Here is a 57,671-nt window from a genome sequence, read left to right on the forward strand (position 1 = left end):
GAACGAGCCCACCAGCCCGTCGTGCAGGCGGTCCTCGGGCACGTACCCCACGCCGATGTCGAGAACGTCGTTGGTGCTCAGCGTGGTCACCTGCTGCCCCGCGATCGCGATGGTGCCCGACGTCGGGGTGCGCAGGCCGATCAACGCCTCGGTGACCTCGGTCTGCCCGTTGCCCTGCACGCCGGCTATCGCGTAGATCTCGCCGGCGCGCACGTCGAAGGACACGTTGTCGACCAGCAGGACGCCGTTGGGGTCGATCACGGTCAGCTCGCGCACGTCGAGGACGACCTCGCCCGGCCGGGCCGGTGCCTTGTCGACGGTCAGCTTGACGGGGCGGCCCACCATGAGGGACGCCAGTTCGCTCGCCGACGCCGACGGCTCGGCGGTGCCCACGACGGCGCCGCGGCGGATCACCGTGATCTTGTCGGCGATCTCGCGGACCTCGTGCAGCTTGTGGCTGATGAACACGATCGACGTCCCGCCGTCACGCAGCGATCGCATGACCGTCATCAGCTCTTCGGTCTCCTGCGGGGTGAGCACGGCGGTCGGCTCGTCGAGCACCAGCAGCCTGGCGTCGCGGCTGAGTGCCTTGAGGATCTCGACCCGCTGCTGCACGCCGACGGGCAGGTCGGCGACCAGGGCATCCGGCGGCACGTCGAGGCCGTAGCGCTTGGAGATCTCGCGCACGCTGCGCCGCGCCCGGCGCCGGGACAGGAAGCCGCCGAGCTGGGTCTGCTCGTGGCCCAGCATGACGTTCTCGGTGACGGTGAAGACCGGGATCAGCATGAAGTGCTGGTGCACCATGCCGATCCCGGCCGCCATGGCGTCGCCAGGTCCGCGGAAGCTCACCGGCTCGCCGTCGATGAGGATCTCGCCCTCGTCCGGCCGGTACAGCCCGTACAGGACGTTCATCAACGTCGACTTGCCGGCCCCGTTCTCGCCGAGCAACCCGTGGATCTCACCTGACTCGACGACGAGGTCGACGGCGTCGTTCGCCGTCAGCGAGCCGAAGCGTTTGGTGATCGCCCGAAGCTCGAGTTTCACGGACTATCGATGTCCTCTCGCCACAGATCGGTGGGCGGTCGGCCGCCGCCGTCCACCCACCGATCCGTTCGGCACTGAGCTCAGCTGGCGGGCTGGCTCGGCGATGTGATCTTGATCTTGCCGCTGGTGATGTCGGCCTTGACCTGCTCGAGCTGGCTCTGCAGGCTGGCCGGCACCTTGCTCGCGAACTGGTGGTACGGCGCCAGGCCGGTGCCGTTGTTCGCGAGCGTGCCGACGTACGAGCCGGTCGGGAACGTGCCGCTGGCCGCCTGGTTCACGTACTGGGTCACCGAGTCGGTCAGGTTCTTGGTGACGCTGGTGATGAAGTACTTGCAGTACTGGGCGGCCGAGACGCAGCCGTCGGTGTCGACCCAGATCACGTTCGCGCGGCCGTTGCTGGCCTGCGCCGCGGCACCCGCGCCTAGGCCGGCGCCACCGGCGACCGGGAAGATGATGTCAGCACCCTGCTGGATGAACGTCTGGCTGATCTGCTTGCCCTTGTTCTGGTCGGTGAAGGACTGCGAGAACGTGCCGCCCTTCTGGTTCTTCTCGTTCCAGCCGAGCACCTTGACGTTCTTCTTGTTCTGCGTGTTGTAGTAGTTCACGCCCTCCCAGAAGCCGTCCATGTAGATCGTGACCGGCGGGATGTTGAGGCCACCCCAGGTCGCCACCTTGCCGGACTTGCTCATCCCGGCCGCGAGGTAGCCGCCGAGGAAGCCACCCTGCGCGGTGTTGAACTGGATGCCGTAGACGTTCGGGGCGGTGGAGCCGGAGTCGACCTCGGCGAAGTGGACGGTCGGGTTCGCCGTGGCCACCGCCTTGACGTTGTCGGTCATCAGGCCACCGACGGCGATGATCGTGTCGCAACCCTTGGTGACCTCGGCCTTGAGGTTCGGCGTGTAGTCGTTGCCCGAGTTGGACGGGACGTAACTGATCTTGATGTTCGGGTTGGCCTTGTTCGCGGCCGTCATACCCGCCCACGAGGACTGGTTGAAGGACTTGTCGTCGACGCCACCGGTGTCGAGCACCATGCAGGCGGTCAGGGCGCCGGCCGCGGGAGCCGAGGAGGTCGACGGAGCCCCGGCGCTGGTCTGCGCCGCGGGCGGCGCGGAGGAGTTGCTGTTGGTGTTGTTGTTGGACCCCGATTTGCTGCCACAGCCGGACAGCGCCAGCGCGAAGGCTGCGATTCCGGCCACGAGTGCGGAGGTACGTGCTGGACGCAAGATGATCATCCCTTCGGGCGTCGGCGGCGGCGCCGACTGTGCGAGAAAACTCCCGCCAACCTAAACCCCGACCGCCCGCGCGCAATAGCCGCGGGCGCGCAGGCGCCCCGTCGTCACCTGATTGTTGTCAGCGGGGGTGGGTTGTCCGAAGAGTCACACCGGCCCGGTCTGCCTCGCACCATGCGTCCCGACTAGCATTTGCTTGCGCGCGGGAGCCAATTTCACACCGTCTCCCCCGCAGCCCGCAGCGCCGGCGATCCGTCCCGGCTCCGCGCTTTCGCAGCCTCTTGAGGAGACCGACAGGTGTCTAGCGTCGCGCCCAGCGCACCGCCCACCACGCGAGCCAGGGCCGCCGGCTCGCTGTACCGCGGACGCGAGGGCATGTGGTCGTGGGTCGCGCACCGGATCACGGGCGTGTTGACCTTTTTCTTCCTGTTTGCGCACGTCCTGGACACCGCGCTCGTGCGGGTCTCGCCGGAGTCCTACGACGTCGTGATCGACACCTACAAGAACCCGCTCGTGAACCTGATGGAGATTGGCCTCGTCGGCGCGGTGCTGTTCCACGCCCTGAACGGGCTGCGGATCATCGCGGTCGACTTCTGGGCCAAGGGCACGCGTTACCAGCGGCAGTTGCTGTGGTCGATCGTCGCGGTCTGGGTCGTGGTGATGGTTCCCGGGGCGTTCTTCATGTTCAAGCACAGCTTCGAAGTCCTGTTCGGGAGCAAGTAGTGCACTCGTCGATACCTCCTGTGATCGAGGCACCGCGCTCCGCACCGACCGGACGCCCGCGCCGCAGCCGCACCAACGTCGAGCTCTACGCGTGGCTGTTCATGCGGATCTCCGGGATCGTGCTCGTGGTGCTGGTGCTGGGCCACCTGTTCATCATGAACATCCTCGACGGGGGCGTGCAGCGCATCAACTGGGCGTTCGTGGCCGGGCGGTGGGCCTCGCCGTTCTGGCAGGTGTGGGACCTGCTGATGCTCTGGCTCGCGATGATCCACGGCGCGAGCGGGCTGCGCACCATCATCAACGACTACACCCGCCGCGACGGCACCCGGCTGGCGCTCAAGGGCCTGCTCTACACGGCGACCACGATCACGATCGCGCTCGGCACGCTGGTGATCTTCACCTTCGACCCGACCGTTCACTAGGGGACTGCAGCACATGCCACAGGTTCACCAGCACAACTACGACGTCGTGATCGTCGGTGCCGGCGGCGCCGGGATGCGCGCGGCTTTGGAGTCCTCCTCCCGCGTCCGTACCGCCGTGCTGACCAAGCTCTACCCGACCCGCTCGCACACCGGCGCGGCGCAGGGCGGCATGTGTGCCGCGCTGGCCAACGTCGAGGAGGACAACTGGGAGTGGCACACCTTCGACACGGTCAAGGGCGGTGACTACCTGGTCGACCAGGACGCCGCCGAGGTGATGTGCCGTGAGGCGATCGACGCCGTCATCGACCTGGAGAAGATGGGCCTGCCCTTCAACCGGACGCCCGAGGGGCGGATCGACCAGCGCCGCTTCGGCGGGCACACCCGCAACCACGGCGAGGCTGCCGTCCGCCGGTCCTGCTTCGCCGCGGACCGCACCGGCCACATGATCCTGCAGACGCTGTACCAGAACTGCGTCAAGCAGGACGTGCAGTTCTTCAACGAGTTCTACGTCCTGGATCTCATCGTGCAGGACGGCCACGCAGCCGGCGCGGTCGCGTACGAGCTGGCCACCGGCGACATCCACGTGTTCGCCGCGAAGGCCGTCATCCTCGCCACCGGCGGCTTCGGCAAGGTGTTCAAGACGACGTCCAACGCGCACACCCTCACCGGTGACGGCATGGGCATCATCTGGCGCAAGGGGCTGCCGCTGGAGGACATGGAGTTCTTCCAGTTCCACCCGACCGGCCTGGCAGGCCTGGGCATCCTGCTCTCGGAGGCCGCGCGCGGTGAGGGCGGGATCTTGCGCAACGCCGACGGCGAGCGGTTCATGGAGCGCTACGCCCCGACCATCAAGGACCTCGCGCCGCGCGACATCGTCGCGCGCTCGATGGCCAACGAGGTGCGCGAGGGACGCGGGGCGGGGCCGGAGAAGGACTACGTGCTGCTCGACCTCACCCACCTGCCGCGCGAGCAGATCGACGCGAAGCTGCCGGACATCACCGAGTTCGCGCGCACCTACCTGGGCGTCGAGCCGTACACCGAACCGGTGCCCGTGTACCCCACCGCGCATTACGCGATGGGCGGCGTGCCCACGAACATCCGCGCCGAGGTGCTGGGCAACAACACCGAGGTCGTGCCCGGCCTGTACGCGGCGGGCGAGGTCGCCTGCGTGTCCGTCCACGGCTCGAACCGGCTGGGCACCAACTCGCTGCTGGACATCAACGTGTTCGGCAGGCGCGCGGGCATCGCCGCGGCCGAGTACGCGGCGACCCACTCGCACGTCGGCCTGCCGGTCGGCGCGCAGGGAACCGTCACCGCAATGGTGTCGACGCTGCTCGAGTCGACCGGAACGGAACGCGTGGCGACGCTTCGCGCCAAGATGCAGAGCACCATGGACCGCAACGCGCAGGTGTACCGCACGGACGCCTCGCTCAAGCAGGCCGAGGAAGACATCGCGGCGCTCAAGCAGCGGTACGCGAACGTCTCGATCAGCGACAAGGGCAAGCGGTTCAACTCCGACCTGCTCGAGGCGATCGAACTGGGCTTCCTGCTCGATCTGGCCGAGGTGCTCGTCGTCGGCGCGCGGGCGCGCAACGAGTCGCGCGGCGGCCACTTCCGCGAGGACTACCCGAACCGTGACGACGTCAACTTCATGCGCCACACGATGGCCTATCGCGAAGGGGACGGCGCGATCCGGCTCGATTACAAGCCGGTCGTCCAGACCCGTTACCAACCGATGGAGCGCAAGTACTGATGACTGCCATTGTCGAGAAGCCGGCCGCCGCACCTGCGATCGTCAAGCGGACGGTGTCGGTCAAGATCCGCCGGTTCAACCCGGAGGTCGACGCCGAGCCGCACTGGCAGACGTTCCAGGTCGAGGCGCTGCCCACCGACCGGGTGCTGAACCTGCTGCTGAACATCAAGGGCTACCAGGACGGCTCGCTGACGTTCCGTCGCTCCTGTGCGCATGGGGTGTGCGGCTCGGACGCGATGCGCATCAACGGCGTCAACCGGCTGGCCTGCAAGGTGTTGGTCAAGGACATGCCGGACGAGATCATGATCGAGGCGATCAAGGGCCTGCCGCTGGAGAAGGACCTCGTCGTCGACATGGAGCCGTTCTTCGAGGCGTACCGGGCGGTCAAGCCCTTCCTCATCACGTACGGCAACCAGCCTTCGCGCGAGCACATCCAGAGCCAGGCCGAGCGCGACCGTTTCGACGACACCACCAAGTGCATCCTGTGCGCCGCGTGCACGTCGTCCTGCCCGGTGTACTGGACGGACAACAAGTACGTCGGGCCTGCCGCGATCGTCAACGCGCACCGGTTCATCTTCGACAGCCGCGACGAGGGCACCGAGGAGCGGCTGGAGATCCTCAACGACCGCGAGGGCGTGTGGCGCTGCCGCACCACGTTCAACTGCACCGAGGCGTGCCCGCGCGGCATCGAGATCACCAAGGCGATCGCCGAGGTCAAGCGCGCGCTGCTGTACCGGCGGGTGTAACGAGCCGGACGTCGGGTGCAGCCGCCGCGTCCGAGAGGCGTGCTGTCGCGAGGTAACGTCGCGGTACGTTCTCGCTGACCCGGAGAGGACGGCCGCATGCGCATTGCCGTGTTCGCGACCTGCTTGGTCGACGGGCTGTTCGCCGACGTCGGCAAGGCGACGATCGCCTTGCTGCGCCGTCTGGGTCACGATGTCGACCTGCCGTTGGAGCAGACGTGTTGCGGACAGATGCATGTGAACACGGGGTACCCGCGTGAGGCGCTTCCGCTCGTGCGGCGCTATGTCGACACCTTCGCCCGCTACGACGCTGTGGTGGCACCGAGCGGTTCGTGTACGGGCGCGATAAGGCACCAGCACGCCGAGCTTGCCGGGGCCGCAGGCGATGCCACACTCGCCGAGGCTGCTCGCGAGGTCGCCTCGCGCACCTTCGAGCTGTCCGAGTTCCTCGTCGACCGGCTCGGGGTCACCGACGTGGGCGCGTACTTCCCGCACCGGGTCACCTATCACCCGACCTGCCACTCGCTGCGGCTCCTTCGGGTCGGCGACCGGCCGTACCGTCTGCTGCGCGCAGTCCGCGGCATCGAGCTCGTCGAGCTGCCGTCGGCGGATGCGTGTTGCGGGTTCGGTGGCACGTTCGCGTTGAAGAACGGCGAGGTGTCCACGGCGATGCTGGCCGACAAGATGCGGTGCATCCTCGACACCGGTGCCGGGGTGTGCGCCGCCGGCGACGCGTCCTGCCTCATGCACATCGGTGGCGGGTTGTCCCGGCTGCAAGCCGGCGTCCGGACGGTCCACCTGGCCGAGATCCTCGCCTCGACCGAATCGAGCGCAGCATGACGTTCCTGGGAATCCCGACCGCCTCGTCCACCGGCCACCTGCGCGCGCCACGCACCTTCCCGGAGGCGGCCCACGACGCGCTCGGCAACGCCCAGCTGCGCCGCAACCTGGGCGATGCGACCGCGACGATCCGCGCCAAGCGGGCGGGCGTCGTCGCCGAGTTGCCCGACTGGGAACAGCTGCGCGCGGCCGGTGCCGCGATCAAGGACGAGACGCTCGCGCACCTGGACGAGTACCTGATCCAGCTGGAGGAACAGGTCACCGAGCGCGGCGGCGTCGTGCACTGGGCCAGGGACGCGGACGAGGCGAACCGGACCGTCGTCGAGTTGGTGCGTGCCGCCGGCGCCGACGAGGTGGTCAAGGTCAAGTCGATGGCCACCCAGGAGATCGCGCTCAACGAGGCGCTGGCCGACGCCGGCATCACCGCGCTCGAGACCGACCTGGCCGAGCTGATCGTGCAGCTCGGCCACGACGCGCCGAGCCACATCCTGGTGCCGGCGATCCACCGCAACCGCAGCGAGATCCGCGAGATCTTCCTGCGCGAGATGGCGGGAGTGGATCCGGCGCTGACCGACGATCCGCGCGCGCTTGCCGAGGCCGCGCGCACCTACCTGCGGCGCAAGTTCCTGTCGGCCCAGGTCGCGATCAGCGGCGCGAACTTCGCCGTGGCCGAGGCCGGCACGCTGTGCGTGTTCGAGTCCGAGGGCAACGGCCGGATGTGCCTCACCCTGCCACGCACCCTGATCACCGTGATGGGGATCGAGAAGCTCGTCCCCACCTGGCGCGATCTCGAGGTGTTCCTGCAGACGCTGCCCCGTTCGTCCACCGGGGAGCGGATGAACCCGTACACCTCGATGTGGACCGGTGCGACCGAAGGGCAGCAGTTCCACCTGGTGCTGCTGGACAACGGCCGCACCGCGACGCTGGCCGACCCGCACGGGCGAAGCGCGCTGCGCTGCATCCGCTGCTCGGCCTGCCTGAACGTGTGCCCGGTGTACGAACGTACCGGCGGACACGCGTACGGCTCGGTGTACCCGGGCCCGATCGGCGCCGTGCTGTCGCCACAGTTGACCGGCGTGGAGCACAACCCGACGCTGCCGTTCGCGTCGTCGCTGTGCGGCGCCTGCTTCGACGCCTGCCCGGTCGCGATCGACATCCCCAGCATGCTGATCCACCTGCGCGCGCAGGTGGTCGACGCCAAACGTGAGGCGCACCACACCCCGACGCCGGAAGCCGCGATCATGGCGGCCGCGGCATGGACCATGAACCGGCCGCGGTGGTGGGCGCGCGGGCTACGAGCCGCCCGGCTGAGCCGGTTCGTGCGGCGCCGCCGGGCGCTGCCGCCGCCGCTGTCGGCCTGGACCGCGTCCCGCGATCTGCCCGACCCGCCCCGCGAAACGCTCCGCGACTGGTGGCAGCGAGAGGGTGGCGTGCAATGAACGAAGGTGCAGCAACCAGCGCCCGCGAGGAGATCCTGAGCCGGATCCGCACCGCGCTCGGGGACCGTCCGTCACCGGCACCGGTAGCGCGCGACTATCGCGTCGCCGGCAGCGTCCCGGCGGACGTCGAGCAGTTCGTCGACCGGCTGGTCGACTACCGCGCCACGGTGCACCGTTGCGGTAGCGACGAGCCCGCCTTACGCCTGAAGGAGATTCTCGACGCGCGCGGGGTACCGCGACTGGTGGTCCCGGACGGCTTCCCGCCCGCGTGGCTGCCGGCAGCGTCACTCGTCACCGAACCGGTCAGTACCGAGACACTCGACGAGGTCGGCGCCGTGCTCACGACCTGCGCGCTGGCCGTCGCCGAGACCGGCACGATCGTCCTGGATGCCGGTCCGGGGCAGGGGCCCCGGGCGCTCACCCTGGTGCCGGACTACCACCTGTGCGTGGTGCGCGCCGACCAGGTGCGCGCCATCGTGCCGGACGCGGTCGCCGAACTCGACCCGCGCGCGCCGCTCACCTGGATCAGCGGGCCGAGCGCGACCAGCGACATCGAACTGCGCCGGGTCGAGGGCGTGCACGGTCCGCGCACCCTGGACGTCCTGATCGTCGGCTGAGCACGCGCGGTAGCGTCGGGAAACGTGTTCACCACCCGCCCGGAACTGCAGGGCAGCTTCGGCATGGTGTCCTCGACGCACTGGCTCGCCTCGGCCGCCGGCATGGCGGTGCTCGAGTCGGGCGGCAACGCATTCGACGCCGTCGTCGCGTCCGGGTTCACGTTGCAAGTGGTCGAGCCGCACCTGAACGGGCCGGGCGGTGACCTGCCGCTGATCTTCGCCGGCCCGGATCGCGCGCCGACCGTGCTGTGCGCGCAGGGCCCCGCGCCGGCCGGCGCCACCATCGCGCACTACCGCGGGCTCGGGTTGGAGCTGATACCGGGCTCCGGCCTGCTGGCGGCGGTCGTTCCCGGCGCGACGGCCGGCTGGCTCACCCTGCTGCGCGATCACGGCACCAAGCGGCTGCGCGACGTGCTGCAGTTCGCGATCGGGTATGCGGCGGACGGCATCCCGCTGCTGCCGTCGATGCTGCGCACGATCGGTGCGGTCGCCGAGCTGTTCACGACGGACTGGACGACGTCCGCCGCGCTGTACCTGCCCGATGGCATCGTCCCGCAACCGGGCGCGTGGCACCGCAACCCGACCTGGGCGGCGACCCTGCAGCGCCTGGTGACCGAGGCCGAGGCCGCGACGCCCGACCGCGACGGGCAGCTCGAGCACGCGCTGCGGTCCTGGACGAGCGGGTTCGTCGCCGAGGCGATCGAGGAGTTCGCGCGGACGCCGTGGCGCGACTCGAGCGGTGAGCGGCACGCCGGCGTGCTGACCGGCGCCGACCTGGCGAGCTGGCGACCGACGTACGAGCGGCCGGCCACGCTGGACTTCGGCGGCCTCACGGTGTGCAAGACCGGGCCGTGGGGGCAGGGTCCGGTGCTGTTGCAGCAGCTCGCGCTGCTCGACGGGCTCGACCTCCGTCCCGGCACGGCCGAGTACGTGCACACCGTGATCGAGGCCGCCAAACTCGCCTTCGCCGACCGCGAGGCCTGGTACGGCGACGCCGCCGACGTCCCGCTGGCCGAGCTGCTCGATCCGGCGTACACGGCGTCCCGCCGGGCGCTGATCGGCGCGACCGCCGACGGCGAGCTGCGACCGGGATCGCCCGCCGGCCGCGAACCACGGTTGCCGGACGCGCTGCGCGGTTCCGGTGCGCGTCCGCTCGGCGATGCCACGACGGCCGAGCCGACGGTGTCACGAACCGGCGAGACGCGCGGCGACACCTGCCATGTCAGTGCTGCCGACCGCTGGGGGAACGTGGTCGCGGCGACGCCGAGCGGGGGCTGGCTGCAGTCGTCGCCGGTGATCGGCGCGGTCGGGTTCCCGCTCGGCAGCCGGCTGCAGATGGCCTGGCTGCAGGAGGGGCTGCCGAACTCGCTGACGCCCGGGCGCCGGCCGCGCACCACGCTGTCGCCGACGCTCGCGCTGCGCGGCGGCGAGCCGGTGCTCGGCTTCGGCACGCCGGGCGGCGACCAGCAGGACCAGTGGCAGTTGACCTTCCTGCTCAACCACCTGCTCGGCGGGATGAACCTGCAGGAGGCGATCGACGCGCCGACGTTCCACAGCACGCACTTCCCGAGCTCGTTCTACCCGCGCGACGCGTTCCCGCGGCAGCTGGTGATCGAGTCGCGCTTCGACGACGCCGTGCTCGATGACCTGCGCAGGCGCGGGCACGAACTCGTCGTCAGCGACGCGTGGTCGCTCGGCCGGATGTGCGCGGTGGGACGCGATCCCGTGACCGGGCGGCTGCGCGCGGCCGCCAACCCGCGCGCGATGCAGGGCTACTCCGCGGGCCGGTGAGTCCGCGCGAGCGCCCAGGTCGCGGCGGCCGCGCCGGCCACCGCGCCGACGCCGACCAGCGCGACGCCGACCGCGGCCGGGCTCACCGCCGTCGGTGAGCCGTCCGAGTCGACTGCGTCCGAGTCGACAGCGACCACGGCTGATGTCACGGGCACCAACTGAGCGCGCTCGCCCGTCAGCACCGCCATCCAGGCCGCGCAGAACAGCATGAACCGCGCCACCAGTTGGATCCAGATGAGCACCGCGACCACGCCGGCGAACGGGCCCGCGGTCGGGCTGCTCGCGGTGTGCGCGATGGTGTACGTCCCGACGATCTTGAGCACCTCGAAGCCGACGGCGGCCAGCAGCGCCCCCTTGACCGCCACGCGCGTCGGCACGCTCACGCCGGGCAGGCGCACCAGCAGCCAGCTGAAGATGATCAGGTCGCCGCAGATCGCGAGCAGCACGCCGAGGACCTTGACCAGGCCGTGCACTCCGGGCAGCTCGTCCCACGACAGCGCGGTGAGGATCTGATCGGTGAGCGAGGTACCGACCGCGGTCAATGCCATCGACAGGATCAGGCCGAGCCCGAGGCCGGCGAGCACGAGCAGGTTCTTGAGTTTCGCGATCACGAAGTTCTGCGCCGGCGGTCGCACCTGCCACACCGCCTCGACGGCCGCGCGCAGGTTGCCGATCCAGCCGAGCCCGGTGAGGGCGACGCCGATGAGGCCGACTATCCCCACCCCGGTGCGCGCGTCGATGGCCGTCTTGATCGACGTGTTGAGCGTGTCGCCGAACGCGCCGGGGACGTTGCGGGTGATGGACTCGAAAAGGTGCTGCAGCGTGTCCGGGTGGGAGTGCAGCACGAAGCCGGCGATCGCCACGCCCAGCAGGATCAGGGGAAACAGCGCGAGGAAGCTGAAGTAGGTGATCGCACCGGCGAACTGGTTGCCGTTGCTGTCCTGAAGTCGCTTCCAGGCGCGAGCCGTGTGGTCGACCGACGGCCGCCTGCGCCGCAACCGCGCCCAGGCGCCGGCCACCGAGTCCTTGATCCGCCAGAACCACTTCACCACGCAGGCATACCCCACCCGCGCCCGCCGGTCACGCCCTGCCAGCCGCTCCCAGTGCGAACTCGGTACGCCAGCTCCAGCGGTCCTGCTCGCGCGAGAACAGCACGAACTTCTCCACCCGGAAGCGCGCGACGAAACCGGACAGCCCGTCGTACGCGCGGTCCAGCGACGCCTCGTCGATCTCCTGGGCAACCGTGACGTGCGGGTGGTACGGGAACTGCAACTCGCGCTCCAGCGGGCCGCGTCGCACGGCGCGCTCGAGCGCCTCGCAGTCGGACACCCCGCGCGCGACCTGGACGAACACGACGGGCGAGGCCGGACGGAACGTCCCGGTGCCGGACAGGTGCATGGTGAACGGCGCCGACGCCGCTGCCGCCGCCCGCAAGTGATCCTCGATGCCGTCCAGCTGCGAGCAGGCCACCGGAGTGGGCGGCAACAGCGTGACGTGCGGGAAGATCCGGTCGGCTGCCGGGTCGCCGACATCGCGCCGCCAGTTCGTCAGGACGGTCGCGTGCGGCTGCGGGATCGCGATCGCGACCCCGAGCACCACGTCGTCGGACACGGGGCTCAGTGTGCCGCAGCCAGGAAGCCGACCCGGTCATATGCCTGCGCGAGCGTGTTCGCCGCCACCTCGCGTGCGCGAGCCGCCCCCGCCGCCAGCACCCGGTCGATCTCGGCGGGGTCGGCCAGCAACTCGCGGGTGCGGGCCGCGAACGGCTCGACGAACGCGACCACCGCATCGGCCACCGCGCCCTTGAGCGTCCCGTACCCCTGCCCGGCGAACTCGCCCGCAACCTGCTCGACGCCACGATCGGTCGTCGCGGCAAGGATGTTCAGCAGGTTCGAGATACCAGGCTTGCCGGCCGGGTCGTAACGAACCTCGGTCCCGGTGTCGGTCACCGCGCGCTTGATCTTCTTCGCCAGCACCGCCGGATCGTCCAGCAGGTTGATCGTGCCGGCCTCGCCGAGCGACTTGCTCATCTTGACGGTCGGGTCCTGCAGGTCGTAGATCTTCGCCGTCTCCTTGCCGATGAACGCCTCGGGGACGGTGAAGGTCGGCCCGTACCGGGAGTTGAAGCGCTGCGCGAGGTTGCGGGTGAGCTCCAGGTGCTGGCGCTGGTCCTCGCCGACCGGCACCGCGTCCGCCTGGTAGAGCAGGATGTCCGCGGCCATCAGGACCGGATAGGTGAACAGCCCCACGGTTATCGAGTCGGTACCCGATCGCGCGGACTTGTCCTTGAACTGGGTCATCCGGCCGGCCTCGCCGAAGCCGGTGATGCACTCCAGCACCCAGGACAGCTGGGCGTGCTCGGGCACGTGGCTCTGCGCGAACAGCGCGCAGCGGGCCGGGTCCAGGCCGGCCGCGAGCAGCTGCGCGACCGACACCCGGGTCCGCTCGCGCAGCACCTCCGGGGCCGGCGGGTCGAGGGTGATCGCGTGCAGGTCGACGACGCAGAAGTACGAGTCGTGGGTGTCCTGCATGATCGCCCACTGCTTGACCGCGCCCAGGTAGTTGCCCAGGTGGAACGACTCGGACGTGGGCTGGATCCCGGACAGGACACGTGGCGGCCGAGCGCCCTGCGGGGTTTGCGGATTCACTGCCATGGTCCGCCGATTCTCGCACTGCCGCGACGCGCGACGCGGCGGTGGGTCAGACCGGCGCCGGGTCGGCCGTCTCGGTTCCGGCGGCCCGCGGCGGCGTGAGCCGCACCCGGGCCACGCGCCGCCCGTCGACCTCCACGACCTGCACGTGGAAGCCGGCGCAGTCCAGTTCGTCGCCCGCACGGGGCAACCTGCCGAGCTGGGCCATCACGTACCCGCCGAGGGTCGCGTACGGCCCGTCCGGCAGCTCCAGCCCGGACACCTCGGCCACATCGTCCAGGTTCAGCTTGCCGTCGACCTCCACCACCCCGCCGGACAGCCGGGTCGGCTGCGCGCCCGCACCGTCGTACTCGTCGTGGATCTCGCCGATCACCTCTTCGATCAGGTCCTCGAGCGTGACGATGCCGTCGGTGCCGCCGTACTCGTCCACGACGACGGCCATGTGATGGCCCTCGCGGCGCATCTCCGACAGGGCGGCAAGCACCCGCTTCGACCCGGGCAGCGCCTTGACCTCGCGGGTGACGTCGCCGACGGTGCGGTGCCGCGAGGTGGTGCCGGACAGCAGCAGCAGGTCGCGCAGGTGCACGAAGCCGAGTACGTCGTCGTTGCCGCGACCGATGACGGGGTAGCGCGAGTGCGTCGACTCGGCGGCAAGCTTGGCGGCGCGGCTGATCGTCATGCCCGCCTCGAGGAACGTGACGTCGGTGCGCGGCACCATCACCTCGTCCACCGAGCGCTCGCCGGCGGCGAACACCTCGTCGATCAGCCTGCGCTCGTCCACGGTCAGCGACTCGTGGGCGGCGACCAGGCCGCGCAGCTCGTCCTCGCTGATCGGCACGCGTCCGGCGGTCGGGTCACCGCCGAGCAGCCGGACGACGACGTTGGTGGACCGCGACAGCAGCCAGATGACCGGGCGGAACAGGCCGGCGAGCCGGTCCAGCGGGGGCCCGAACAGCGCGGCCGTCGCTTCGGGACGCTGCAGGCCGAGGCGTTTGGGGGCGAGCTCGCCGATCACCAGGGTGACGAACGAGATGATCAGCGTGACGCCGATGACGCCGACCGCCCCGGCCAGACCGGCGCCCCAGCCGTGGTCGACCAGGAACACCTTGACCTCGTCGGAGATGGTGACCGCGCCGTACGCGCTGGACAGCAGCGCGGTCGACGTCACGCCGATCTGGACGGCGGCCAGGAACCGGTTCGGGTCGCGCGTCAGCCGGGCGACGGCGGCGCCGCGCCGGCCGGACTCGGCCAGCCCACGCACCTGGCCCTCACGCAGCGACACGAGCGCGATCTCGGCCGCGACGAACAGCCCTTCGATGCAGATCAGTAGCAGCACGATGCCGATGTCGAGCCACACACGGCAGAGTCTAGGACCCTGTCGCGCAACCTCCTGCGCTCTCAGGCCGCAGCGGGGTGCCCGATCGGGTCGCGCAGCAGCAGGCGGACGACCTCGTCCGGGGCGTCCCACATCGGCACGTGCCCGACCCCGCGCAGCCGGACGTGCTCGGCCCCGGTCAGCACGGTGCGGGCGACCTCGGCCTGCCACGGCGGCAGGATCAGGTCCCGCCCGCCCCACGCGACCGTCACCGGCACGTCCGCGGGGATGCAGCCGGTGAACGGGGTGGCGGCGTCCAGGATCAGCCGCAGCGCCGGGCGGGCGTACTCGAAAGCGCGCAAGTCGCCGAGCGCATGATCGGCGCTCACCCGGCCGGGCCGGGTCATCAGCAGCCCGTACATCAGCCTGCGGCCGGCCGCGGTGCGGGCCAGCCGCTCCACCCGCGGGCCGACACGCTCGGTGAGTTGCGCCGCGCCGTTGAAGACGCGGCGGGTGTAGCCGAACTCGGCTGCGGTGCGCCAGAACCCGGCCGGAGCGAACGCGGTGACGCTGCGCGCATCGCCCCGGGCACCGGCCTCGAGGGCGATCCGGCCGCCGAGCGAGTAGCCGGCCACGTGCGGACGGTCCAGGCCCTGCTCGGCGAGGAACCCGCGGAACAGCTCGCTGAGCGCCTCGGTCACCGTTCTCCCGTCCAGGCAGAACGGGTCGGACTGCCCGTGTCCCGGCAGGTCGACCAGGATCACCTCGCGGTGTTCGCAGAGCCGGTCGAGAACCGGATACCAGGCCTGCCGGCGGTGCGTGAGGCCGTGCACCAGCACCAGCGGCTCGCCGCTGCCGTGCCGCTCGGACGCGAGCATGCCGGGCCTCCTGTCAGGCGACCCGTCGGGGCCGTCGGGTTTCCGCGCCGTTCAGTATGCGGATAACCGGACGGTACCTATCCGTAACGCGCCGCCACCGTCGCAACACGCCACGCGCGGTGACTCAGGATCCGGCGAGGACCCCCAGGGCGGCGTTCAGGGTGGCGCTCGGGCGCATCGCATCGGCCGCCTTGGCCGGGTCCGGCTGGTAGTAGCCGCCGATGTCGACCGGGCTGCCCTGCACGCCGTTCAGCTCGGCGAGGATCTGCTGCTCCCCCGCGGCCAGCGCCTCGGCCACCGGCGCGATCGCCGCGGCCAGTTCGGCGTCCTCGCGCTGGCCGGCCAGCTCCCGCGCCCAGTACAGCGCGAGGTAGAAGTGGCTGCCGCGGTTGTCCAGCTCGCCGGACTTGCGCGAGGGCGACTTGTTCTCCTCCAGGAAGGTGCCGGTGGCGCGGTCGAGCGTGTCGGCGAGCACCTTCGCGCGCGCGTTGCCGGTCGCGTCGGACAGGAACTCCAGCGACACCGCGAGCGCCAGGAATTCGCCGAGGGAGTCCCAGCGCAGGTGGTTCTCCTTCAGGAACTGCTGCACGTGCTTGGGCGCCGAGCCACCCGCGCCGGTCTCGAACAGGCCGCCGCCGTTCATCAGCGGGACGATCGAGAGCATCTTGGCGCTCGTGCCCAGCTCGAGGATCGGGAACAGGTCGGTCAGGTAGTCGCGCAGCACGTTGCCGGTGACCGAGATGGTGTCCTGCCCGGCCCGAGCCCGCTCCAGGGTGTAGCGGGTCGCGGCGGCGACATCCATGATCTCGATCTGCAGCCCGTCGGTGTCCAGCTCGGCCAGCGCGGGACGGACCTTCTTCAGCACCTCGGCGTCGTGCGCGCGGGTCTCGTCCAGCCAGAAGACGGCCGGCGCGCCGGTGGCCCGGGCACGGCTGACGGCCAGCTCGACCCAGTTGCGGATCGGGGCGTCCTTGGCCTGGCACAGCCGCCAGATGTCGCCGGCCTCGACCTCGTGCTCGAGCAGGACGTCGCCGTTCTGGTCGACCACGCGGACGGTGCCCGCGGCGGCGATCTCGAACGTCTTGTCGTGCGAGCCGTACTCCTCGGCCTGCTGGGCCATCAGCCCGACGTTCGGGGTGGTGCCCATGGTGGCCGGGTCGAACGCGCCGTGGACCCGGCAGTGCTCGACCGTCTCGGCGTAGAGCGGCGCGTAGCAGGAGTCCGGGATCACGAACTTGGTGTCCTGCTGCTTGCCCTCGGCGTTCCACATCTGCCCGGACGACCGGATCGCCGCCGGCATGGACGCGTCGACGATCACGTCGCTCGGCACGTGCAGGTTGGTGATGCCGCGGTCGGAGTCGACCATCGCGATCGACGGACCGGCGGCGATGGCGGCGTCGACCGCGGCCTTCGCCTCGGGGTGCGCGGCCAGCAGGCTGCCCAGGCCGTCGTTGGGGCTGACGTCCGGGTAGTTCGCGTACACGTCGCCGACGACCGCGCGCACGGCGTGCCCGAAGATGATCGGGTCGGACACCTTCATCATGGTGGCCTTGAGGTGCACCGAGAACAGCACGCCCTGCGCCTTGGCCTCGGCCACCTGGGCGGCGAGGAACTCATCCAGCGCCGCCTTGCGCATGACGGCCGCGTCGAGCACCTCGCCCGCGAGCGTCGGGGCGTCCGGCCGAAGCACGCTGACTCCCCCGGCGGCTACGCCCTCATTGCCGGGGGTGCCCCCAGTGACCGCAGCGACGTGCTCGATGCGGAACGTGCCGGCCTGCGCGACGGTCACCGACTTCTCCGAGTGCCGGAAGTCGCCGTCGCTCATCGTCGACACGTGCGACTTCGAGTCGGGTGACCACGCGCCCATCGAGTGCGGATGCTTGCGTGCGTACGCCTTCACCGAGGCGGGCGCGCGCCGGTCGGAGTTGCCCTCGCGCAGCACCGGGTTCACCGCGGAGCCCTTCACCTTGTCGTAGCGGGCCCGCATGTCCCGCTCGGCGTCGGTGCTCGGGTTCTCCGGGTAGTCGGGCAGCTCGTAACCCTGGGCGCGCAGCTCGGCGATCGCGGCCTTGAGCTGCGGCACGGATGCGCTGATGTTGGGCAGCTTGATGATGTTCGCCTCGGGGGTGGTCGCCAGCTCGCCCAGCTCGGCGAGCGCGTCCGGCACCCGCTGCTCGGGCGTCAGCAGGTCGGGGAACTGGGCCAGGATGCGGCCGGCCAGCGAGATGTCCCTGGTCTCGACCTGCACGCCGGCCTGCGCCGCGAAGGCCTGGACGATCGGCAGCAGCGACCACGTGGCGAGCGCAGGGGCCTCGTCCGTGTGCGTGTAGATGATCTTCATGCGCGCGCATCCTCCAGCTCGACTTCTCTTGATGTCAAGATACCTGCTGGCGGGAACCCGGTCGTCCCGGGGTCATAGTGTGCAGGGCATGACCGCACCGCGCACACCCTCTGCCGTCGATGCCGTGGCGGAGAAGTTCCTGAACCGCCATGCCGCCCTCGATCCGATGGTGGCTACCTACATCGGCGTCCCGGGCCACGACGGCGAGTTGCCCGACCTGACTCCCGACTGGCTCGAGTCGCTCTCGCAGCTGCGCCGGGACACGCTCGCCGAACTCGCGGCCGCCGAGCCCGCCGACGCGATCGACAAGGTCACCGTCGCGGCGTTGCGCGAGGAGTTGACGCTGCGCGAGGAGCTGCGGGCCGCGGGCACCGAGGAGTCCGACCTGTCCAACATCGCCTCGCCGCTGCAGGCCGTGCGCGACATCTTCGATCTCACCCCGACCTCGACCGCCGACGAGTGGGCGGACGTCGCCCGCCGGCTGGCCGCGGTGCCGCGCGCGATCGGCGGCTACGTCGAGTCGCTGCGGCTGGCTGCCTCACGCGGCGACGTTCGCGCGCGCCGACAGGTCGAGGCCGGCATCAAGCAGGCGGGCGACAACACCGGCCCGGACGGTTTCTTCGCCACCTTCGCGCGCGGCGCGGCGGTCGACGGCGCCGAGCTGCCGGCCACCCTGCGCGCGGAGCTGGAGCGCTCCGGCGCCGCCGCCGGCGAGGCGTACGCCGGGCTGGCGGCGTTCCTGCGCGACGAGCTGCTCCCGCAGGCCCCCGAGCGCGACGCCGTCGGGCGCGAGGCGTACGCGCTGCATTCGCGCTCGTTCCTCGGCGCGCGGATCGATCTGGAGGAGACCTACGCGTGGGGACAGCAGGAGCTGGCCCGGATCGGCGCCGAGATGCGCGCCACCGCCGAGCGGATCAAGCCGGGTGCGTCGGTCGCGGAGGCGATGGACCACCTGGACGCCGACCCCGGCCGCAAGCTCGCCGGCACCGACGCGCTGCAGGCCTGGATGCAGGGCAAGTCCGACGCCGCGGTAGCCGCGCTGGCCGGCGCCCACTTCGACATCCCGGAGCCGATCCGCACGCTGGAGTGCAAGATCGCGCCGACGCCGTCCGGCGGCATCTACTACACGCCGCCGAGCGACGACCTGACGACCCGCCCCGGACGGATGTGGTGGGCGGTGCCCGAGGGCGTCACCGAGTTCTCCACGTGGCGCGAGCTGACCACCGTCTACCACGAGGGCGTGCCCGGCCACCACCTGCAGTGTGCGCAGACGATCTACCGGCGCGAGCTGCTCAACAGCTGGCGGCGCCTCGGCTCGTGGGTCAGCGGGCACGGCGAGGGCTGGGCGCTCTACGCGGAGCGGCTGATGGCCGACCTCGGCTTCCTGGACGACCCGGCCGACTACCTCGGCATGCTGGACAGCCAGTCGCTGCGCGCCGCGCGGGTGGTGCTGGACATCGGCTTCCACTGCGGCTTCGAGGCGCCGGCCGAGCTGGGCGGCGGCGAGTGGACCTACGACAAGGCCTGGACGTTCCTCAACAACCACGTCTCGGTCGCCGAGGGGTTCCTGCGCTACGAGCTGGACCGCTACCTGGGCTGGCCCGGCCAGGCGCCGTCCTACAAGATCGGTGAGCGGCTGTGGCTGCAGCTGCGCGACGACGCCCGCGCCAAGGCCGGCGACGCCTACGACCTGAAGGCGTTCCACCGCGAGGCGCTGGACATCGGCTCGGTCGGCCTGGACGTGCTGCGGGCGGCCGTCCTGAACGAGCTGTGAGCGTTGGCCCCGTAGCAGGGTCGCCGGCGGCGTGTTGCCCTGCTACGGGGCCAACGGTCAGATCAGGCCGAGCTGGCGCACCGCATCGCGCTCATCGGTGAGCTCCTGCACCGAGGCGTCGATCTTGCCGCGGGAGAACTCGTTGATCTCCACGCCCTGGATGATCTGCCACGCGCCGTCGACCGAGCGGCACGGGAACGAGCAGATCAGCCCCTCCGGCACGCCGTACGAGCCGTCCGAGACGACCGACGACGACGTCCAGTCCGTGCCGTTCACCCAGTCGTGGACGTGATCGACGGCTGCGTTCGCCGCCGACGCGGCCGACGACGCGCCGCGCGCCTCGATGATCGCGGCGCCGCGCTTGGCCACAGTCGGGATGAAGGTGTCCTTGAGCCACGACTCCTCGACCTGCTCGGCGGCACTGCGACCGTTGACCTGCGCGGTGTAGAGGTCGGGGTACTGGGTGGCCGAGTGGTTACCCCAGATCGTCATCTTCTCGATGGTGCCCACCGGCACGCCCAGCTTGGCCGACAGCTGCGACAGCGCCCGGTTGTGGTCCAGCCGGGTCATCGCGGTGAACCGGTCGGCCGGCACGTCGGGGGCGTGCTGCTGCGCGATCAGCGCGTTGGTGTTCGCCGGGTTGCCCACGACCAGAACGCGCACGTCGCCCGCCGCGTGGTCGTTGATCGCCTTGCCCTGCGGGCCGAAGATGCCGCCGTTCGCCTCGAGCAGGTCACCGCGCTCCATGCCGGCGCTGCGCGGCCGCGCACCCACGAGCAGCGCGACGTTGGTGCCGTCGAACGCCGTCTTCAGGTCGTCGGTGATGTCGATTCCGCTGAGCAGGTCGAAGGCGCAGTCCTCGAGCTCCATCGCGGTGCCCTCGGCCGCCTTGAGCGCGGGCGTGATCTCCAGCAGCCGCAGCCGCACCGGCACGTCGGGGCCGAGCAACTGGCCCGAGGCGATGCGGAACAGCAGTGCGTAGCCGATCTGTCCGGCCGCGCCGGTCACGGTGACATTCACGGGGGTTGGCATGGCTCGCAGGTTACCGCTGCGGCCGCCGGCTACCCCAGCCGGATGGCGACGGAGAGAATCAGGCCACCCAGGCCCAGATAGCACACCGCGTCGATCCACCGGGCCCGCACGCGCAGCAGGCCGGCGCGCTGGGTGGGCAGGGCGATGCGGAGCAGGCCGGCGAGCAGCGCGCTCAGGGCGATCACGGCTGCGCCCCGGCGCCAGTGCCCGGGCGCGAACACCAGGTAGACGAACGCCACGACCAGCAGCGCCACCACGAGCAGGAACGGAGCCTGGCCCGTGGCGCGGCGTAGCCAGCGGCGGAGCACGTCGGTCAGCTCGCCGCTGCGCGTTCGGCTGCCTCGACGACGTTGGTGAGCAGCATCGCGCGGGTCATCGGCCCCACGCCGCCGGGGTTCGGGGTCAGGAAGCCGGCGACGTCGGCCACGCCGGCCGCGACGTCGCCGGCGATCTTGCCGTCGACGCGGCTCACCCCGACGTCCAGCACGGCCGCCCCGGGCTTGACCATGTCGGCGGTGACGATGCCCGGCACCCCCGCGGCCGCCACCACGATGTCCGCGCCGCGAACGTGCGCGGCCAGGTCACGTGTGCCGGTGTGGCAGAGGGTGACGGTGGCGTTCTCCGAGCGTCGGGTCAGCAACAGGCCGAGCGGGCGCCCGACGGTGATCCCGCGGCCGATCACCACGACGTCGGCGCCGGCGATGGGGACGCCGAAGCGGCGCAGCAACTCGACGATGCCGTACGGCGTGCACGCGATCGGCGCGGTCTCGTTCAGCACGAGCCGACCCAGGTTCATCGGATGCAGGCCGTCCACGTCCTTGGCCGGGTCGACGCGCTCGAGCACCGCGTACTCGTCGAGCCCTTTCGGCAGCGGCAACTGCACGAGGTAGCCGGTGCATGCGGGGTCGGCGTTCAGCTCGTCGACAGCGGCCTCGACGTCGGCCTGGGACGCGCTGGCCGGCAGGTCGCGGCGGATGCTCGCGATGCCGACCTCGGCGCAGTCCTTGTGCTTGGCGTTGACATACCACTGGCTGCCCGGGTCATCGCCCACCAGCACGGTGCCGAGGCCGGGGACCACGCCCCGGTCGGCGAGCGCGGCCACCCGGGAGGAGAGTTCGCCCTTGATGGCCGCGAGGGTGGCCTTGCCGTCCAGGATGGTCGCCGTCACGGTCGCCCATCCTGCCAGCCGTCGCGGGCGGCCCGGTTGCCCGGCCCGTCCGGCGGTGGTGCTACTCGGCCGGAGGCGCGCTGTCGTACGGGCCGGCCGGCGGGTTCGTCGGGTGCTGCGGGGCCCGTCGGCTGCGTGCCGTACGGCTGCGGCGCAACGTACGGTTGCGGTGCGCCTGACTGCTCCTGCGGCGGGTACGGCTGGCCGGCGAGCGGCCGGCTGAGCGGTGCGGGCGGGAGCGGAGCTGATGTCGGCGCTGGCGTCGGCGCTGATGTCGATGCGGCACGGCCGGCCAGCAGGAGCAGTACGCCACCGGCGATCGCGATCACCCCGCCGGCGACGGTGAGCCACAGGCCGACCTGCGGCCCGCGACTGAGCTCGAGGTCGACGCCCGATGCCTTGGCGAACTTGATGTAGCCGCTCCAGCCGTAGGTCTTGCCGCCGTCGGTGAACCGGTACTGCGACGTGACCACGAACCAGGCGATCACGACACACACCAGCGCCACGACGCCCGCCGCGATCGCGGCCTTGCCGGCGGAGGAGAACGGGTGGGCCGAGCCTCGCGAGAAGCGCGACTGCCTGCCGAGGATCAGCAGGAGGACACCCACCCCGACCACCACGAGCAGGATCGGGCCGAGCAGGCCGATCTTGCCGTCGTCCCAGGCGTGGACCGCATCCGCCGCGTTCTGGGTCGCCGACTGCCCCTGATAGCTGATCTTGCCCTGCGGGCGGAACCACGGCGTGAAGGCGCCGATCAGGCCCAGAACGCCCGCCAGCGGGATGAGCCAGGCGTGCTGCGGTGGCTTCACCTGTTGCCTCGTCAGATAGCCGGACGCAGGGGGCGGCGGCACCGGCGATCCGGGTGCCGGGGCGGCACTGGGCGGTGGCGGGTACGAGGTCATGGCTCTCCGGGGAGAGGTTGCTGCGGCGGGCTGCCGGGCCGGCTATGCCCCGACGGACCTGTCAGTGGGCGAAATGACGCGTGCCGGTCAGGTACATCGTCGCGCCGGCCGCCGCGACCGCCTCGATGACCTCCGCGTCGCGGATCGAGCCGCCGGGCTGCACGATCACGCGCACGCCCGCGTCGAGCAGCACCTGCGCGCCGTCGGCGAACGGGAAGTACGCGTCGGACGCGGCGACGGCACCCGCCACCCGATCACCGGCGCGCGCCACCGCCAACCGGCACGAGTCGACGCGGTTGACCTGGCCCATACCGACGCCGACGGTCGCACCGCCGCGCGCCAGCAGGATCGCGTTCGACTTCACCGCGCGCAGCGCCCGCCAGGCGAACACCAGGTCGGCAAAGGCCTTCTCGTCCAGGGCAGCGCCGCACGCGAGCGTCCAGGTTGCCGGGTCGTCGCCGGGTGCGTCGATCCGGTCGGCGCTCTGGACCAGCAGTCCGCCGGAGACCGGGCGCGTCTCCACGCTGGGCTCGCTCGAGCGGGCCCGCGCGATCAGCACGCGCAGGTCCTTCTTCTTGGCCCATCGCTCGAGCACGCCGTCCTCGTAGCCGGGCGCCACGACGACCTCGGTGAAGATCGGTCCGAGCTGGTCGGCCATCGCCATCGAGACCGGACGGTTCGTGGCGACCACCCCGCCGTACGCGCTTGCCGAATCGCACTCGTGCGCCTTTCGGTGCGCCTCGGCAATGTCCGCGCCGACAGCGATGCCGCACGGGTTGGCATGCTTGATGATGGCCACGCACGGCTCGCTGAAGTCGTACGCGGCCTTCCATGCGGCGTCGGCGTCGACGTAGTTGTTGTAGCTCATCTCCTTGCCGGCAAGCTGTTCGGCGTTCGCGATCCCTTCGCCGCCGGAGTTCGCCGGTTGGATGTACAGTGCCGCCTGCTGGTGCGGGTTCTCGCCGTACCGCAGTACCGCGGCCCGCTCGTACGACGCGGCGATCCAGCCGGGGAACTGCGTCTGCGGCTCGCTCGCCACGTCCGACCCGAGCCAGGACGCGACGGCGATGTCATAGGACGCGGTGTGCCGGAACGCCTCGCGCGCAAACCGCTGCCGGTCGGCGAGCTCGAAGCCGCCGGCGCGGACCGCGTCCAGCACCTCGGCATAGTGCGACGGCGAGACGATCACCGTCATCGAGCCGTGGTTCTTCGCCGACGCGCGCACCATGGCCGGCCCGCCGATGTCGATCTGCTCGACGATCTCCGGCGCACTCGCACCGCTGGCCACCGTCTCGGCGAACGGGTACAGGTTCGCGATCAGCAGCTGGAACGGTGCAATGCCCAGCTCGCTGATCTTCGCCACGTGCTCTGGATCGTTCTGGTCGGCGAGCAGGCCGGCGTGCACGTGCGGGTGCAGCGTCTTCACCCGGCCGCCGAGGATCTCCGGGAACCCGGTGACCTCCTCCACCGGAGTCACCGGCACGCCCAGGTCGCGGATGCGTGCCGCGGTCGAGCCGGTCGAGACGATCTCGACGCCCGCCTCGTGCAGGCCGCGGGCCAGCTCGTCCAGACCGGTCTTGTCGTAGACGCTGACCAGCGCGCGGGTGATGGCGATCTTGCTCATTCAATCTCCTTGCACAGCAGGCGAATCGTCTCGATGTAGAGCGGCTTCTCGGCGGCTTGGATGCGCTCGCGCAGCGTGTTCTCGTCATCGCCCGGTTCGACGGCGACGGGAACCTGGGCGATCACCGGGCCGGTGTCGACGCCCTCGTCGACCCAGTGCACGGTGACTCCGGTGCGGTCCGCACCGGCGGCGAGCGCGTCGCGGATCGCGTGCGCGCCGGGGAAGGCGGGCAGCAGCGCCGGGTGGGTGTTCACGATCCGGAACCGGGTCACGATCTCGTGCGCGAGCAGCCGCATGAACCCGGCGAGCACCACCAGGTCCGGTTCGAACGCAGCGATCCGCTCGGCCAGCGCGGCGTTCCACGCGGCCCGATCGGGTTGGTCACGCAACGCGACGGCGAAGGTGGGCACGCCAGCGGCCCCGGATCGCGTCATCGCCGCGCACCCCGGGACGTCCGTGCCGGCGGCGACCACGAGCGGCCGCAGCACCGGATCGTCGAGGATCGCCTGCAACGTGGTGCCGCTGCCCGACGCGAGGACGACAAGGCGGGCCGGCACGTTCCGGGAGCCTACCCGGCGCGCTGGGAGCCACCGCCGGCGTCGTCCGCATCGTCCGCGCCGGGATTCTGGCCGGCCGGTGACCGCACCGCGTCGGCGAGCAGTTGCAGCCGGCCGGCGGCGTCAGCGCGGCCCGATACGCCGGTGCCGCGTGCCCGGCTGACGAAGCGGGAGCGGGCGGCCGCCACACCGAGTCCTGCCGACGCCACGCCCGCGACGGCCACACCGGCGCTGAGGGCGAACCGCCACGGCGACGGCCCGATCGTGCTCAGGCCGCCCGCGCCGATCGCGCCGCCGGCCTGCCAGCCGAGCACGATCAGGCCCAGCAACACCCCGGCGGTCGCGGACCCGATCAACTGCCAGCGCGCGGCCCATGCGTCCTCGCGGCAGGCCAGTCGGGCGAGCAGCAGTCCGGCGAGCAGCGGGGTCAGCGCCATCAGCACCCAGACCGGCGCGTTCGCACCCGAGCCGTCCGGCATCGCACCCAGCAGCGGGAACGCCGGCAGCACGCCGTGCGCGGTCGTGAAGGCGCTCGCGCTCGACCCGCCTACGGCGAACCCCGGGCCGGCCAGGTACGCGGCCCCGGCGACGGCCGCGTTGGGCGCGGCGAGAACTCCCAGCAGCAGCACCGGGACGCCGCCCCAGCCACCGCCGACCTGCGCGGACAGCGCCTCGATCCGGGCGTGGTGCACGACAGCGGAACCGGCGGCAAGCAGTGCCCCGGCGGCGAGGTACACGCACAGCGCGACACCTGCCCCGCGCGCTCCTGCCCGAACGGACGCCGGGGTCCGTTCGGCCAGCAGATCGGACAGCGGTGAGTACAGCACCAGCGCCGTGCCGCCGCTGAACGCGAACAGCAGGAACGCCGCCGCGGCCACGCCGAGGAACGGTGCATCGCTGGTGCCGAGGGTGGCGTACGGGACGGCGAGGAGGCAGCAGCCGGTGAAGCTGACCGCCTGGGCAAGGCCGGCGAGCGCGAGCCGTAGCGGATCGCACTCGCCGATGCCGGCCGCCGCGTCGGCCAGTCCCGCACCGGCTCGCCAGGCAGTGATCGCGACGGCCCCCAGCATGCCGAGCGGCAGGAACGAGGCGGACGTGCCGTCGACCGTGACGCCGCCGTGCAGCGCGGCCAGGAAGGTGAGCAGCCCGGCATGGATGGCCGAGTGGGCGCGCCCGCCCGGCCCGGACACCGGCAGCCAGCAGACTGCGACGGCGAGGATGCCGACCGTCGCGCAGACGATTGCCGCGCCCGCGCCGGTCCAGGTCGCGGCGCGCCACAGCGAGCGGCCGGCAGCGCGGGGCACCACGCTGCGCCGCGCGGCAGCGCCGTCGTTCGGCGCGGCCGACGGCTCGCTGCAGTGCTCGCGCGGGCCAGGCATCAGTTCAGGCTGGCAAACCGCCCGGGCGATCCGGCGCAGACGCGCCGACTGCGGCGAGTTCTTATCCGCAGACGCAGCTACTGCGGCGGCTGATCACCCGGTTCCGGACGCTCGTGCTGCGGCGCGGTGGCCGGCGGTGCCGGAGGCGGCGGCGCCTGCTGCGGCGCGGGTGGCACGGGTGGCGCGGCCTGCTGCGGGCGCGGCTGCGGCGCGGGCGGCTGCGGCGCGGGCGGCTGCGGCGCGGGCGGCTGCGGCGCGGGTGGCTGCGGCGCGGGTGGCTGCGGCGCTGACCCTGGGGCAGGCGGCGGGTAGCCGGGCTGCTGGCCGTAACCCGGTTGCTGCCCGTAACCAGGTTGCTGCCCGTAACCAGGCTGCGCACCGGGCTGCTGGCCGTAACCAGGCTGCGCACCGGGCTGCTGGCCGTAACCAGGCTGCGCACCGGGTTGCTGCCCGTAGCCGGGTTGCTGCCCGTAACCAGGCTGCGCACCGGGTTGCTGCCCGTACCCGAGTTGCGCACCGGGCTGCTGCCCGTACCCAGGTTGCTGCCCGTAACCAGGCTGCTGCCCGTAACCAGGCTGGCCGTACCCGGGCTGGCCGTACGGCGCCGTGCCCCCCGTACCCGGGTATCCGGCGGGCGCCGAACCCGTCGGGCGCAGCGTGCCGAACCCGCCGGTCTGCTGCACGCGCAGCACGGCTACGACCAGGGCGATGATCAGCAGGATCAACACGATCCAGTACGCCCAGCCGTGGCCGGCGTCCACGTCGCTGGCGCCGGAGTCGATCGTGGTCCCCTTGTAGTCGCCGTCCGGGATGACGGCCAGCGCGATCAGCGTGAAGATCACGCCGAGTGCCAGGCCGCCGATGCCGATCAGGCGGGCCGGAACGGGCAGGGAGACGTGCGGCGCCAAGATCGCGACTGCGATCGCCGCGGCGGCGATCAGCGCGAGCAGCACGCCGAACCAGCCGAAGAACCCGTGCCAGGCGCTGTTGCCTATGCCGTCGCACACGTCCTTGTACTGGCCGCGGTACTGCGCCGGCACGTCGGACAGGTGCTTGCACACCTGGTCGGCGTCCGAACCCTTCGCGGCGTAGTTGTAGTAGCTGAAGAAGGAGAAGATGAGCGCGAGCACCGAGGCGCCGACGGCCGCCCAGTCAAGCGGGTTGACCGATTTCGGGTCGAAGCCGGCCCGGGGTGTCCCGTAGCCGGTTGGCGGCGGGCCGGCCTGGCCTGGTGGCGGATACGCGGACATTGGTACACCAGCCTCTCGTGGCGCGCCGCGGCGCGCGGGAGTCGGGACGAGCTACCGGACGACTGTATCGCCCCTTTGAGACGGCTGTGCCGGGGCACGCAGTTTGCGTGCCCCGGCACAGTTTGACCGGATACGGCAGTATCAGCGCGGCGGTCCCTGCGGCGGCGGTCCCTGCGGCGGGGCACCGTACTGCGGCGGACCCTGCGGCGGGCCTTGGGGCGGGGCACCGTACGGCGGCGGACCCGCCGGCGGCTGACCGGCCGGGCCACCCGCACCGTGCGCACCGGGTGCGTGCCCACCGATGTTCGGGATGCCGCCGAGCGCGCCGGGCAGCTTGCCGCCCCCTTGCTGGAAGCGCATCAGCGAGAGCACCAGCCCGGCGATGATCACGATCAGGCTGATCCAGTAACCGAAGCCGTGCCCCTCGTCCACGTACTTGTCGTAGCCCGGGCCACCGCCCAGGTAGTCCGGCACGACGAACAGCGCCAGGATGACGCAGAGCGTGGCGACCGCGTAGCAGCCGAGACCGATGAGCCGGTTCGGGAACGGCAGCTTGACCTGCGGCATGAACAGCTCCAGTGCGACGAGCGCGGAGCCGACCACGGCGAGCAGCATCGCGAACCAGCCGAAGAAGCCGTTCCACGCGCTCTCGGTCAGGTTGTAGTTGTCACACAGATCGCCGCAGTTCTTGGCGCTGAAGCTGTAGTAGCTGACGAAGGAGAAGATGAACGCCAGCAGGCCCGCGCCCATGATTCCCCAGTCGAGCTGGTTCACCGACTTCGGGTCGAAGCTCGCGCGTGCCGGCATCCCGGCTCCGGGCGGCGGCCCCCAGGCGCCCGGTGGCGGGCCGCCCTGTGGGCCGCCGGGCGGCGGTGGCGGTGGTGATGCCGGTGGTGGTGGTGGTGGCGGCGGTTGGAACGTCATGGCGTTCTCCTCGTCGAAGTTGTGTCCCTCTTAGCTCGCAAAGCTAGCGCCAACCCACGGCATAGCAAACAATGAACACGCCGATGCACCCTTTCGGGAGGCGCGAATGTCCGAATTGCCGGACGATTCTGCCCGGACGGACGCGAACGGCGGGGCGGCTCGCCTGCGCGAACCGCCCCGCCGTGATCGTCCGGCGCTGCCTCAGCCGGAGACGATCTCCCGCATCAACTGCGCGGTCTCGCTGGGCGTCCGGCCCACCTTGACCCCGGCGGCCTCGAGCGCTTCCTTCTTCGCCTGCGCGGTACCGGACGAGCCGGACACGATCGCGCCGGCGTGGCCCATCGTCTTGCCCTCGGGCGCGGTGAAGCCGGCGACGTAGCCGACGACCGGCTTGCGCACGTTGGCCTGGATGTACGCGGCAGCACGCTCCTCGGCGTCGCCGCCGATCTCGCCGATCATCACGATCGCGTCGGTCTCGTCGTCGTTCTGGAACGCCTCGAGACAGTCGATGTGCGTGGTGCCGATGATCGGGTCGCCGCCGATGCCGACGCAGGTGGAGAAGCCGAGATCGCGCAGCTCGTACATCATCTGGTAGGTCAGCGTGCCGGACTTGGACACCAGGCCGATGCGTCCGGCCTTGGTGATGTCGGCCGGGATGATGCCGGCGTTCGACTTGCCGGGACTGATCAGGCCCGGGCAGTTCGGCCCGATGATGCGCGTCTGCTTCCCTTGCGCGTAGGCCCAGAACGCCGCGGTGTCATGGACGGCGACGCCCTCGGTGATCACCACCGCGAGCGGGATCTGCGCGTCGATCGCCTCGATCACCGAGTCCTTGGTGAACGCCGGCGGGACGAACCCGACGGCCACGTTCGCGCCGGTCTCGGCCATCGCGTCGGCCACCGTGCCGAACACCGGCAGCGAGGTGTCGCCGAACTCGGACTTCGTCCCGGCCTTGCGGGCGTTGACGCCGCCGACGACGTTGGCCCCCGAGGCGAGCATGCGCGCGGTGTGCTTCATGCCCTCCGAGCCGGTCATGCCCTGGACGATGATCCGGCTGTTCTCGTCGAGAAAGATGCTCATTTGCTCACTCCGCAAGCGTCATTCGCAGTTGCCATTGCCTTACGCTCCCTGGTTGGCGAGCTCGGCGGCCTTGTCGGCCGCGGCGTCCATGGTGTCGACCAGCGTGACCAGCGGGTGGGCGGCCTCGGTCAGGATCCGCCGTCCCTCGACGACGTTGTTGCCGTCCAGCCGGACGACCAGCGGCTTGTTCGCCTCGTCGCCCAGGGTCTGCAGCGCGCCGACGATACCGTTGGCGACCGCATCGCACGCGGTGATGCCGCCGAACACGTTCACGAACACGCTGCGCACCGCAGGGTCGTTGAGGATGATGTCCAGTCCGTTGGCCATCACCTCGGCGCTCGCGCCACCGCCGATGTCGAGGAAGTTCGCGGGCTTCACGCCGCCGTGCTTCTCACCGGCGTAGGCGACCACGTCGAGTGTGGACATGACCAGGCCGGCGCCGTTGCCGATGATCCCGACCTCTCCGTCGAGCTTGACGTAGTTGAGGTGCTTCTCCTTCGCCTTCTGCTCGAGGGGATCGGTGGCCGCGACGTCGACCAGGCCGGCGTTGCGCGACTGGCGGAAGTTCGCGTTGTCGTCCAGCGTGACCTTGCCGTCGAGCGCGACGACGTCCCCTGACCCGACTCGCGCAAGGGGATTCACCTCGACCAGCGTGGCGTCCGCGCCCACAAACGCGTCCCACAGCTTCACGAGCACGTCGGCCACCGGGTCGATCAGGTCGGCGGGGAACTTCGCGGCCTGCGCGATCTCGCGGGCTTTGGCCACATCGACGCCCTGGTTGGCGTCGATCGGCACCTTCGCCAGTGCGTCCGGACGCTCGACCGCGAGCTGCTCGATCTCCATGCCGCCCTCGTAGGACGCCATCGCCAGGAACGTCCGGTTGGCGCGATCGAGCAGGTAGGAGACGTAGTACTCCTCCTTGATGTCCGCGCCCGGGTCGACGAGCACCCGGTGCACGGTGTGCCCCTTGATGTCCATGCCCAGGATCGCCTCGGCGTTGGCCCGGGCGTCCGCTGGCGTCTTGGCCACCTTCACGCCGCCGGCCTTGCCGCGGCCGCCGATCTTGACCTGCGCCTTGACGACGGTCACGCCGCCGATGCGCTCGGCGATCGCCTGCGCCTGCTCGGGGGTGTCGGCCACCTCGCCGAGGCCCACCGGTACGCCGTACTCACTGAACAGTTGCTTGGCCTGGTACTCGAACAGATCCACGCTGTTACGTCCGTTCTCGCGGTTGTGTCGTGTTGCGAACTTCGCTGAAACCCGCCCGGAGCCTAACCAGTACCGGGACGAACCGACGCGCTCGTGAGACTGGATTCACGAACCGCCGACGTTCGCCCTGACCCACTGCACGACCTCGTCCATCGTCGCCCCGGGCGTGAAGACCTTGGCCACGCCGGACTTTTCGAGCGCGGGGATGTCGGCGTCCGGGATGATGCCGCCGCCGAACACCACGACGTCCTCGACGTTGTTCTGGCTGAGCAGTTCGAGGGTCCTGGCGAACAGCGTCATGTGCGCGCCGGACAGCACGGACAGCCCGACCGCGTCGGCGTCCTCCTGGATCACTGTCTGCACGATCTGTTCCGGAGTCTGGTGCAGGCCGGTGTAGACGACCTCCATGCCTGCGTCGCGCAGTGCGCGAGCGATCACCTTCGCTCCGCGATCGTGCCCGTCCAGCCCGGGCTTGGCGATGACGATCCTGATGCGTTCGGCCACGCAATGGAGCGTATGCCCCGCGGCTCAGGCGGCGGCGTCGCGGTCGGTCTTGCGGGGGCGGCCGCGCGGTCGCTTGACCGCGACGATCACGCCCTCGACCACGATCTCGCCGCCCCACACCCCCCACGGCTCGCGCCGTTCGAGCGCACCCGACAGGCAACCGGCGCGGGCCGGGCAGGGCCGGCAGAACGCCTTGGCCGCCTCGAGCCGGACCGGGCTCTCGGCGAACCACAGTTCGACGTCCTCGACGCGGCACGGCAACGACTCCGGGCAGGCCGGCGAGAGCGGATCCATCGCCCGGCTCGGCAACGAGTGCATGAGACCTCCTCGCGAACTTGGACGTTCGCAAGAGGCCGATCTCATCGCCGGCGGGACATTCACCGCGCTGCTCCGGTAGTCCGGCTCGGACAGCAGGCAGAGTAGGACAGGTGCTCATCGTGATCTCTGGTCTGCCCGGCACGGGAAAGTCCGCGGTCGCTGCCGAAGTCGCCCGGGAGCTCGACGGTGTCCGGTTGTCGATCGACCCCATCGAGGACGCGCTGCTCGGATCGGGGTTCCCGCCGTCATGGCGGACGGGCGTGGCGGCATACGAGGTTGCGAGGGCGGCTGCCGAGCAGAACCTCGTCCTCGGGCGGACGGTGATCGTGGACGCCGTCAACGACAGCGAGCTCGCCCGGGACACGTGGCGCAGCGCAGCCACACGCTCCGGCGTGGCGTTGTTCTTCGTGCTGCTCACCCTGGACGACGCCGCGGAACATCGCCGTCGTCTGGAGGGCCGTGGGCACAGGCACGCTCACGTGCCGGAGCCGACCTGGGAGGACGTTCGGCAACGCGCAGCCTCGTACGAACCGTGGGTCGGGGACTGCGTGCGGGTCAGCGCCGAGGCTCCGGTCAACGAGCTGGCCAGGGCAGTCCTCGATCACCTGCCGAGCAGCTGATCACCGCGCGTTTTTGTCGTACCCTCGGGCTACATTCCAACACATGTTCGACAAGCTCGATGCCTCCGTAGCGATCGCCTCGATCCGCGCCGGTGTCGATGCGTTGCTCGATTCCACGCTCACCGCGCTGACCGGCGATCAGCTGGTGGAGCTGACCCGCGAGCTCGAGCAGCAGGCACGCCGGCTGCCTGCGGTCGAACATCGGGTGGTGGCCGAGCTGGACGAGCGGAGCCTGGCCGGCGAACTCGGCTGCGCGAACACCGCGACGCTGCTGCACGACCTGCTGCACCTGCACCCGCGCGAGGCGAAGGCACGCGTCGGAGCAGCGCGTGAGCTGACCGAGCGCCGCGCCCTCTCCGGCGAACTGCTCGCGCCGCTGTGCCCGGCGGTGACCGCCGCCCAGCGTGCCGGGCGGATCTCCACCGCGCACGCAAAGGTGATCCGTGACCTGCTGCTGTGGCTGCCGGCCGAGTGTGACCGCGAATTCGGCGGCGTGCTCGAGCAGTGCCTCGTCGAGCACGCCGAGCAGCTCGATCCCCTGCAACTGGCCCGCGCGGTCCAGCGGCTCAAGGCGCGGCTCGACCCGGACGGTCCGGAGCCGCGCGATCGGGAGAACCACCGCCGTCGCGGCGTCACGATCTGCCCGAACCCGGACGGCTCCAGCGAACTGCGCGGACACCTCACCCCGCCGCGACCGCGGTATGGCAGGCGATCTTCGACTCCCTGGCCGCGCCACGACCGAGCACCGAGCACCAACGTGATGACCGCAGTGCGGCACAACGGCGGCACGACGCGCTCTACGAAGCAGGCAAGCGGCTGCTGCGCTCGGGCACGCTGCCGGACTGTGGCGGCGCACCCGCCACCGTGCAGGTCACCGTCCCCGCCAAGGATCTGCGCGATCGGACCGGCTTCGCAGACACCGCACACGGCGACGCGATGAGCGTCACCGAACTGCTGCATCTGGCCGCCGAGGCCGAGATCATCCCGGTGGTGCTGGACGACGCCGGCGGGGTCCTCGCCTACGGAAGGACCCGCCGCTACGCCACGCCGTCACAACGGCGCGCCCTCGCCGCCCGAGACGGAGGTTGCTCGTTCCCGAACTGCACCGTCCCACCCGCCTGGTGCGAGGTCCACCACGTCACGCCATGGGTCGACGGCGGCCGCACCGACATCGACGAAATGACGCTCGCGTGCGACTTCCACCACGACAACCATGAGAACGCGGGCTGGACCTGCCAGATGATCGACAAGGTCCCGAACTGGATTCCGCCGCCCTGGATCGACCCGGATCGAATGCCCCGGCGCAACACCGCCCACCACGTCGAGATCACCTTCGATCTGGACGCCGATCACCTGCAGCCCGCCGATTCACCGCTGCGAACCTGAACCTCAGCACGTCTTGAGTTCAGCTCCCTGTCGCGGTGCGCCGAGCCTCGCGGGCGCAGTGCCGGGGGTTACAGCTTCTGGACGGGGGCGTAGCGCAGCATCAGCCAGCGCAACCCCTCGCTGCCGAAGTCGACCTGGGCCTGCGCGCCGTCGCCGGCGCCACGAGTGGCGACCACGGTGCCCAGCCCCCACGCGTCGTGGGTGACCCGGTCGCCCACGTCCAGCGACGGGATCGCCCGGTCGCCCGCGCCGCCGCGCAGGCCACGGCCGCCCGGCGCCAGCCGCGACGACGCGACCTGCTCCTGGGCCGAGCGCCGGGGCGTCGCGCGGTAGCCGTGATCGCCGTACCGCGACGGGACGTCGTCGTCGTAGCCGGCCGCGAACGGCTGGCGCCCCACCGCGCCCGTCCAGACCGCGAGCTCGGCCGGCACCTCGTCCAGGAACCGCGACGGCGGGTTCCACGACGGTGCCCCCCACGCCGAGCGGGCCAGCGCACGGGACAGGTACAGCCGCTGCTGCGCCCTGGTGATCCCGACGTAGGCGAGCCTGCGCTCCTCGGCCAGCTCGGCCGGATCGCCCAGCGTGCGCAGGTGCGGGAACACGCCGTCCTCCAGCCCGGTGAGGAAGACGACCGGGAACTCCAGGCCCTTGGCGGTGTGCAGCGTCATCAGCGTGGCGACTCCCCCGTCCCGGTCCGGGACCGAGTCCGCGTCCGCGACGAGCGACACCTGCTCCAGGAACGCGACCAGTGACGTCGCCTCGTCGCTGCCGGCGCGCTGCTCCTCGAACTCGCGCGCGACGCTGACCAACTCGCGCAGGTTGTCGACGCGGCCCTCGTCCTGGGGGTCACGGCTGGCCTCCAGTTCGGCGAGGTAGCCGGTGCGGTCGAGCACGGCCTCCAGGATCGAGGACGGGGTGCCGTCGGGGCCGGCCAGCACGCCGCGCAACTCGGTGAGCAGCGCGGTGAACTCGCCGATCGCGTTCAGTGAGCGCACCGCGATGCCGAACGCCTCGTCGGCGCGTTCGAGCGCGGCACCGAAGGAGATCCGCTCCTGTTCGGCCAGCACCTCGACGCACGCCTCGGCGCGGTCACCGATCCCGCGCCGCGGCGTGTTCAGGATCCGGCGCAGCGACACCACGTCGTCCGGGTTGGCGATCACCCGCAGGTAGGCGAGCGCGTCGCGGACCTCCTTGCGCTCGTAGAAGCGCACGCCGCCGACGACCTTGTACGGCAGCCCGACCCGGATGAACACCTCCTCGAACACCCGTGACTGCGCGTTGGTGCGGTAGAAGATCGCGACGTCCGACGGTTTCACGTCGTGGTCGTCGGCGAGCGCGTCGATCTGCTGCGCCACCCAGGCGGCCTCGTCGTGCTCGTTCTCGGCGACGTAGCCCTGGATCTGCTCGCCCGCGCCCGCCTCGGACCACAGGTTCTTCGGCCTGCGGTCCGGGTTGCGCGCGATGACCGCGTTGGCCGCGGACAGGATCGTCTGCGTCGAGCGGTAGTTCTGCTCCAGCAAGATCGTGGTGGCGTTCGGGTAGTCGCGCTCGAACTCCAGGATGTTGCGGATCGTCGCGCCGCGGAAGGCGTAGATCGACTGGTCGGCGTCACCCACCACGGCGAGTTCGGCCGCCCCGAGCCCCTCCACCGCCTGGGTGAGTTCGCGGACGAGGACGTACTGGGCGTGGTTGGTGTCCTGGTACTCGTCGACCAGCACGTGCCGGAACCGGCGCAGGTAGTGCTCGGCGACGTCGGCGTGGTCCTGCAGCAGCCGCACGGTGCGCATGATCAGGTCGTCGAAATCCAGGGCGTGCGCGTCCTCCAGCCGCCGCTGGTACCGGGCGTAAGCCTCGGCCAGCACCTTCTCGTGGGCGTTCGACGCCTGTTCCGCCCACGCCTGCGGGGTGACCAGTTCGTTCTTCAGGTTGCTGACCTGCGCCGACAGCGACCGCGCCGGGTAGCGCTTGGGGTCGAGGTCCAGGTCGCGTCCGACCATGGTCATCAGCCGCTTCGAGTCGTCGGCATCGTAGATCGAGAACGACGTCTTGAGACCGATCGTCTTCGCCTCGGCGCGCAGGATCCGCACGCACATCGAGTGGAACGTGCTGACCCACATCGACCGGGCCCGCGGCCCGACCAGTGCGGCCACCCGCTCCTTCATCTCGCCGGCGGCCTTGTTGGTGAACGTGATCGCCAGGATCTGGCCGGGCGTGGCGCCACGCTCGGCCAGCAGGTACGCGATCCGGTTGGTGAGCACCCGGGTCTTTCCCGAGCCGGCCCCGGCCACGATGAGCAGCGGGCCGCCCTGGTGCAGGACCGCGGCCCGCTGCTGCGGGTTCAGGCCCTCGAGCAACGTCGCCGGGTCGACGGCCAGGCGGGTGTGCGGCCCTCGCTGCGCCCCTGCGGGCGGCAGATCGAACAGGCTGTCGAGGTCTGTGGTCATCTCGGCATCAAGCCTACGTGCGGGCACCGTCAGTCCCGCCTGCTGCCATTTGGTGTCGGATACGAGCACTATCGGGAAGGACGCATTTGAGATGATTCGCCCGATGGAGGTCTCGCATGGCAGTCATGGAGAAGAACCCGCCCGGTGAGCAGACCGGCACCGGTATGCGGCGTGACATCGGCGTCGTCGGGCTGCTGTTCGCCAGTGTCGGCTCGATCATCGGCTCCGGCTGGCTGTTCGGCGCGCTCAAGGCGTCGACGATCGCCGGCCCGGCCGCGATCTTCTCCTGGCTCATCGGCGCGGTCATGATCATCCTGATCGGCCTGACCTACGCCGAACTCGGCACCATGTTCCCGCTGTCCGGAGGCGTGATCCGCTTCCCGCACCTGTCCTTCGGCTCGTTCGCCAGCTACTCGATGGGCTGGGTCAACTGGGTCGCAGCCGCTGCCGTCGCCCCGATCGAGGTCGAGGGCGCGCTGCAGTACGCGACCAAGTACGCGCCGCTGACCAGCTACGACAAGGCGACAGACACCCACCCGCTGACCGGGCTGGGCTACGTGATCGCCGTGATCGCGATGGCCGCATTCGTCTTGATCAACTACTTCGGTGTCCGCTGGTTCGCGCGGGTGAACAACGTCGCCGTGTGGTGGAAGCTGGGGATGATCACGCTGGTCGTGGTGGCGTTCATGGTCACCGAGTTCCACGGGTCCAACTTCACCAGCCATGGCTTCGCGACCGACGGCGCGCACGGCATGCTCACCGCAATCGCCACCGGCGGCATCGTGTTCTCCTACCTGGGCTTTCGGCAGGGGATCGAGCTCGCCGGCGAGTCGAGCAACCCGCGCCGCAATATCCCGATCGCCGTGATCGGATCGGTGCTCATCACAGGCGTCATCTACATCCTGCTGCAGGTGGCGTTCATCGCCGCGCTCGACCCGGGCGCCCTGACGCACGGCTGGGGGAACCTCAGCGGCAACCTTGCCGAGGGGTTCGGCCCGCTGGCCTTCATCGCCTCGGCGATCGGGCTCGGCTGGCTGGCGACGCTGCTGTACATCGACGCGATCATCTCCCCCGGCGACACCGGCCTGATCTACACGACCGTCACCGGCCGGCTGTCCTACGCGATGGCGCGCAACGGGAACGCGCCGCGGATCCTGGCGAAGGTGTCGGCGCGCGGCGTCCCGATGCCCAGCCTGTTCCTCGCGTTCGTCGTCGGCCTGATCATGTTCTTGCCGTTCCCCAGCTGGCAGCAGCTGGTCTCGTTCATCACCTCGGCCACGGTGCTCTCCTTCGGCAGCGGGCCGATCGTGCTCGCCCGCGATGCGCCGGCAGATCCCCGAGCGCGAGCGGCCGTTCCGCGTCCCGTTCGGCGACGTCATCCCGTTCCTCGCCTTCTACGCCTCGAACCTGGTCGTCTACTGGGCCGGTTGGGACACCAACTGGAAGCTGTTCGCCGCGGTCGGGCTCGGTTTCGTGCTGCTCGCGATCTTCCTGGCCACCGGCACCATCGCCAAGCACGAGATGAACTGGACGGCGGGCGCCAGCTGGGCGCTGCCGTGGCTCGGCGGACTGTGCCTGATCAGCTGGATCGGCGACTACCCGGAGAAGTCCGCGCACAAGGGCAACCTCGCCTCGATCGGCTTCGGCTGGGGGTTCATCGTCATCCTGGCGCTGTCTGCGTTGGTGTACCTGATCGCCGTCAAGATGCGGCTGCCGCGGGCGGACGTGGAACGCAACATCGAGCAGACCAACGCCGAGGCTGCCGAGGAGGAGGCCGAGCTGGGCGAGGTCGGGGCCTGAGCGCGTCTCACTATGCGGGACGCAGTTGCCAGCTGGTGAGAGCGCGTGTCAGACTTGCGGCGTGCAACAGACCGCCAGCCGATTTTTCTACGGGTACCGCAGCTCGGTGCCCGTCGTTGCTGGCTGAACCACCCACCAACCGACGCCCCGGGCCCGAGTGCCCCGGGGCGTTTTTCATGCGCGGCCCGCGGCGCTCGTGATCCGGAGCCTGCAACAGCACAGAAGGCGACGACACGATGACAACGGCGAGCACTGCGAACGCAGCCAGCGTTTCCGAATCGACCGAGACGGACGACTCGCTCGAGACCATCCCCGTGCTGCGCGGCCAGATCGACGCGCTGGACGCCGCGATCATCAACCTGGTCGCCGAGCGGATCCGGCTCTCCAAGCGCATCCAGACGGCCCGCATCAACGGAGGCGGCGCGCGGGTCGAACTGGGACGCGAGCGGCTGATCCTGGACGCCTACCGTTGCGCGCTCGGCCGCTCCGGAGCGCACCTCGCCGACGCCGTGCTCGAGGTGTGCCGCGGGCAGCGCTGAGCCGGCGCGCGTAGGGTCGCCACATGGCTGAGGTATCGGTCGCCGGCGGCGTCCTGAAGATCGAACTGACGGTCTCCGAGCGGGTACTCGCCCTGCACGGCCGCGACGTCGAAGTTCCCCTCGAGCAGATCAGCGAGGTCACCGCTGTCGAGGACGCGATGTCGGCGCTGCGCGGTATGCGGGCTCCCGGCGCGGGCATCCCGGGCAAGCTCGCGCTCGGAACCTGGCGCGGACGCAGCGGCGGGGCGAACTTCCACGACTTCGTCCTGGTGCACCACAACGGCCCCGGCGTCGTCGTCACCACCACCGGCGAGGGGTACGACCGCCTGGTGATCGGGACGCAGGACCCGGCCGCGCTGGTTGCGGCACTTCGCGCGCCGGCCTGACCGGTCGTCCGCCCGAGCCGTCAGAGCATGCGTCGGTCGGCAGCCCAGCGGGTGAGCTGGTGCCGGCTGGACAGCTGCAGCTTGCGCAGCACGTTCGAGGCGTGCGTCTCCACCGTCTTGATCGAGATGAACAGCTCGGCCGCGATCTCCTTGTACGCATAGCCACGCGCCAGCAGCCGCAGCACCTCACGCTCACGCGGGGTCAGCTGGTCGAACTCCGGGTCGATCGACGGCGTGACCGGCGCGTCACGGAACGCGTCCAGCACGAACCCGGCCAGCCGCGGGCTGAACACCACGTCCCCGTCGGCGACGCGCTGTACCGCGTCGGCCAGGTCGGCAGGCGAGATCGTCTTGGTCACGTAACCGCGGGCACCCGCGCGGATCAGCGCGATGACGTCCTCGGCGGCATCGGACACCGACAGCGCGAGGAAGCGGGTGTCCGGCAGCGAGTCGCCGATCTGCTCGAGCACGAGCAGGCCGCCGCCGTCGGGCATGTGCACGTCCAGCAGCACGACGTCCGGACGCTGGGCACGAATCACCGCCACCGCCTCGGCAGGCGAGCCGGCCTCCCCGACCACCTCGACCTGGCCGCCCAGCTCGGCGCGCACCCCGGCGCGGAACATCGCATGATCGTCGACCAACACGACACGTGCACTCATCGCGGCATCCTCAACTGCACCTCGGTTCCGGTTCCGGGCGCGGTACGCAACTCGACCGTCCCGCCATGCCGCTCGATGCGGCCGATGATCGAGCCGCGCACGCCGTGCCGGTCCCCGGCGACGGCGTCCGGATCGAAGCCCACCCCGCGATCCTTCACGAAGATGCTGACGGCCTCGGGCTCGACCTCCGCGTACAGCGAAACACTCGTCACCCCGGCGTGCTTGGCGGCGTTGACCAGCGCCTCGCGGCTCGCGGCGACCGCGGCCGCGAGGGCGTCGGTCATCGTCGCGTCGCCGACCAGCACCACCTCGACCGACAGCGCGTAGGCATCCTCGACCTCGGCAGCGACCACGCGGAGCTCGTCGGCCAACTGCCCGGACGCGGTGCGCGTGCCGTACAGCAGGTTGCGCAGCTCGCGTTCCTGCCCGCGTGCCAGCCGCGCGACCTCGCGCGGCGACCCGGCGTTGCGCTGGATCAGGGCGAGCGTCTGCAGCACCGAGTCGTGCAGGTGCGCGGCGATGTCGGCCCGCTCCTGGCTGCGGATCCGCTCGCTGCGCTCAGCCGTCAACTGGCCCATCATGCGCATCCACCACGGACCGGTGACCAGCGCCAGCCCGACCACGGTCACGACCATCGCGAGCAGCCCGTCACGCAGCGCGGTGAAGTCGGCCCGGACCAGCACGAGGGCCGCCCCCGCGACCACGCACACCGTCCCGGCGGCGAGCCGGACCCGGCCGAGCCGATCGGTGTACCCCGCGCTGAGCGAGGTGCGCGAGAGCCGGGACCACCGGTCCCGCTCGGGGTCGCTCGCCTGCCGCCAGATCAGCGCCCCGCCCAGGCAGGCGAGCAGGGTGGGTGCGAACAGGCCGCCGATCGTGTTGGTGGACGACAGCGAGCCGATCACGACCACGGCCACGACCGCGCCGATGACGTACTCGAGCCAGGTCGGCAGCCGCGAGCGCGCAGCGCCGGGACGGACGGGCAGCACGATCCAGTAGGTGCCGTACAGCGCCACGCCGAGCCCGCCGGAGATCGCGAGCGCGATGAACGCGAACCGGATCAGCCGGGGCCGGACGCCGAGGTGCTCGGCGATGCCCGCGGCGACGCCGCCGAGGATGCCGTGATCGCTGGCGCGATAGAGCCGGCGCACGGCGGGGGCGGTCGTGGTCACCGGTCCATGATTGCTCGCCACCGCATCGCGCGGCATCAGGTGAGGCCCTGAGGTCGAGAATCAGGGTGCGGTTCAGGGGTCAACCCGATGCGCGGGAGCCGCCCGGGCGGGCAACCTGGGTGCCATGACGACGACCGACACCGGGGCGATGCCGCCGTACCCGACCCCGCCCGCCCAGCGCGTCCTGCGCCGCAGCCGCACCGACCGCGTGGGTGCCGGTGTGGCCGGCGGCCTCGGCCAGTACTTCGGCGTGGACCCGGTGCTGTTCCGCGTGCTGTTCGCGGTGTCGGCGTTCTTCGGCGGCGCCGGAGTGCTCGCCTACCTCATCGCCTGGGCAGCCATCCCCGAGCACGGCGCGACCAACGCGCCGGTCGACCGGTTCATCGCCGGGCTGCGGCTGCGCCGCGTGCCGGTGTGGTTGGTGGCCGTGGTCGCGGGACTGGTGCTCTGGGCCCTCGCCTTCAGTTGGTGGGCGCCCGGGCCGTTCTTCCCGGTGATGCTCGTCGTGATCGTGCTGGTCGCCGTGTTCAGCCGCCGCAGCTGGGTCCCTCCGGCCGACCGGCTGCCCGACGCACCGGCGGCCGGCGGTGCTGCCGCCACGGTAAGCCTGGACAAGGACGCACCTGCCGGGCCGCCGGCCGGTACACCGCAGTGGGTCGGCTCGACCCGCGCCTGGCTGGACGAGGCGCGGCAGGCCAGCCGCGAGCGGCGCCGGCGCGCGTTCCCGGTGCGCATCTCGGTGCTCGTCGCGCTCGTGCTCACGCTGACCGCGCTGGGCATCGCCGACGCGATGAGCGGCATCCGGGTGCCGGTGTACTTCTGGGTCACGCTCGGCATCGTCGGCGGCGGGTTGCTCGTCGGGATGGCGCTACGCCGCACCCCGTGGTCGATGACGCCGCTGCTGATCCCGGCACTCGCCGGGACGATCGCCTTCGGCAACACGCACGCCTCGCTGCACGACGGAGTCGGCCAGCGGGACTGGACGCCCACCTCGGCGTCGGCACTCGCCTCGGACTACCGGCTCGCGTTCGGCGAGGGCGATCTCGACCTGCGCAGCCTCGGCACACTGAGCGCGCCGCGCACGGTGGACGTGACCATGGCCGCCGGGCAGCTGAAGGTGCTGCTGCCGAACGGGTTGAACGCGACGATCGAGGCGAACGTGCGGATGGGCGAGGTCGAGGTCGACGGCACGACCGTCGCGGAGACGCACGGCGGCTCGTTCCACCGCATGCACGGGTACGACATCCAGAAGACGGTGCTGCCACCTGCGGGCGCGACCGGCGCGCCGCTGACGATCCGGGTCCACCTCGCCGACGGGCAGATCTCGATCCGCCACAGCTAGGACCGCACGCAAGCCGCGTGGCCCGGTACGTCTGACGCGGTTGCGCGCTGAGCGAACTGGCGTACCCGAACGCATCCGCTTGTGGCTAGCGTCGACGTCCATGACCAACATCGTCCCGTTCCGGCGGCGCCCCGCGCCCCGCACACAGCCCGAGCCGCTGTGGCGCGAGGCGGTCGGCGAGCAGTTGCGCGCCGAGCGCACCGGCCGCGGCGAGCGGATCGCCGACGTCGCCGCGCGCGCGGGCGTCGCGCCGCAGTACCTGTCCGAGCTCGAGCGCGGCCGCAAGGACCCGTCGTCGGAGGTGCTGTCGGCCGTGTCCGGTGCCCTCGGCCTGTCGGTCGTCGAGCTCACCCGGCGCGCGGGCCACCGGCTCGCGGCCGCCGGGACGCGCGGCCCGGTCTGCCTGGCCGCCTGACGAGGTGGCTGCCGGCCTGAGGCGTGGCCGCCTCAGGCCCCCGGCAGCGCCCGGCTGGTCAGCACCGCGTCGACGACGCCGTAGTCGACGGCCCCTTGCGGCGTGAGGATCAGGTCGCGCTCGGTGTCCTCGCGCACCTGCTCCGGCGAGCGCCCGGTGTGGCCGGCGAGGATCTGCTCGAGCATGGTGCGGACGCGCTCCACCTCGTCGGCCTCCAGCACCAGGTCCGGGATCGCACCGCGACCCTCGGCGGCCGGGGCGTGGATCACCACCCGGCCGTGCGGCAGGATCTGCCGGCGGCCCGGTGCGCCGCCGGCCAGCAGCACCGCCGCGGTCGCCGCCGCCTGCCCGACGCACGTGGTCTCGACGGCGGGCCGGATGTACTGCATGGCGTCGTAGATCGCGAGCGTCGCCGGGATCGAACCGCCGGCCGAGTTGATGTACAGGTTGATCGGCTGGTCAGGGCTCTCGGACTCCAGATGGATCAGCTGGGCGATCACGGCGTTGGCCACCCCGTCGTCGATGCCGGTTCCCAGGTAGACGACCCGCTCGGCGAGCAGTCGGCTGAAGACGTCGACGGTGCGCTCGCCCAGGTTGGTGCGCGTGGTGACGTACGGGATCGTGTAGGCGGTCATCGCAGTGCCCCCAACCCGACGGTCCGGCGCGGTGCCGGCAGGACGTCGTCACCGAGTTCCACGAGGTGGTCGACGAACCCGTAGGCGAGCGCCTCCGTCGCGCTGAACCAGCGGTCGCGGCGCGAGTCGCGTTCGACGACCGCGACCTCCTGCCCGGTGTCCTCGGCAATGATGCCGAGCACGGTGTCGCGCGTGCGGCGCAGGTCGTCGGCCTGGATCGCGATGTCCATCGCGGTGCCACCGATCCCCGCCGACCCTTGGTGCAGCAACACCTTCGAGTGTGCCGTCGCGTACCGCTTGCCCTTCGTGCCCGCGCTGAGCAGGAACTGCCCGGCGCTGTAAGCCATTCCGAGGTTCACCGTCACTACGTCGTTCGGGATCGCGCGCATGCAGTCCCGGATGGCGAGCATCCCCGGCACCGACCCGCCCGGCGAATTGATCAACAGCCGGATGTCGGCCACCGGATCCTCGGCCGCGAGCAGGATCAGCCCGGTGCACAGCCGGTTGCTGTTCCAGTGTTCGAGCGGCTCGCCGAGCAGCAGCGTGCGCCGCTCGAACAGCCGCTGGTAGATCTCCTCATCCAGGCGGTGCCCCGGCACCACCCGTGCGTCCTCGCTCATGGATCCAGCGTGCAGGCTGCGGGACGCCCGCGCACCGGATGCTGCTCACAGCAGCGCTGCCCTGAGCAGCGCGACGGGCGACGCGCGCTACCAGTTGTGCATCGACCCGTCGCGCAACCGGTTCACCGGCAGGTACCGCCGCTGGTACGGGTAGCGCTTGGCGGCCTGCTTGTCGAAGCGCACCCCGATTCCCGGCTCGTCGCTCAGGTGCAGCATGCCGTCGGCGTAGCGGTAGCCGGGCGTGAAGACCTCGTTGGCGGGCTCCAGGTGCGACATGTACTCCTGGATGCCGAAGTTGGCGATCGAGACGTCCAGGTGCAGCGCCGCCGCGATGCCGATCGGCGACACGTCGCCGGGGCCGTGCGAGCCGGTGCGCACGCCGTACAGGTCGGCCAGGTCGAAGATCCGCCTGGTGTGTGTGATCCCGCCCGCGTGCGGCACGGCGGTGCGGATGTAGTCGATCAGCCGCTCGCTGATCAGTTGCTGGCAGTCCCAGATCGTGTTGAACACCTCGCCGACCGCGAGCGGGGTGACGGTGTGCTGGCGGATCAGCCGGAACGCGGCCTGGTCCTCGGCCGGGGTGGCGTCCTCGATCCAGAACATGCGGTACGGCTCGAGTGCCTTGCCCAACCGCCCGGCCTCGAGCGGCGTGAGCCGGTGGTGCGCGTCGTGCAGCAGGTGGAACCCGTAGCCGAGCTCGTCGCGCACCGCGGCGACGAGCTTCGGCACGAAGTCCAGGTACGCCTCGGTGTCCCACACCTCGTCGGCCGGAAGGTCACCGCCGGCGGGCTCGTAGGTCAGCCCGGTCCCGGCACGCAGCCCGTACGTCGACTCGAGCCCGGGCACCTTGGCCTGCACCCGGACGGCGCGGTAACCGGACTGCAGGAACCGCGCGGCGTCGGCGACGGTCTCGGCGATGTCGGCGCCGCTCGCGTGCCCGTAGATGGTGACGCCGTCGCGCGCGGCACCGCCGAGCAACTGGTAGACCGGCCGGCCGACGGCCTTGCCGGCGATGTCCCACAGCGCGACGTCGACCGCCCCGATCGCCGTCATCGTCACCGGCCCGCGGCGCCAGTACGCGCCGCGGTACAGGTACTGCCAGGTGTCGTTGATGCGGCTGGCGTCGCGCCCGATCAGCAGCGGGCAGACGTGCTCGCGCAGGTAGGCCTCGACGGCGAGCTCGCGCCCGTTCAGCGTGGCGTCGCCGTAGCCGACGATGCCGTCGTCGGTGGTCAGTTCGAGCGTGACGTAGTTGCGGCCGGGGCAGGTGACGATCACCTCGGCGTCGACTATGCGCATGTGCTGATCCCTCGCTAACTCGGTTCGAACTCGGTGGCCTTGGCGAGCACGGCGGCGACCAGGTCGTGGTCGGCAGCGATGCCCGGCTGCAGGTACTCGAGCACCGCGCCGACCGCGGCGGGCAGCGGGCCGGCGGCCGCCGCAACCACGCGCGTGGCCGCGGCGTCGGTGACCGGCGCGCCGCGCCCGCGCAGGTGCGCGATCCAGGCGGCCAGGATCCGGGTCGCGCCCTGCGGGACGCGCCCGGCGGCGCGTTCGCGGGCGAGCACCGGCAATACCCGGATCGGCAGCTTCTGCGAGCCGTCGGCGGCGATCTGCTCCAGCCGGTGAGCGATCGCTCGGTTGCCGAAGCGCTGCAGCAGCGCGGCCCGGTAGCCGGCCACCTGCGGCTGCGGCTGGCTCAGGTGCGGCGCTGCCTCGTCCCACCACTGCTCGACCCAGCCGCGGCAGGCCGGATCGGCGATCGCCTCGGCGACGGTCAGGTGCCCGCGGATGCTGCCCGCGTACGCCAGCAGCGAGTGCGCCCCGTTGAGCAGCCACAGCTTGCGCTGCTCGAACGGCCCGACGTCGTCGGTGATGGTGGCGCCCGCGGTGTCCCACGCGGGACGGCCCGCCGGGAACTCACCGGCCAGCACCCACTCGGTGAACGGCTCGGTGACGACGGGGCATTCGTCGCGCAGGCCGGTCGCGTCGAGCACCGCCTTGACGTCGGCGTCGGTCGGGCGCGGCGTGATGCGGTCCACCATCGTGGTGACGAACGAGGTGCTCGCGGCGAGCTGTTCGCCCAGCTGCGCGCTCACGGCCGCGGCCAGGTCCAGGACGACGCGCCGCACGGTCGCGCCGTTGTCGGGCAGGTTGTCGCACGGGACGATCGCGATCGGGCCGGCGCCGGCGGCGTGTCGCGCGGCCAGGCCGGCGACGAGCCGGGCCGGGACGCTGCGCACCGGGGCGGCGCGGTCTGCGCGCAGGGCCGCGATGTCCTCGGCCACTGCGGCACGGTCCAGGCCACCGTCCGGGGAACGCAGGTAGGCGGCCTCGGTCACGGTGAGCGTGACCGCACCGACCCGGGGCTCGCGCAGGTACCCCAGCCACGCAGCGTGCTCGGCGGCGGCATGCGCCCGCACGACGCTGCCGATCACATCGAAGCGGTCACCACTGTCGCCGCGGGTGATCAGCGTGTAGCAGCCGCCCTGGGCATCGAGCCGGCCGGCGAGTTCGGCGCTGCGGCCGCTGAAGGCCGCGTAGCCCCACCCCTCGTCGGCCGCCGTGTACACGGCCTGGTGGGCGCGGAAGAAGTTGCCGAGCCCGAGGTGTGCGAGCCGGATCGGCGGCGCCGCGCGCCCCGCCCTCGCCAGCGCGCTCACTCGGCCTCCTTCGTCGGCCGCCAAGACGTCACTGTGCTCGATGGTGAGCTCGCAAGCTCGCTCACAGTTTGAACACCCGCCGCGGGTTGGTGACCACGAGCTCGGTCGCCGTCTCGTACGCCTCGTCCAGGTCCATCCGGTGCTCGGCGACGAGCTGGGCGAGGTAGCCGCAGTCGACCCGCCGCGACATGTCGTGCCGTGCGGGGATGGAGCAGAACGCCCTGGTGTCGTCGATGAATCCGGACGTCCGGGAGAAGCCGGCGGTCTCGGTAACCGCGTCGCGGAAGCGGCGGATGGCATCCGGCGCGTCGAGGAACCACCAGGGCGCGCCGACGTAGACGGACGGGTAGAAGCCGGCGAGCGGCGCGAGCTCGCGCGACCACACCGTCTCGTCCAGAGTGAACAGCACGAGGTGCAGGTTCGGGTGCTCACCGAAGCGGTCCAGCAGCGGGCGCAGCGCCCGCGTGTACTCGGTGCGGACCGGGATGTCGTGGCCGGTGTCCGGGCCGAACCGCGCGGCCGTCGTGGGATGGTGCCCGCGCAGCGCGCCGGGATGGATCGTCATCACCAGCCCGTCGTCGCAGGACATCCGCGCCATCTCGAGCAGCATGTGCCGGCGGAACGCGACCGCCTCGGCGTCGCTCGCCGTGCCGGCCAGCGCAGCGCGGTAGATGCGGGCGGCATCGGACACCTCGAGCGGGTCGGTGCGTGCGTCGACGTGTCCGTGGTCGGCGGACACCGCCCCGTGTTCGATGAAGTAGCGCCGGCGCTCCTCGAGCGCGGCGACGTAACCGGCGAAGTCCCCGATGTCGGTGCCGGCGACCGCTCCCAGCGCGCCGACAGCTTCCGCCCAGCCCCCGGCCGAGGGGTCCAGGTAACGGTCGGGTCGGAACGTCGGGATCACCCTGCCGCCGAAGCCGTGATCGGCGGCCAACTGCTCGTGGGCGCGGAGGTCGTCGCACGGGTCGTCGGTGGTGGCCAGCACCTCGACACCGAAGCGCGCGAACAGCGCCCGTGGCCGGAAGTCGTCGGCTTCAAGGCACGCGCTGATCCGGTCGTACAGGTCGTCGGCGTTCTTCGCCGAAGGACGCTCGGTGATCCCGAAGATCTGCGACAGCTCCGAGTCGAGCCAGTACCGCACCGGGGTTCCGCGGAACACGTGCCAGTGCGTGCACACCTGGCGCCAGGCCTCGCGCGCCTCGGCCCCGGTCAGCGACCCACGCCCGACGCCGAGGGTCTCGAGCGGGACGCCGCTGGCGTGCAACAGCCGGGTCACGTAGTGGTCGGGGGCCACCAGCAGGCTGGCCGGGTCGCCGAACGGTTCGTCGGCGAGGAGCAACTGCGCGTCCACGTGCCCGTGCGGGGACAGGATCGGCAGGTCGCGGACCGATTCGTAGAGCCCGCGTGCGATCGCGCGAAGCCCGGGGTCGGGCGGCAGCAGCCGGTCGGGATTGAGCCGCAACGGCGCGCTGGTCGACGTCATGGGGCCATCGTCGCGAGTGCAAGGTGGCATGGCAACCGGTTGCATTCAGTTGCCACGCCAGCTCGCGCTCGTCTTGACGGTGGCCCACTCCGGGGCGGTCCTGCGCCGGCTGCGGCGGGCGGTCGACTGGCGGATCACCAGTTTCGACGGCAGCATCACCGGCTCACGCGCGGTTGCGTGCGCCCCGTCGATCAGTGCAAGCAGGTTGCGGACCGCGGTCAGGCCCAGGGTCCGCAGCGGCGCGGCCACCGTGGTCAGTCCGGGCGTGACCAGGTCGGTGCCGAAGATGTTGTCGAAGCCGATGACGCTCACGTCGGCAGGCACGCGGGCCCCGACAGCCGCCATGCCGCGCAGGAAACCCAACGCCACCAGGTCGTTGTAGGCAATCACCGCGCTGGTGGGCCGTTGCCGGAAGTCCTCGACCGCGGCCACGCCGCCCTCGACCGTCGGCGCGTACGGACCGATCCGGTGCACCCGGAAGCCGCGCTGTTCGGCCACCTCGCGCAGCGACGTCCACCGGATCCCGTCCGCCCACGCCGCCTGCGGGCCGGCCAGGTAGGTGAAGTGGTCATGACCCAGCGCGGACAGGTGATCCACCGCCTGGAACATGCCGTACCGGTGGTCCGTGGCCACCGAGGGGATGTCGGCCAGGGCCCGGTTCAGCACGACGGTCGGGCGTTGCTTGGCTGCCATCCTGATCGCCGAGTCGGACATCCGGGTGCTGGTGAGCACGATGCCCTCGACCGTGGGGATCGCGCGGTCCAGTGCCTGCCGCTCCAACCGGTCGGACTCCTGCGCGTCGGCGAGCAGCATCGTGAAGCCGGCCTCGGCGGCAGCCGCCTGAGCCCCGCGGATGATCTCGAAGTAGTACGGGTTGGTGATGTCGGAGATCAACAGGGCGATCATCGAGGTCTTGCCGGTGAGCAGCGCCCGCGCCATCGGATTGGTGCGATAGCCCATGTCCGCCGCGATCTGCCGGATCCGTTCGGCGGTCGCCGCGTTGACCCGGCCGGGCCGCGAGAACGCGCGCGACACGGTGGACGCCGCGACGCCGGCGGCGCGCGCGACGTCATAGATCGTCGGTGACGACGATCCGTGCGCCGCTGCCGACGATTGACGGATCGCCGGTGCCGGCGGCGACTCCGGCTCCGATGTTCGGGCCACGGTCGACCTCCTCAGGATGCGAGCGGCCATGCTACGGCAACAGATGGCAACCGCTTGCCATCGGTGGGGCGCGCTGCCTGAATGGCTCAGATCACATGGCTACCGGGGCGAGAGGAGGACCCGCATGCACCGTCTACTCGCCCGGCTCTGCGCCGACCGCGCCCTGGCCGTCGTGCGGGCGCCTGTCATCGCCGACGCCGCAGCGCTGTGCCGGGCGGTTTCCGCCGGCGGCATCGGGCTGCTCGAGCTGACCTTCACCACACCTGACCTGGCCACGCACCTGGCCCGCGCCGCGGCGGTTGCGGGCGAGCTCGACGCGTGCGTCGGTGCCGGCACCGTGCTCACCGCCGACGACGCGCGCCGCGCACTCGATGCCGGCGCGCAGTTCCTGGTCACGCCCGCGATCACGCCGGATGCGGGCGCGATCGTCCGTGCCGGCCACGACGCGGGCGCCGTCGTGTTCCTCGGCGCGCTCACGCCGTCCGAGGTCCATGCCGCGCTCGCCGCGGGCGCCGACGCCGTCAAGATCTTCCCCGCCGGTATCGGTGGGCCGCGCTACCTCGCCGACCTGCTCGGTCCGTTCCCGGGAACGCGGCTGCTGCCGTCGGGCGGGGTCGGTACCGAGACCGGCGCCGCCTTCCTCGCCGCCGGCGCGTTCGCCGTGTGCGCCGGCAGTTCCGTGCTCGCACCGGCCGACGTCGTGGCCGGCGACTGGAGCCGGATCACCACCAACGTCCGGGCCTTCCGCACTGCGCTGCAGTCGCCCACCGCTTGACCGGCACCGGCCGGCCGCTCCCGCGGCCGGCTCCGAGGAGAAAGAGGCACAGATGGCTCGAGCAAGAACGTTCACCGCGGTGCTGGCCGTCGGCGCCGCGACCGCGGCCCTGGCGCTGTCGGCATGCGGCGCGCCCTCCAGCAAGGCCAAGACGGCGGACCCGACGGAGGTGCCCGCCAAGCCGGCACACGCGGTCACGCTGAACATCCTCGACATCGCGGGCAACCTGCAGCTGAGCAAGGGGATGATCGAGAACTTCAAGAAGGCCAACCCCGACATCGTCAAGGACGTCACCTACACCAGCGCACCCGCCCCCAGCATGGCCGGCAAGCTGCAGGCCGAGCAGCAGGGCGGAAACGTCAGCACCAGCTTGGTGCTCAGCGGCACCGACGGCCTGTCCGCCGGCATCGACAAGGGCTTGCTGACCAAGCTCCTCCCGGACTTCGACAGCCGCTTCCCCGGCCTGATGGACAACTATCAGGAGCCGGCGGCGAACATGCAGAAGCTCGCCCAGGGCTACGGCGTCGAGATCGTGTACTACCCGTCCGGGCCGCTGCTCGAGTACAACCCGGCGAAGGTGCAGGACCCGCCGAAGACACCGCAGGACCTGCTCGCGTGGGCCAAGGCGCACCCCGGCAAGTTCCAGTACGCCAACCCGGCGAACTCCGGTCCGGGACGCACCTGGCTGATGGGCCTGCCGTACCTGCTCGGCGACTCCGACCCGAAGGACCCCGACAAGGGCTGGGACAAGACCTGGGCGTTCCTGCAGGAGTTGGGCAAGTACACCGCGAACTACCCGACCGGCACGACCGAGACGATGAAGAACCTCGCGTCCGGGGCGGTGGACATGGTGATGTCCACGACCGGTTGGGACATCAACCCGCGCGCGCTCGGCACGGTGCCGAACACGATGAAGGTTGCCGCGTTCGACGGCATGCACTGGGTCAGTGACGCGCAGTACGCGCTGATCCCCAAGGGCGTCTCGAAGGACGTCGCCGCCGCGGACCTCGCGCTGATCAAGTGGATGCTCAAGCCCGACCAGCAGGCGATCGCCTACGACGACGGCTACTTCTACCCCGGACCGGCCGTCAAGGGCGTGACCCTGGACATGGCGCCGCAGAAGAGCCAGCAGACGCTGGCGAAGTACGGTCGGGCCGAGTACGCCGACTGGATCTCCAAGTACCCCGTCGAGACCTCGCTGCCTGCACCGCAGCAGGTGGCCGCGTTCGACAAGTGGAACCGCATGGTCGGCAGCAAGAAGTAGCCGGCAGGAAAGGGCGAGCACCATGACTGATCCCCACTTCCGGGAACTGCGGCTGGCCGGCGTGTCGCGCCGGTACGGCACCCAGCACGCGCTGTCGAACCTCGATCTCACGATCAAGGGTCACGAGTTCGTGGCGCTGCTGGGGCCGTCCGGCTGCGGGAAGTCGACCGCGCTCAACTGCCTGGCCGGGCTGCTCCCGCTCAGCGACGGCTCGATCCACCTGGACGACAGGCGGATCGACACGTTGCCGCCGGAGCAACGCGGGTTCGGCATGGTGTTCCAGAACTACGCGCTCTTCCCGCACATGTCGGTGCGCAAGAACATCGGCTTCGGGCTGAAGATGCGCAAGGTGCCGAAGGCCGAGACCGCCAAGCGGATCGACGAGGCGGTCCGGCTGGTGCAGTTGGAGGAGCACCAGCACAAGATGCCGGGGCAGCTGTCCGGTGGGCAGCAGCAGCGCGTCGCGATCGCCCGTGCTGTTGCGCTGCATCCGCCGGTGGTGTTGATGGACGAGCCGCTGTCCAATCTGGACGCGAAGCTGCGCCTGGAGATGCGCATGGAGATCCGGCGGCTGCACCAGGAACTCGGGCTCACCACGATCTACGTGACGCACGACCAGGAGGAGGCACTGTCGATGGCCGACCGCCTGGTCGTGCTGCGCGATGGCTTCATGCAGCAGTGCGGGACGCCCGAGCAGGTGTACGACTTCCCGGCGAACGCCTACGTCGCCGGCTTCATGGGCTACCGCAACCTGCTCGAACTCGACGTCACGGGCGCCAGCGGCGACACGGTGACGGTGCGCGGCGCCGACCTCGCCCTCACCGGCTCGAACCGGGAGTCGGTGACCAGCGGGCGGGCGGCGGTCGCGGCGATCCGTCCCGAGGACTTCGTCGTCGGCGCGGTGGACGGCAACGGCATCGAGATCACCGTCGAGATCGCCGAGTACCACGGCCGCGAACTGTCGGTGCAGGCGGTGACCCGGACCGGCCGGCGGATCTACTTCCGCACCGTCGAGCGGGTGGCGCCCGAGGACTCGATGACGATCGGCGTTCCCGCGCACCGCGTGCTCGTGTTTCGTGCCGACGGTGCCGCCAGTTCCGCGGGTGCCGTCAGTCCCGCGGGTGCCGCCAGCTCCGACGGGACCGCGAGCGGCGAGCCGTCCGCAGCCGCAAGCTCGCACCCGGCCGCGGCAGCGACGTGAGCACCGCCACCGCCACCGGGCCCGCGCCGCGCAAGGTCGCGCTGCGCCATCGGTTGGCCGAGCGGAACATCGACCGCACGCTGTGGCTGCTGCTGCCGGCGGTCGCCTTCATCGTGGTGCTGTTCCTCTACCCGTTCCTGTACGGGCTGCAGCTGTCCTTCCAGCCGGAGAAGGGCGGCGGTGCCCTGGCGAACTACCGCGAGTTCTTCACCGACCCGTACCTGCGCAAGACGATCTGGACCACGCTCGGGCTCGGGCTGCCGGCCGCGCTGGTGAACGTGCTCGCGTCCGTGCCGGTCGCCTACCTGATGCGCGGCCGGGTGCGCGGCAAGCGGGCGCTCACCACGATCCTGGTCGTGCCGATCACCCTGGGTACCGTGCTGACCGCACAGGGTCTGGTCATGTACGCCGGGCCGACCGGGTGGTTGAACCGGGTGCTGCTGAAGCTGCACGTCATCGACACCCCGCTCACCCTGATCCACAACTGGACGGGCGTGTTCCTGAGCCTGGTGATCACCGGCTTCCCGTTCGCGTTCCTGCTCACGCTGTCCTACATCTCCGGCATCGACCCCAGCCTGGAGAAGGCGGCGGCCACGCTGGGCGCCGGGCCGATGCAGCGGTTCCGCCGGATCACGATGCCGCTGCTGGCCCCCGGGCTGGCGATCACCTTCACCCTCTCGTTCGTGCTCGCGTTCTCGGTGTTCCCGTCCGCACAGCTCGTGGGTGATCCGGCGGGCTCGACGCGAGTCATCTCGATCGCCGCCTACGACGCTGCGTTCCAGCAGTTCGACTACCCGATGGGGTCCACCATCGCGATGATCATGGCGATGATCATGCTGATCGTCGTCGGCCTCGTGATGGCGTGGCGCTCGCTGCTCTACCGTGGCGCGACGGGCGGGAAGGGCTGATGATGACGAACACCTCGACGCTCGCCGCGGGCGCGGCCACCGCTGCCGAGCGGGCTCGTCCGCGCCGCCAGGTCCGGGTCTGGGCCGTCGTGGTCTGGGCGGTGCTGGCGTTCTTCTTCCTGAACCTGCTGGCGCTGATCGCGTCCGTCGTCGTCGACTCGCTCGGCACGCAGTGGTTCGGCACCTGGCTGCCGAGGAGCTTCACGACGCACTGGTACTCCGACGCGTGGTCCGAGTTCGGGCTGTCCTCGGTCATGGTGGTCACCGCGCAGGTCGCCGTCACGGTCGTCGTCGTGTCGGTGCTCATCGGCGTGCCGGCGGCGTACGTCCTGGCCCGAAGGACGTTCCCGGGCAAGCGGATCCTGATGATGCTGTTCGTGCTGCCGATCCTGGTGCCGCCGATCAGCTACGGCATCCCGCTCGCGACGGTGCTGTACCGGGTGCACCTGGCGGGAACGCTGTCCGGCGTCATTCTGGCCAACCTGGTGCCGTCGGTCCCGTTCGTGATCTTGACGATGACGCCGTTCATCGAGCAGATCGACCCGAAGATCGAGGCGGCCGCGCGCATGTGCGGCGCGCGCACCACCGCGGTGTTCACCAGGATCCTGGCGCCGCTGCTCGTCCCCGGCATCCTGGCCGCGTGCATCCTGGTGCTGGTGCGGACCGTCGGCATGTTCGAGCTGACCTTCCTCACCGCTGGGCCGGACAGCACCACGCTGGTGGTCGCGCTGTACAACTCGGTGTTCGCGGCGGGCATCCGCGCCAACCAGTCGGTGGACGCGATGGCCACGATCTACACCGGTTCGATGCTTGTCCTGCTGGTCATCGCGCTGCGCTTCGTCAACCCGACTCAGCTGGTGACCCGCGCCCGCGAGGAGACTCAGTAAATGGGGTTCGATGTCGTCGTGATCGGCGAGGTGCTGGTCGAGCTGTCCAGTACCTCGCCGTTCGAAGCCGGCATGCCGCTCACCCTGGGCTTCTCCGGCGACGCGCTGAACGCGGCGGCCGCATCGGCGGCGGCCGGCGCTCACACGGCGCTGCTGACCCGGGTCGCCGATGACGAACTCGGCCGTGCGCTGCTCGCCCGGGTCCGCGAACTGGGCGTCTCGACCGCGCTGGTGCGGCTCGTTCCCGGCCAGCACGGCGCCTATTTCGTGCACTCCGACCCGCACGGCGAGCGGCAGTTCGCGTACGCGCGCGGCGGCAGCGCGGCGAGCCAGCTCGAGCCCGTCGATGTCGCTGCCGCCGAGCTGGACCGCGCGAAGGTCGTGGTCAGCAGCGGCATCACCGGCGCGCTGTCCCCCACGGCGGCCGACGCGGTGCGCGCAGCCGCACGCGTGGCGTCCCGGTTCGTCTACGACCCCAACTTCCGGCCGCGGCTGACGACCGCGGCGTCGGCCGCCGCGCTGCTACGCGACCTCGCGCCGCACGCCGCCCTCGTCACGCCCGCGTTCCCGGCCGAGGCCCGGCCGCTGCTCGGTGTCGCCGACGCCGCCGAAGCGGTCCGCACCCTGCGCGCCGCGGGCGCAGCGGCGGTGGCCGTGACGCGCGGGGCCGGCGGCGTCCTGCTCGACGACGGAACCGCGCTGCACGACCTGCCCGCCGTGCCGCCGCCGTCGCTCGTCGACCAGACCGGCGCGGGCGACTGCCTGGTCGGCACGATCGCCGGCCGGCTGGCGCTGGGCGACTCGTTGCTCGCGGCGACCCGACTGGGCATCGCGGCCGCGTCGCTGAGCCTGGCCGGGCAGGGCGGGACCGGGTCCGTCCCGACATTGGCACAGGTACGAGCACACGCCCTGCAGGAGGCGCCGTGACCGCGCCGGTCCTGCTGCGGCTGCACGACGACGATCCGGTCGCCGTGGCGCGTCGCGCGATCACGGCCGGCGAACGGCTCGCCGGACTGTCCGCCGGCGCCGGACTGTCCGCCGCCACCGACGTCCCGGCCGGGCACAAGGTCGCGCTGCGGCCGATCGCGGCCGGGGAGGCGGTACGCAAGTACGGGCAGGTGATCGGCCGCGCCACGTGCGACATCGCGGCGGGCAGCCACGTGCACACGCACAACCTGGCGATGCTCGAGTTCACCCATCCCGATGCGGCAGCCGGACCGGCCGCGCCGGCACCGGTGTTGCCGGCGGGCGAGCGGGCCACCTTCTCGGGCATCGTGCGCGCGGACGGGCGGGTCGCCACGCGCAACTACATCGGCGTGCTGACCACGGTGAACTGCTCGGCCACGGCCGCGCGCCGGATCGCGGACACCATGACACTCACCGGCGAACTCGACGACTACCCGAACGTCGACGGCATCCTCGCGCTCACCCACAAGACCGGGTGCGGCATGGCCGGCGACGGCCCCGGCTTCGAGCTGCTCCGCCGCACCCTGGCCGGGTACGCGCGGCACGCCAACTTCGCCGCGCTGCTCGTGGTCGGCCTGGGCTGCGAGGTGAATCAGGTCGCCGCGCTCACCGACTCGCTGGAGCTGCCCGAGGGCGTCCCGCTGCACGCCATGACGATCCAGGAACTAGGAGGCACCAAGCACACCGTGGCCGCCGGGCTCGAGCAGGTGCGTGCCCTGCTGCCCGAGGTCAATGCGGTCCGCCGCGAGAGCGTGCCGGCGTCCGAGCTCGTCCTGGGCCTGCAGTGCGGCGGCAGCGACGGATGGTCCGGCATCACGGCCAACCCCGCGCTCGGGTATGCATCCGATCTGCTCGTGCGAAACGGCGGCACCTCGATCCTGTCCGAGACGCCGGAGATCTACGGCGCCGAGCACCTGTTGACTGCGCGGGCCGCCACACCGCAGGTCGCCGCGCAACTGCTGGAGCGGATCCGGTGGTGGGAGCGGTACACGGCCGACAACGGCGGGTCGATGGACAACAACCCGTCCCCCGGCAACAAGGCGGGCGGCCTCACCACGATCCTGGAGAAGTCGCTCGGCGCGGTGGCAAAGGGCGGGACGAGCGTGCTGAGCCGGGTGTACGAGTACGCGCAACCCGTCGACGGCAAGGGGTTCGCCTTCATGGACACGCCCGGCTACGACCCGGTTTCGGTCACCGGCCAGGTCGCCGGCGGCGCGAACGTCATCTGCTTCACCACCGGCCGCGGCTCGGCGTTCGGGGCCAAACCTGCACCGTCGATCAAGCTCGCCACGAACACCGCGATGTACCAGCGGATGAGCGGGGACATGGACCTGGACTGCGGGACGATCCTCGCCGATCGTACCGTGGCCGAGGTCGGCGCCGAGATCTTCGAACTCATCCTGCAGACCGCCTCCGGGCACAAGACCAACAGCGAACTGCTCGGCTACGGCGACGAGGAGTTCAACCCCTGGCAACTCGGCGCGGTGATGTAGCGCCGCCGATCCGGCGCAGCCGGAACACTCATAAACATCGTTGTGCTCATATAGCCAGCCGGCGTGACGTGTGCCGGACCCAGTCCGGGCTGGCACACTGTGGCCGTGCGCTGGATCCGCGGTGGCCGCACGCTGTCCGCCCAGTTGTTGGCCGGCCACGTAGTCGTGCTGCTGCTCGCCGGCGCGGTCGGCTTCGCGCTCTGGGCGCGTGCCCTGCACGGGCGCCTGGACGGGCAGTACGAGCAGCGCGCGCTCGCCGTCGCGGCGGCCACCGCCAACGTCCCGCAGGTCATCACCGCGCTGACGGACCGTGACCCGGCCGGCATCCAGACCCTCGCCGAGCAGATCCGGGTGGCGACCGGAGCGTCGTACGTCGTGGTCATCGACCGATCGGGCGTGCGCTACTCGCACCCGAACCCGGCTCTCATCGGCCGACGGATCGAGGAGCCTGTGGTCGCCCTCGACGGGCACACGCACGTCGGCATCGACCCCGGTTCGCTCGGCCGCTCGGCGAACGGCAGGGCACCGGTCTTCGGAGCCGGTCGGATCCCGATCGGTGAAGTCTCGGCCGGAGTGCTGGAGAAGGATGTCAGCGCGCAGGCCGTCGCCGAACTGGACGACGTGGCGGTCTACCTCGCGGTGGGCGCGGTCGCCGGGCTGCTCGTGTCCGTGCTGCTGGCGCGACGGCTCAAGCGCAAGACCTTCGGCCTGGAGCTGGACGAGATCGCCGCCCTGGTGCAAGAACGCGAGGCCACGCTGCACGGTATCCGCGAGGGTGTCGTCGCGGTCGACTCGACCGGGCGACTCACCCTGATCAACGATGAGGCCCACCTGCTGCTCGGCACCAGCGCCCCGGCGATCGGACGCCCGGTGCGGGACGTGATGCCCGCGGGCGAGATGGGCGACCGGCTGTTCGCGCCGAGCCCCGACGGTGAGGTCACCGACGTGGTGGTCCTGCACAACGGACGGGTCCTGGTCGGCAGCAGACGCGAGGTGCGGCACGCCTCACGGGTCCTGGGCTATGTCGTGACGCTGCGCGATCGCACCGACCTCGAGCAGGCGCTGCGCGAACTCGACGAGAACCGCAGCCTGACCGACGCACTGCGCGCGCAGCAGCACGAGTTCTCCAACCGGATGCACGTGATCTCCGGGCTGCTCGACCTTGGCCGCTACGACGAGGCGATCGGCTACGCGACCGAGATCGACCAGCAGGCTGCCGCGCTCGCCGACGAACTCGCAGCGAACATTGACGATCCGCGGATCGTCGGGCTGCTGATCGCGAAGACGACAGTTGCTCGCGAACGGGGCGTCGAGCTGATGGTGAGCTGTCCCCGACGGCTGC

The 57,671-nt window shown here is 71.1% G+C and carries 53 protein-coding genes and 2 pseudogenes (2 of these 55 cut by a window edge); 25 read left to right on the plus strand and 30 right to left on the minus strand.

What is annotated here, in order from left to right:
* Nucleotides 1-1,044, minus strand: the 5' portion of a protein-coding gene (locus M6B22_RS08195; RefSeq protein ID WP_269445279.1) for an ABC transporter ATP-binding protein. 564 nt of this gene lie to the left of the window's left edge; only the first 1,044 of its 1,608 coding nucleotides appear in the window; its start codon is at nt 1,042-1,044; its stop codon lies off the left edge, out of view.
* An 80-nt stretch (nt 1,045-1,124) separates the two neighbouring features.
* The gene (locus M6B22_RS08200) at nt 1,125-2,240 is read right to left on the minus strand and encodes a BMP family lipoprotein (protein WP_269445280.1); all 1,116 of its coding nucleotides are present in this window, start codon (nt 2,238-2,240) and stop codon (nt 1,125-1,127) included.
* A gap of 408 nt (nt 2,241-2,648) precedes the next feature.
* On the opposite strand from M6B22_RS08200, the gene sdhC reads away from it, so the two are divergent.
* From sdhC to M6B22_RS08240, 8 genes are all read left to right on the plus strand, one after another.
* Complete coding sequence (sdhC, locus tag M6B22_RS08205) at nt 2,649-2,996, plus strand: succinate dehydrogenase, cytochrome b556 subunit (RefSeq protein ID WP_331459810.1); 348 nt, start codon at nt 2,649-2,651, stop codon at nt 2,994-2,996.
* Nucleotides 2,996-3,418, plus strand: coding sequence for a succinate dehydrogenase, hydrophobic membrane anchor protein (gene sdhD, locus M6B22_RS08210; protein WP_407935596.1), 423 nt, complete (start codon nt 2,996-2,998; stop codon nt 3,416-3,418). Before sdhC ends, sdhD begins: the two co-directional genes overlap by 1 nt.
* 13 nt (nt 3,419-3,431) lie before the next feature.
* Complete coding sequence (sdhA, locus tag M6B22_RS08215; protein ID WP_269445283.1) at nt 3,432-5,171, plus strand: succinate dehydrogenase flavoprotein subunit; 1,740 nt, start codon at nt 3,432-3,434, stop codon at nt 5,169-5,171.
* Nucleotides 5,171-5,917, plus strand: coding sequence for a succinate dehydrogenase iron-sulfur subunit (locus M6B22_RS08220; RefSeq protein ID WP_269445284.1), 747 nt, complete (start codon nt 5,171-5,173; stop codon nt 5,915-5,917). Before sdhA ends, M6B22_RS08220 begins: the two co-directional genes overlap by 1 nt.
* Nucleotides 5,918-6,013: 96 nt before the next feature.
* Complete coding sequence (locus M6B22_RS08225; protein WP_269445285.1) at nt 6,014-6,754, plus strand: (Fe-S)-binding protein; 741 nt, start codon at nt 6,014-6,016, stop codon at nt 6,752-6,754.
* Complete coding sequence (locus M6B22_RS08230) at nt 6,751-8,193, plus strand: lactate utilization protein B (protein ID WP_269445286.1); 1,443 nt, start codon at nt 6,751-6,753, stop codon at nt 8,191-8,193. Before M6B22_RS08225 ends, M6B22_RS08230 begins: the two co-directional genes overlap by 4 nt.
* On the plus strand, nt 8,190-8,810 hold the full coding sequence (locus M6B22_RS08235) for a LutC/YkgG family protein (RefSeq protein WP_269445287.1): 621 nt from the start codon (nt 8,190-8,192) through the stop codon (nt 8,808-8,810). The genes M6B22_RS08230 and M6B22_RS08235 overlap by 4 nt, the downstream gene beginning before the upstream one ends.
* Before the next feature lie 24 nt (nt 8,811-8,834).
* Entirely contained in the window at nt 8,835-10,601 is a 1,767-nt protein-coding gene (locus M6B22_RS08240; protein WP_269445288.1) for a gamma-glutamyltransferase family protein, read from the plus strand.
* Here M6B22_RS08240 and M6B22_RS08245 read toward each other — a convergent pair.
* The 6 genes from M6B22_RS08245 to M6B22_RS08270 form a co-directional block, all read right to left on the minus strand.
* On the minus strand, nt 10,583-11,650 hold the full coding sequence (locus M6B22_RS08245) for a YhjD/YihY/BrkB family envelope integrity protein (protein WP_269445289.1): 1,068 nt from the start codon (nt 11,648-11,650) through the stop codon (nt 10,583-10,585). The genes M6B22_RS08240 and M6B22_RS08245 overlap by 19 nt on opposite strands.
* A gap of 31 nt (nt 11,651-11,681) precedes the next feature.
* On the minus strand, nt 11,682-12,212 hold the full coding sequence (locus M6B22_RS08250) for a 2'-5' RNA ligase family protein (RefSeq protein ID WP_269445290.1): 531 nt from the start codon (nt 12,210-12,212) through the stop codon (nt 11,682-11,684).
* Between the two features lie 5 nt (nt 12,213-12,217).
* Nucleotides 12,218-13,255: a tryptophan--tRNA ligase gene (trpS, locus tag M6B22_RS08255; protein ID WP_269445291.1), complete on the minus strand. Its 1,038-nt coding sequence runs from the start codon at nt 13,253-13,255 to the stop codon at nt 12,218-12,220.
* Nucleotides 13,256-13,301: 46 nt separating this feature from the next.
* A complete protein-coding gene (locus tag M6B22_RS08260; RefSeq protein WP_269445292.1) occupies nt 13,302-14,609 on the minus strand; it encodes a hemolysin family protein in 1,308 nt (435 codons plus the stop codon).
* 41 nt (nt 14,610-14,650) lie between these two features.
* A complete protein-coding gene (locus tag M6B22_RS08265) occupies nt 14,651-15,445 on the minus strand; it encodes an alpha/beta fold hydrolase (RefSeq protein WP_269445293.1) in 795 nt (264 codons plus the stop codon).
* Nucleotides 15,446-15,569: 124 nt separating this feature from the next.
* Nucleotides 15,570-17,786 (minus strand): NADP-dependent isocitrate dehydrogenase, encoded by a 2,217-nt coding sequence (locus tag M6B22_RS08270; protein ID WP_269445294.1) that lies wholly within the window; start codon nt 17,784-17,786, stop codon nt 15,570-15,572.
* An 88-nt stretch (nt 17,787-17,874) separates the two neighbouring features.
* Here M6B22_RS08270 and M6B22_RS08275 point away from each other — a divergent pair, with 88 nt between their 5' ends.
* Nucleotides 17,875-19,560, plus strand: a complete 1,686-nt coding sequence (locus M6B22_RS08275) for a DUF885 domain-containing protein (protein ID WP_269445295.1) — start codon at nt 17,875-17,877, stop codon at nt 19,558-19,560.
* 57 nt (nt 19,561-19,617) lie between these two features.
* Here the strand turns inward: M6B22_RS08275 and M6B22_RS08280 are convergent, their stop codons facing one another.
* From M6B22_RS08280 to M6B22_RS08340, 13 genes are all read right to left on the minus strand, one after another.
* Nucleotides 19,618-20,592 carry a malate dehydrogenase gene (locus tag M6B22_RS08280; RefSeq protein ID WP_269445296.1) on the minus strand — a complete coding sequence of 325 codons (975 nt, stop codon included), beginning with the start codon at nt 20,590-20,592 and terminating at the stop codon, nt 19,618-19,620.
* Between the two features lie 29 nt (nt 20,593-20,621).
* Nucleotides 20,622-20,900, minus strand: a complete 279-nt coding sequence (locus M6B22_RS08285) for a DUF3017 domain-containing protein (RefSeq protein WP_269445297.1) — start codon at nt 20,898-20,900, stop codon at nt 20,622-20,624.
* Nucleotides 20,901-20,905: 5 nt separating this feature from the next.
* The gene (locus tag M6B22_RS08290; RefSeq protein ID WP_269445298.1) at nt 20,906-21,760 is read right to left on the minus strand and encodes a bifunctional methylenetetrahydrofolate dehydrogenase/methenyltetrahydrofolate cyclohydrolase; all 855 of its coding nucleotides are present in this window, start codon (nt 21,758-21,760) and stop codon (nt 20,906-20,908) included.
* A complete protein-coding gene (locus tag M6B22_RS08295; protein ID WP_269445299.1) occupies nt 21,757-22,569 on the minus strand; it encodes a hypothetical protein in 813 nt (270 codons plus the stop codon). The genes M6B22_RS08290 and M6B22_RS08295 overlap by 4 nt, the downstream gene beginning before the upstream one ends.
* Nucleotides 22,570-22,723: 154 nt before the next feature.
* On the minus strand, nt 22,724-24,286 hold the full coding sequence (gene purH, locus M6B22_RS08300; protein WP_269445300.1) for a bifunctional phosphoribosylaminoimidazolecarboxamide formyltransferase/IMP cyclohydrolase: 1,563 nt from the start codon (nt 24,284-24,286) through the stop codon (nt 22,724-22,726).
* Complete coding sequence (gene purN, locus M6B22_RS08305; protein WP_269445301.1) at nt 24,283-24,843, minus strand: phosphoribosylglycinamide formyltransferase; 561 nt, start codon at nt 24,841-24,843, stop codon at nt 24,283-24,285. The genes purH and purN overlap by 4 nt, the downstream gene beginning before the upstream one ends.
* Before the next feature lie 11 nt (nt 24,844-24,854).
* On the minus strand, nt 24,855-26,222 hold the full coding sequence (locus M6B22_RS08310) for a cell division protein PerM (RefSeq protein ID WP_269445302.1): 1,368 nt from the start codon (nt 26,220-26,222) through the stop codon (nt 24,855-24,857).
* A 77-nt stretch (nt 26,223-26,299) separates the two neighbouring features.
* The gene (locus M6B22_RS08315) at nt 26,300-27,472 is read right to left on the minus strand and encodes a hypothetical protein (protein WP_269445303.1); all 1,173 of its coding nucleotides are present in this window, start codon (nt 27,470-27,472) and stop codon (nt 26,300-26,302) included.
* Between the two features lie 141 nt (nt 27,473-27,613).
* Nucleotides 27,614-28,396 carry a hypothetical protein gene (locus M6B22_RS08320; protein WP_269445304.1) on the minus strand — a complete coding sequence of 261 codons (783 nt, stop codon included), beginning with the start codon at nt 28,394-28,396 and terminating at the stop codon, nt 27,614-27,616.
* Between the two features lie 201 nt (nt 28,397-28,597).
* A complete protein-coding gene (gene sucD, locus M6B22_RS08325) occupies nt 28,598-29,476 on the minus strand; it encodes a succinate--CoA ligase subunit alpha (protein WP_269445305.1) in 879 nt (292 codons plus the stop codon).
* Between the two features lie 39 nt (nt 29,477-29,515).
* Nucleotides 29,516-30,685, minus strand: a complete 1,170-nt coding sequence (gene sucC, locus M6B22_RS08330) for an ADP-forming succinate--CoA ligase subunit beta (protein ID WP_269445306.1) — start codon at nt 30,683-30,685, stop codon at nt 29,516-29,518.
* A gap of 105 nt (nt 30,686-30,790) precedes the next feature.
* Nucleotides 30,791-31,189: a cobalamin B12-binding domain-containing protein gene (locus M6B22_RS08335; protein ID WP_269445307.1), complete on the minus strand. Its 399-nt coding sequence runs from the start codon at nt 31,187-31,189 to the stop codon at nt 30,791-30,793.
* A 24-nt stretch (nt 31,190-31,213) separates the two neighbouring features.
* On the minus strand, nt 31,214-31,507 hold the full coding sequence (locus tag M6B22_RS08340) for a WhiB family transcriptional regulator (RefSeq protein ID WP_269445308.1): 294 nt from the start codon (nt 31,505-31,507) through the stop codon (nt 31,214-31,216).
* A gap of 110 nt (nt 31,508-31,617) precedes the next feature.
* On the opposite strand from M6B22_RS08340, the gene M6B22_RS08345 reads away from it, so the two are divergent.
* From M6B22_RS08345 to M6B22_RS21985, 3 genes and pseudogenes are all read left to right on the plus strand, one after another.
* The gene (locus M6B22_RS08345; RefSeq protein WP_269445309.1) at nt 31,618-32,127 is read left to right on the plus strand and encodes an AAA family ATPase; all 510 of its coding nucleotides are present in this window, start codon (nt 31,618-31,620) and stop codon (nt 32,125-32,127) included.
* Nucleotides 32,128-32,170: 43 nt separating this feature from the next.
* A pseudogene (locus M6B22_RS08350) lies at nt 32,171-33,147 on the plus strand (DUF222 domain-containing protein); the annotation flags it as partial.
* Nucleotides 33,121-33,513 (plus strand): HNH endonuclease signature motif containing protein, encoded by a 393-nt coding sequence (locus tag M6B22_RS21985; RefSeq protein WP_331459811.1) that lies wholly within the window; start codon nt 33,121-33,123, stop codon nt 33,511-33,513. The pseudogene M6B22_RS08350 and the gene M6B22_RS21985, both read left to right, overlap by 27 nt.
* Nucleotides 33,514-33,581: 68 nt before the next feature.
* Here the strand turns inward: M6B22_RS21985 and pcrA are convergent, their stop codons facing one another.
* Nucleotides 33,582-35,957: a DNA helicase PcrA gene (gene pcrA / locus M6B22_RS08355; RefSeq protein WP_269445310.1), complete on the minus strand. Its 2,376-nt coding sequence runs from the start codon at nt 35,955-35,957 to the stop codon at nt 33,582-33,584.
* A gap of 116 nt (nt 35,958-36,073) precedes the next feature.
* Here pcrA and M6B22_RS08360 point away from each other — a divergent pair, with 116 nt between their 5' ends.
* Genes M6B22_RS08360 through M6B22_RS08370 form a run of 3 tightly spaced genes read left to right on the plus strand, consistent with a single transcriptional unit; the run spans nt 36,074 to nt 38,682 of the window.
* Entirely contained in the window at nt 36,074-37,957 is a 1,884-nt protein-coding gene (locus M6B22_RS08360; protein ID WP_269445311.1) for an APC family permease, read from the plus strand.
* A gap of 36 nt (nt 37,958-37,993) precedes the next feature.
* Complete coding sequence (locus M6B22_RS08365; RefSeq protein ID WP_269445312.1) at nt 37,994-38,296, plus strand: chorismate mutase; 303 nt, start codon at nt 37,994-37,996, stop codon at nt 38,294-38,296.
* Between the two features lie 23 nt (nt 38,297-38,319).
* The gene (locus M6B22_RS08370; RefSeq protein WP_269445313.1) at nt 38,320-38,682 is read left to right on the plus strand and encodes a hypothetical protein; all 363 of its coding nucleotides are present in this window, start codon (nt 38,320-38,322) and stop codon (nt 38,680-38,682) included.
* A gap of 20 nt (nt 38,683-38,702) precedes the next feature.
* On the opposite strand, the gene M6B22_RS08375 is transcribed toward M6B22_RS08370, so the two are convergent.
* Nucleotides 38,703-39,341 (minus strand): response regulator, encoded by a 639-nt coding sequence (locus M6B22_RS08375; protein ID WP_269445314.1) that lies wholly within the window; start codon nt 39,339-39,341, stop codon nt 38,703-38,705.
* Nucleotides 39,338-40,513, minus strand: coding sequence for an ATP-binding protein (locus M6B22_RS08380; protein ID WP_269445315.1), 1,176 nt, complete (start codon nt 40,511-40,513; stop codon nt 39,338-39,340). The genes M6B22_RS08375 and M6B22_RS08380 overlap by 4 nt, the downstream gene beginning before the upstream one ends.
* A 148-nt stretch (nt 40,514-40,661) precedes the next feature.
* Here M6B22_RS08380 and M6B22_RS22130 point away from each other — a divergent pair.
* Nucleotides 40,662-40,802, plus strand: a pseudogene (locus tag M6B22_RS22130) (PspC domain-containing protein); the annotation flags it as partial.
* Between the two features lie 1,153 nt (nt 40,803-41,955).
* Nucleotides 41,956-42,270, plus strand: a complete 315-nt coding sequence (locus M6B22_RS08390; protein ID WP_269445317.1) for a helix-turn-helix domain-containing protein — start codon at nt 41,956-41,958, stop codon at nt 42,268-42,270.
* 32 nt (nt 42,271-42,302) lie between these two features.
* On the opposite strand, the gene M6B22_RS08395 is transcribed toward M6B22_RS08390, so the two are convergent.
* From M6B22_RS08395 to M6B22_RS08420, 6 genes are all read right to left on the minus strand, one after another.
* Nucleotides 42,303-42,905: a ClpP family protease gene (locus M6B22_RS08395; RefSeq protein WP_269445318.1), complete on the minus strand. Its 603-nt coding sequence runs from the start codon at nt 42,903-42,905 to the stop codon at nt 42,303-42,305.
* Entirely contained in the window at nt 42,902-43,525 is a 624-nt protein-coding gene (locus M6B22_RS08400) for a ClpP family protease (RefSeq protein WP_269445319.1), read from the minus strand. The genes M6B22_RS08395 and M6B22_RS08400 overlap by 4 nt, the downstream gene beginning before the upstream one ends.
* Before the next feature lie 87 nt (nt 43,526-43,612).
* The gene (gene manD / locus M6B22_RS08405) at nt 43,613-44,824 is read right to left on the minus strand and encodes a D-mannonate dehydratase ManD (RefSeq protein ID WP_269445320.1); all 1,212 of its coding nucleotides are present in this window, start codon (nt 44,822-44,824) and stop codon (nt 43,613-43,615) included.
* 14 nt (nt 44,825-44,838) lie between these two features.
* Complete coding sequence (locus M6B22_RS08410) at nt 44,839-46,188, minus strand: mannitol dehydrogenase family protein (protein WP_269445321.1); 1,350 nt, start codon at nt 46,186-46,188, stop codon at nt 44,839-44,841.
* A gap of 61 nt (nt 46,189-46,249) precedes the next feature.
* A complete protein-coding gene (uxaC, locus tag M6B22_RS08415; protein ID WP_269445322.1) occupies nt 46,250-47,671 on the minus strand; it encodes a glucuronate isomerase in 1,422 nt (473 codons plus the stop codon).
* 45 nt (nt 47,672-47,716) lie between these two features.
* Nucleotides 47,717-48,835, minus strand: coding sequence for a LacI family DNA-binding transcriptional regulator (locus M6B22_RS08420; RefSeq protein WP_269445323.1), 1,119 nt, complete (start codon nt 48,833-48,835; stop codon nt 47,717-47,719).
* A gap of 124 nt (nt 48,836-48,959) precedes the next feature.
* Here M6B22_RS08420 and M6B22_RS08425 point away from each other — a divergent pair, with 124 nt between their 5' ends.
* From M6B22_RS08425 to M6B22_RS08460, 8 genes are all read left to right on the plus strand, one after another.
* Complete coding sequence (locus M6B22_RS08425; RefSeq protein WP_269445324.1) at nt 48,960-49,610, plus strand: bifunctional 4-hydroxy-2-oxoglutarate aldolase/2-dehydro-3-deoxy-phosphogluconate aldolase; 651 nt, start codon at nt 48,960-48,962, stop codon at nt 49,608-49,610.
* Between the two features lie 52 nt (nt 49,611-49,662).
* Entirely contained in the window at nt 49,663-50,874 is a 1,212-nt protein-coding gene (locus M6B22_RS08430; RefSeq protein ID WP_269445325.1) for an extracellular solute-binding protein, read from the plus strand.
* A gap of 22 nt (nt 50,875-50,896) precedes the next feature.
* Entirely contained in the window at nt 50,897-52,075 is a 1,179-nt protein-coding gene (locus M6B22_RS08435) for an ABC transporter ATP-binding protein (protein WP_269445326.1), read from the plus strand.
* A complete protein-coding gene (locus tag M6B22_RS08440) occupies nt 52,072-52,983 on the plus strand; it encodes an ABC transporter permease (protein ID WP_269445327.1) in 912 nt (303 codons plus the stop codon). Before M6B22_RS08435 ends, M6B22_RS08440 begins: the two co-directional genes overlap by 4 nt.
* Before the next feature lie 2 nt (nt 52,984-52,985).
* Nucleotides 52,986-53,870 carry an ABC transporter permease gene (locus M6B22_RS08445; protein WP_269445328.1) on the plus strand — a complete coding sequence of 295 codons (885 nt, stop codon included), beginning with the start codon at nt 52,986-52,988 and terminating at the stop codon, nt 53,868-53,870.
* The gene (locus M6B22_RS08450; RefSeq protein ID WP_269445329.1) at nt 53,871-54,797 is read left to right on the plus strand and encodes a PfkB family carbohydrate kinase; all 927 of its coding nucleotides are present in this window, start codon (nt 53,871-53,873) and stop codon (nt 54,795-54,797) included.
* Nucleotides 54,794-56,329, plus strand: coding sequence for a UxaA family hydrolase (locus M6B22_RS08455; protein WP_269445330.1), 1,536 nt, complete (start codon nt 54,794-54,796; stop codon nt 56,327-56,329). The genes M6B22_RS08450 and M6B22_RS08455 overlap by 4 nt, the downstream gene beginning before the upstream one ends.
* 105 nt (nt 56,330-56,434) lie before the next feature.
* Nucleotides 56,435-57,671 carry the 5' portion of an ATP-binding protein gene (locus M6B22_RS08460; RefSeq protein ID WP_269445331.1) on the plus strand. Its footprint extends 365 nt past the window's final position, so 1,237 of the gene's 1,602 nt are visible here — the first part of the coding sequence; its start codon is at nt 56,435-56,437; the stop codon falls past the right edge of the window.

Origin of the sequence: Jatrophihabitans cynanchi, from assembly GCF_027247405.1 — a bacterium.
GTDB classification, from domain to species: domain Bacteria; phylum Actinomycetota; class Actinomycetes; order Mycobacteriales; family Jatrophihabitantaceae; genus Jatrophihabitans_B; species Jatrophihabitans_B cynanchi.

Bases quoted from the DNA above. Each gene is read 5' to 3' on its own strand.
- M6B22_RS08265 (WP_269445293.1), bottom strand. From the start codon at position 15,445: ATGCTCGCGTCCGAGCGGCACGGCAGCGGCGAGCCGCTGGTGCTGGTG.
- M6B22_RS08235 (WP_269445287.1), top strand. From the start codon at position 8,190: ATGAACGAAGGTGCAGCAACCAGCGCCCGCGAGGAGATCCTGAGCCGG.
- M6B22_RS08225 (WP_269445285.1), top strand. From the start codon at position 6,014: ATGCGCATTGCCGTGTTCGCGACCTGCTTGGTCGACGGGCTGTTCGCC.
- M6B22_RS08365 (WP_269445312.1), top strand. From the start codon at position 37,994: ATGACAACGGCGAGCACTGCGAACGCAGCCAGCGTTTCCGAATCGACC.
- manD (WP_269445320.1), bottom strand. From the start codon at position 44,824: ATGCGCATAGTCGACGCCGAGGTGATCGTCACCTGCCCCGGCCGCAAC.
- sucD (WP_269445305.1), bottom strand. From the start codon at position 29,476: ATGAGCATCTTTCTCGACGAGAACAGCCGGATCATCGTCCAGGGCATG.
- M6B22_RS08400 (WP_269445319.1), bottom strand. From the start codon at position 43,525: ATGAGCGAGGACGCACGGGTGGTGCCGGGGCACCGCCTGGATGAGGAG.
- pcrA (WP_269445310.1), bottom strand. From the start codon at position 35,957: ATGACCACAGACCTCGACAGCCTGTTCGATCTGCCGCCCGCAGGGGCG.
- M6B22_RS08220 (WP_269445284.1), top strand. From the start codon at position 5,171: ATGACTGCCATTGTCGAGAAGCCGGCCGCCGCACCTGCGATCGTCAAG.
- M6B22_RS08270 (WP_269445294.1), bottom strand. From the start codon at position 17,786: ATGAAGATCATCTACACGCACACGGACGAGGCCCCTGCGCTCGCCACG.
- M6B22_RS08390 (WP_269445317.1), top strand. From the start codon at position 41,956: ATGACCAACATCGTCCCGTTCCGGCGGCGCCCCGCGCCCCGCACACAG.
- M6B22_RS08310 (WP_269445302.1), bottom strand. From the start codon at position 26,222: ATGCCTGGCCCGCGCGAGCACTGCAGCGAGCCGTCGGCCGCGCCGAAC.
- M6B22_RS08275 (WP_269445295.1), top strand. From the start codon at position 17,875: ATGACCGCACCGCGCACACCCTCTGCCGTCGATGCCGTGGCGGAGAAG.
- M6B22_RS08340 (WP_269445308.1), bottom strand. From the start codon at position 31,507: ATGCACTCGTTGCCGAGCCGGGCGATGGATCCGCTCTCGCCGGCCTGC.
- M6B22_RS08230 (WP_269445286.1), top strand. From the start codon at position 6,751: ATGACGTTCCTGGGAATCCCGACCGCCTCGTCCACCGGCCACCTGCGC.
- M6B22_RS08360 (WP_269445311.1), top strand. From the start codon at position 36,074: ATGGCAGTCATGGAGAAGAACCCGCCCGGTGAGCAGACCGGCACCGGT.
- M6B22_RS08315 (WP_269445303.1), bottom strand. From the start codon at position 27,472: ATGTCCGCGTATCCGCCACCAGGCCAGGCCGGCCCGCCGCCAACCGGC.
- M6B22_RS08450 (WP_269445329.1), top strand. From the start codon at position 53,871: ATGGGGTTCGATGTCGTCGTGATCGGCGAGGTGCTGGTCGAGCTGTCC.
- M6B22_RS08280 (WP_269445296.1), bottom strand. From the start codon at position 20,592: ATGCCAACCCCCGTGAATGTCACCGTGACCGGCGCGGCCGGACAGATC.
- M6B22_RS08430 (WP_269445325.1), top strand. From the start codon at position 49,663: ATGGCTCGAGCAAGAACGTTCACCGCGGTGCTGGCCGTCGGCGCCGCG.
- M6B22_RS08395 (WP_269445318.1), bottom strand. From the start codon at position 42,905: ATGACCGCCTACACGATCCCGTACGTCACCACGCGCACCAACCTGGGC.
- sdhC (WP_331459810.1), top strand. From the start codon at position 2,649: ATGTGGTCGTGGGTCGCGCACCGGATCACGGGCGTGTTGACCTTTTTC.
- M6B22_RS08445 (WP_269445328.1), top strand. From the start codon at position 52,986: ATGACGAACACCTCGACGCTCGCCGCGGGCGCGGCCACCGCTGCCGAG.
- M6B22_RS08370 (WP_269445313.1), top strand. From the start codon at position 38,320: ATGGCTGAGGTATCGGTCGCCGGCGGCGTCCTGAAGATCGAACTGACG.
- M6B22_RS08320 (WP_269445304.1), bottom strand. From the start codon at position 28,396: ATGACGTTCCAACCGCCGCCACCACCACCACCACCGGCATCACCACCG.
- uxaC (WP_269445322.1), bottom strand. From the start codon at position 47,671: ATGACGTCGACCAGCGCGCCGTTGCGGCTCAATCCCGACCGGCTGCTG.
- M6B22_RS08435 (WP_269445326.1), top strand. From the start codon at position 50,897: ATGACTGATCCCCACTTCCGGGAACTGCGGCTGGCCGGCGTGTCGCGC.
- M6B22_RS08425 (WP_269445324.1), top strand. From the start codon at position 48,960: ATGCACCGTCTACTCGCCCGGCTCTGCGCCGACCGCGCCCTGGCCGTC.
- trpS (WP_269445291.1), bottom strand. From the start codon at position 13,255: ATGGCAGTGAATCCGCAAACCCCGCAGGGCGCTCGGCCGCCACGTGTC.
- purH (WP_269445300.1), bottom strand. From the start codon at position 24,286: ATGAGCAAGATCGCCATCACCCGCGCGCTGGTCAGCGTCTACGACAAG.
- M6B22_RS08375 (WP_269445314.1), bottom strand. From the start codon at position 39,341: ATGAGTGCACGTGTCGTGTTGGTCGACGATCATGCGATGTTCCGCGCC.
- sdhA (WP_269445283.1), top strand. From the start codon at position 3,432: ATGCCACAGGTTCACCAGCACAACTACGACGTCGTGATCGTCGGTGCC.